Here is a 57,080-nt window from a genome sequence, read left to right on the forward strand (position 1 = left end):
GCCGGTGATCTTGCTGCTGGCCATCAAGCCCTGCGGACGCCCGCGCTCATCGATGATCAGCATGGCCAGTTCAACCTCAGCACCGGCCGGCACGCCGGTCAGTACGCCGCTGATCTCACGCTGATAAGCCGGGAGCGGGCCCAGATCTTTCGGGACGTCGGTCTCGGGTTCTGTCAATACCTGAGGCTGCACAGGTTTTGGCGGTTCACTGCTACACGCGACCAGCAAACTGGCGAGGCACAGCAAAACAAGCGTTCGTAGCGGCATAGACGGCTCCAGCGGCAAGTCAGTCGGCATAACAGATGGTGTGAAACATAGTCGGCGGACTGTATACCGTAAAGCCTATGACTTGTCTTGCCAGTGGGATGCGCTAACATGGCGCTCCCCATTTTTGTTGGCTGCCACCATGCACTGTCCCTTCTGCGGTGCCAACGACACTAAAGTCATCGACTCGCGTCTGGTTGCCGAGGGCGATCAGGTGCGTCGCCGGCGTGAATGCCTGGCCTGTGGTGAGCGCTTCACCACCTTTGAAACAGCTGAGTTGGTATTACCCCGCCTGATCAAGCAAGACGGCAGCCGTCAGCCGTTCGACGAAGAAAAGCTGCGCGCTGGCATGCAACGTGCGCTGGAAAAGCGCCCGGTCAGTGTCGAGCGTCTTGAAGCCGCGCTGGCTCACATCAAAAGCAAGCTGCGCGCTACCGGTGAGCGTGAGGTCAAATCCCTTGTTGTGGGTGAGTTGGTCATGGCTGAGCTGCAAAAGCTCGACGAAGTCGCCTATATCCGTTTCGCCTCTGTGTATCGTCGCTTCCAGGACCTCAACGAGTTCCGCGAAGAGATCGACCGCCTTGCCCGAGAGCCTTCCACCAAATGACTGTATCCACTGAGCAAGCCGTCCTGGACGGCCATTACATGGCCCGCGCTATCGAATTGGCGCGCAATGGCCTGTACACCACTCACCCTAACCCGCGTGTCGGTTGCGTGATTGTGCGCGACGGGCAGATAGTCGGTGAAGGCTGGCACGTGCGCACGGGCGAACCTCATGCCGAAGTTCACGCTTTGCGAGCAGCGGGCGCACTGGCCCGTGGTGCCACCGCTTATGTCACGCTTGAACCGTGCAGCCATCACGGTCACACACCGCCGTGTGCCGAGGGATTGATCAATGCGGGCGTGGCGCGGGTCGTTGCGGCGATGCAAGACCCCAACCCCGAAGTTGCGGGACGTGGCCTTAAACGTCTGTCAGACGCGGGTATCGACGTGCGCTGCGGCGTGCTGGAACTCGAAGCCCGTGCGTTGAATCCGGGGTTTCTCAAGCGTATGGAGCACGGCCTGCCGTTTGTACGGGTCAAGATGGCGATGAGCCTTGATGGCCGTACCGCAATGGCCAACGGTGAAAGTCAATGGATCACCGGCCCGGCTGCGCGCTCGGCAGTGCAGCGTTTGCGCGCGCAAGCCAGTGTGGTGTTAACCGGTGCAGACACCGTTTTGGCCGATGGCGCCCGACTGACCGTACGAGGCCCAGAGCTGGGCTTGAGCCCTGAATTGACCGCGCTGGCGCTCAGCCGACCGCCGTTGCGGGTGTTGATTGACGGCCGTTTGCGGGTGCCGCTGGATGCTCCGTTCTTCAAGGCCGGGCCGGCGCTGGTCGCAACCTGTGTGCCACCCGCCGAGCAGTACCGCACGGGGCCGGAATGCCTGGTGATTCACGGGGCCAACGGCCAGGTCGACCTGCGCAAATTGTTGCAAGCGCTGGCCGCCCGTGGTGTCAACGAAGTGCTGGTCGAGGCCGGTCCGCGGCTGGCGGGAGCGTTTGCCGAGCAAGGTCTGGTGGATGAATACCAGATTTTTGTCGCGGCCAAGTTCCTGGGCTCCACCGCCCGGCCGTTGCTTGAGTTGCCGCTGAACCATATGAGTGAAGCACCGATGCTTAAAATTACAGAGATGCGCGCAGTAGGCGATGACTGGCGAGTCACTGCCATACCTGTGCCATCAGCGAGCGTATAATTCTCAGCCTCCGTTTAACGCAGGCTTGGTTCTCAAGGGGAACGCCATGTTTACCGGCATCATCGAATCCATCGGCACCATCCGCGCACTGACCCCTAAAGGCGGTGATGTGCGTGTTTCTGTAGACACCGGCAAGCTCGACCTGAGCGACGTCAAACTGGGTGACAGCATCGCGATCAATGGCGTGTGCCTGACTGCTGTTGAACTGCCGGGTAACGGTTTTGCGGCGGATGTCAGTCGCGAAACGCTCGATTGCACCGCGTTCAACGACCTGAAAAGCGGCAGCCGGGTCAATCTGGAAAAAGCCCTGACCCCGACCACACGTTTGGGCGGTCATCTGGTGAGCGGCCATGTGGATGGTGTGGGCGAAGTGATCTCCCGTGAAGAGAACGCCCGCGCCATTGAATTCGTGATTCGTGCCCCGAAAGAACTGGCCAAATACATAGCCCATAAAGGCTCGATCACTGTCGACGGCACCAGCCTGACCGTGAACTCGGTCAATGGCGCCGAGTTCTCGCTGACGATCATTCCGCATACCCTGAGCGAAACCATCATGGACGACTACCGTCCGGGCCGCCGGGTGAACCTGGAAGTCGATTTGCTGGCGCGTTACCTGGAACGCCTGTTGCTGGGCGACAAAGCCGCCGAGCCGACCTCAGGTGGCATCAGCGAAAGTTTTCTGGCCGCCAACGGCTATCTCAAATCCTGATTAAGGGGGTGCCGCGTGGCGCTCAACAGCATCGAAGAACTGGTTGAAGACATCCGCCAAGGCAAGATGGTCATCCTTATGGATGACGAAGACCGTGAGAACGAAGGCGACCTGATCATGGCGGCCGAGTGCTGTCAGGCCGAGCACATCAACTTCATGGCGCGTTTTGCCCGTGGTTTGATCTGCATGCCGATGAGCCGTGAACGCTGCGAGCTGCTCAAGCTGCCGTTGATGGCCCCACGCAATGGCTCCGGTTTTGGCACTAAGTTCACGGTTTCAATCGAAGCGGCGACGGGTGTGACCACCGGCATTTCGGCGGCGGACCGTGCGCGCACCGTTCAGGCGGCAGCGGCCAAAGACGCCAAAGCTGAAGACATCGTCAGCCCTGGCCATATCTTCCCGTTGATGGCTCAAGCCGGTGGCACCCTTGCCCGGGCGGGTCACACCGAGGCCGCTTGCGACCTGGCACGCATGGCCGGTTTTGAGCCGAGCGGTGTCATCTGTGAAGTGATGAATGACGACGGCACCATGGCCCGTCGTCCAGAACTTGAGCTGTTTGCTGCCGAGCACGGCATCAAGATTGGCACCATTGCCGACCTGATCCACTACCGCATGATCCACGAACGTACCGTTCAGCGGATTGCCGAGCAGCCACTGGACAGCGAACTGGGCCAATTCAACCTGGTGACCTATCGTGATTCAGTTGAAGGCGATGTGCACATGGCACTCACCTTGGGCAAGATCAGCGCCGAAGAACCGACGTTGGTGCGTGTGCACAACATGGACCCTCTGCGTGATCTGCTGATGGTCAAGCAGCCGGGCCGCTGGAGCCTGCGCGCGGCCATGAGCGCGGTGGCAGCGGCGGGCAGCGGTGTGGTGCTGTTGCTTGGGCATCCATTGGATGGTGACGTATTGCTGGCTCATATACGTGAAACCGCAGACGCTGTGCCGGCCAAAAAGCCGACCACTTACAGCATCGTCGGGGCCGGTTCACAGATCCTGCGTGACCTGGGCGTGCGAAAAATGCGCCTGATGAGTTCACCAATGAAGTTCAATGCCATATCCGGTTTCGATCTGGAAGTTGTAGAATACGTGCCCTCCGAATAAAGACCGGTCGTGTCCAGTCCGAATTCGTGGCCCAATATCCTTAAAGAGCGCACGCAAGTGCGCTCTGGCTCTTTAATACGAGACATACCGAATGACCCTGAAGACCATCGAAGGTACCTTCATCGCCCCCAAAGGTCGCTACGCGTTAGTAGTCGGCCGCTTCAACAGCTTCGTCGTCGAAAGCCTGGTGAGTGGTGCCGTTGATGCCCTGGTTCGCCACGGTGTGAACGAAAGCGACATTACCCTCATCCGCGCTCCTGGCGCGTTTGAAATCCCGCTGGTTGCGCAAAAAGTTGCCCAGCGCAACGAATTCGCCGCCATCATCGCCTTGGGCGCTGTGATTCGTGGCGGTACTCCGCATTTCGAATACGTTGCTGGCGAGTGCACCAAGGGCTTGTCCCAAGTGTCCATGCAGTTCGGTGTACCGGTTGCCTTCGGCGTACTGACCGTTGACTCGATTGAACAAGCCATCGAGCGCTCCGGCACCAAAGCCGGCAACAAAGGCGCAGAAGCTGCCTTGTCCGCCCTTGAAATGGTTAGCCTGTTGGCACAGTTGGAGGCCAAGTGATTTCCGACGAAAGCGATCGTTTCAACCCGCGCGACCCGAAACCTGCGGACGCTGGCAAGCCTTCCAAGAGCGCCAAGCGCCGCGAAGCGCGCCAGCTCGCGACTCAAGCCCTGTACCAATGGCACATGGCTAAGCAGTCTCTGAACGAAATCGAAGCGCAATTCCGCGTCGATAACGACTTCAGTGACGTTGACGCTGCTTACTTCCGTGAAATCCTGCACGGCGTGCCTGCGCACAAAGGCGAGATTGATGCCGCTCTGGCGCCTTGCCTGGACATCACCATCGAAGAGCTCGATCCGGTCGAGTTGTCGGTGCTGCGCCTGTCCACCTGGGAGCTGATCAAGCGTGTCGACGTGCCTTACCGCGTTGTGATCAACGAAGGCATCGAGTTGGCCAAAGTGTTCGGTTCCACCGACGGCCACAAGTTTGTCAACGGTGTGCTCGACAAACTGGCGCCACGTCTGCGTGAAGCCGAAGTAAAGGCTTACAAGCGCTAAACCGCGCTGTCGGCCATGGGCGAGTTTGAGCTGATCCGCAACTTCTTCGCTGCTGCGCCCTGTGCGCAGGGCGGTGTGGGGGTTGCGCTGGGCATCGGCGACGACTGCGCCCTGCTGGATGTTCCCCAAGGGGAACACCTGGCGATTTCCACCGACACCCTGGTAGCCGGGGTGCACTTCGCAGATCCTTGCGACCCTTTCTTGCTCGGTCAGCGTTCGCTGGCAGTGGCGGCCAGCGATTTGGCGGCTATGGGCGCAACACCTCTGGCGTTTACCCTTGCCCTGACGTTACCCACGGTTCAAACCGATTGGTTGCAAGCGTTCGCCCGTGGCTTAAATGTAATGGCGCAACGCTGTGGCCTGCACCTTGTCGGCGGTGATACCACGCGCGGGCCGCTGTGCCTGACCCTGACGGTGTTTGGGCGTGTCCCCCGTGGTGATGCGCTGAAGCGTAGCGGCGCTCGCCCTGGCGATTTACTGTGTGTAGGCGGCGAATTGGGCAATGCAGCAGGCGCTTTGCCGCTGGTGCTGGGTCAGCGAGCCGCCGCACCGTTGATCAGCGAGCCGCTGCTGGCCCACTACTGGTCGCCTCAACCGCAGCTGGCACTCGGGCAGGCACTGCGTGGCAAAGCCACCTCGGCCCTGGATATTTCCGATGGCTTGCTTGCAGACTGTGGCCATATCGCGGCAGCGTCGAAGGTGGGGCTGGTGATTGAACTGGACCGTGTGCCGATCTCGCTGGCGCTGGAAGAATTTCTGGGCGACAGCGGCGCGCTGCAAGCGGCGTTGAGCGGCGGTGACGATTATGTGTTGGCCTTTACCTTACCCGCGCTAGAGCTCCCGACCTTGGTGGCTGATGGCTGGCCGATCCATGTGATTGGCCGTGTTGTTGAAGGGCAGGGCGTAACGCTGCTGGATGACGAAGGGCAGGACATCACCCCGACAACGCGTGGATATCAGCACTTCGGCGTTTGATTGGCTCCCGTAGCAGCTGCCGCAGGCTGCGTCCGATTGCGCAGCGATCGTAAAATCAGAATACTCGGTTTAATTAATAGCCCGCGCCAGCTGATTTTGCGACGGCTGCGCCGCCGGACGCAGCCTACGGCAGCTGCTACGAAATCGTGTGCAGCAAGCCATCAAACTTTTTGATATTTATCCTCCACAATTCAGCCTAAGCGCCTGTAGGAACGTCCTGTTACAATGCCGCCTCTGCGAATATCCAGTACTCAAATTGATCAGGAGCACACGGTGCCCGTCGCTTTTGTTGCCGCATGTAAACTTCCCACCCCTTTTGCCGAGTTCACCATGAATGGCTTCCTAGAGAAGGCCACAGGTCGTGAACACGTTGTGCTCAGTTTGGGCGACGTGGCAGACGGGGCGCCGGTATTGGGCCGGGTCCACTCCGAATGCCTGACCGGCGATGCTTTGTTCAGCCAGCGCTGTGACTGCGGCTCTCAGCTCGAAGCCGCGCTGCAAGCGATCGCGCGTGAAGGTCGGGGCGTGTTGCTGTATCTGCGTCAGGAAGGCCGTGGTATTGGCTTGCTGAATAAAATCCGCGCCTACGAGTTACAGGATGGAGGTGCAGACACGGTAGAGGCCAACGAGCGTCTGGGCTTCGCTGCCGATCAGCGCGACTACGCCATCTGCCTGCCGATGCTGGAACATCTGGGTGTGAAGTCGCTGCGTTTGATGACCAACAACCCGCGCAAGGTCAAAGCTTTGACCGACATGGGCATCACAGTGGCCGAGCGTGTGCCGCTGCACACGGGTCAAAACCCGCACAACAAGCTGTATCTGGCGACCAAAGCCAGCAAACTCGGGCACATGATGGGCAATCAGCATCAAAGCGAAGCCGATCCCGCGTGACCCGGGGGCAGATTCGCCGACGTTTGAGCTTCAGTTGGTGGCAGCAGCTTGTGCTTACAATGCTGCCCCTTTTGTTAGCTCACATTTTTTTTGGCGAAACGAACCCCTTGCTACCCTTTCTGAAAATGCCGCTTTTCATCGCCGGCGTTGCCTCCATGTTTGTCACGCTGCGGTTCTTCGGGCCTTACAAACACGCGTTGATCGCCCTGCAAAAATCCCTGGACACCCCGCAAGAACCTGAAGCCTGGGCGACGCTCGCCCGCGTGCGCTATCCGGCGTTGCTGGTCGCGGGCTTACCGACCTGGATGGCCACGCTGGCCGTGTTTGTCGGTCTTGAGGGCGTGCCATTGCTGTTGCTGGTGGTCTCCACGCTGCTGCTGTTTTACCTCTACCGCATACCGCGTCAGGTCGGCTGATGCGTATCTGGCTGGCGGTGTTGCTGCTGGCGCTGGGCAATCCCACCATGGCGGCTTCGCGCGTGGTGAGCCTGGCACCGTCCTTGACTGAAATGGTGGTCGAGCTGGGGGCTACTGACGTGCTGGTCGGTCGTCTGGACGCCGGTGAGTCATCACCGGCGCTGGCGGATGTGCCTTCGGTGGGTCGCTATGGTCAGTTGAACATGGAGCGTTTGCTCAGCCTGCAACCCGACCTCATACTGCTGTGGCCCGGCAGCGTAGGGGTTGCTCAGCGTGAGCAACTGCACCGGCTAAATTTGCCCACCTATGTCGCCGAACCCACTAGCCTCGATCAACTGGCGAACCAGATCGAAGCCCTGTCGCGCGTCTTGAGCCGTCCTGAACGCGGGCGAGCGTTGGCAGCACAGGTGCGCGAGCGTCTTGCTCATCTGCGAGCCGAGTACCGTCGCGACAAGCCTTTGCGGGTGTTCTATCAAGTCTGGGATCAACCGCTCTATACCGTAGGCGCAGGCCAGATTATCAGCGACGCCCTCGCGGTGTGTGGCGCAAGCAACGTCTTTGCCGACCTTAAGCTCCCGGCGCCGCAAGTCAGTATCGAATCGGTGTTGCAGCGTAACCCCGAGGTGATCATTGCTGGCAGTCAGGCGCAGCTCGATGCCTGGAAGGTCTGGCCGCAACTGGATGCGGTCAAGCATGGGCGTCTGCTTTTGTTGAAGGACAAAGGCCTTGAGCGGCCAAGCGGACAGATGATTGAAGCGACCGCCCAGCTGTGCGAACAACTTAACCCGTAGCAGTTGCCGAAGGCGACGTCCGATTGCGCAGCGATCGTAAAGCCTGAAATCTCAAACTCATTGAGACACCGCGCAATTAGGCTTTACGACGGCTACGCCGCCGGACGCCGCCTCGTTCCTCGACAGCTGCTACGGTGATGTCACAGCGTGGGGGTCCAGGTGACGGCCAATTGCACGCTGCGGCGCTCTTCGCGATAGCCGTAGTAATTGCCGTCATAGCTGTAGAGCGCTCGGGTAAAGGATTTGTCCAGCAGGTTGTCGACTTTCACCTCCAGCCGTAACTGCGGGCTGGCAATCCAGTTGCCGCGCAGTCCAAGCAATCCATAGCCGCCAATCGGCTGCTTATTGTCATCGTCGTTAAAACTGTTACTGACCGCTTGCCAGCTGGCGCCGACGCCGATGCGGTCAAACTGGCGATCCAGGTCCAGACTCAAGGTGCGCCGTGCGCGGCGGCTCAAGGTGTGACCGGTATCGCGATCCCGCGGGTCGATAATGGCCACCCCCAGACTGCTCTGCCAGCCGAACCACTCCTGATGCAGTGCACTTTCAAAACCGTTGATCCGTGCGGCTCCGATATTCTGCTGGATGAAATCGGCATCGGCCACGATCGCATCTCGGATGTCGGTGCGATAAATCGAGGCTTCAAGCCGACTGCTGTCCGTCAACTGACTGCGCCATTGCAGCTCGTAACTTTTCGAATATTCAGGTTTAAGAGCCGGATTGCCATATTGCGGATAGTACAAATCATTGAAAGTCGGCGCCCTGAACCCTTCGCTGTAAGACAGCAGCACCTCGTTGTCCACAGTGAGCGGCACACTCAGGCTCGCGCTCCAGGTGTTGTGACTGCCGAACTGCTGGTTCTGATCGTGGCGCACGCCCAGCTCGGTCGAAAAGTAATCACCATTAAAGCGATGTTGCACAAACGCCGCGTGGTTCCAGCGGCTGTCTTCATCGAAAACAGTGCTGCTGCGCACACGGTCTTCATAGCTGTCGGCACCCACAATCAGGCTGTGCTGGTCATTGAGTGACAGATTGTTTTGCCAGTTCAGCGAGTCGCGGTAGGTGTTGAAGGCGTAAACATCCGGGCTGAGCTTGTCCCGGGTTTTCTCGCGGTTTTCGCTATGACCCCATTCGACACGTGAGTTCCAGCGGTCGTTGAGTTGAGCGTCGATAAAACCGCCGACACTGCTGATATCAAAGTCGCTGTAACCCTTTTGCCCGTACATGGCGTCCAGCTCGGTTTTGCCGGTGTTTTTAAGGGCGCTGACGCCCACTTCGACGGTCTCGGTAAGGTTGTGGCTGAGATTCAAGCTCACGGATTTATTGCGATACGCGTCGTGGTCGTTATCCACCGGGTACGAGACGGTCGTGCGATTAATCCCTGCGGTGTTTTCGAGGCTGCCGCTCAGGTTATAGCGGGTTTGCCTATCGCCCCCGGAGATGCCGAGGCTGTTCAGCGTGCTGCCATAACTGCCCACGGCACTGTGCAGCCGGAGCTGAGGGGCTTGAGCTGAACCTCGACGGGTGAAAATCTGAATCACCCCGCCAATGGCATCGCTGCCATAGATCACCGAGCGCGAGCCGCGCAGGACTTCCACGCGCTCGATCTGGTCAATGTTCAGGTATTGCAGGTTGCTGTCCGCCGACGTGGCATTGGCCATGCGCTGGCCGTCCACCAGTACCAGGCTTTGCGCTGATTTGGTGCCGCGAATATAGATACCCGGCAACCCTCCGCGCCCGCCACTGCGTGCGACTTGCACACCAGGAACCCGGCTCAACAAATCGGTCAGGCTCGTGGGTTGCAGGCGGTCGATATCGTCACGGGTGAACACACTGTTGGCGCTGGTGCTGTCCGAGCGCGCTTCAACCTGTCGGTTGCCAGTGATCAGTGTTTGCGGGAGCTTGAGCGCATTTTCGCGTTCAAGGGTGTCGGCGAGCAGCGGGCTGGCGGGTATAAATCCAAGTAACAGTACGAGGCGTTTCATGGTGTCAACCTTGTAGCCGCTGCCGCAGGCTGCGAAGGGTTGCGTAGCAACCCCGTTGTTGAAGGCCCTGCGGCCTAGTCACTGAGCTGCTACAAGAGAGTTGTTACAACCCCAGCAACGACATCCGCACACGCACCGAGGCTTCAATGCCCGCAGCATCCAGCCCGCACTCCGCCAGCATCTGGCTCGGTTTGGCATGTTCGACGTACACATCCGGCAAACCCAGGTGCAGCACAGGCATCAGCACGTTTTCACGGGCCAGGAACTCACTGACAGCCGAACCCGCGCCGCCCATGATGGCGTTTTCTTCAAGGGTTACCAGCAGCTCGTGGCTGTCGGCCATTTCGCGAACCAGTGCTTCGTCCATCGGTTTGACGAAGCGCATGTCGACCACGGTCGCGTCGATTTTTTCCGCCACTTGCAGGGCTTCAGCCAGCTGCACGCCGAATACCAGCAGCGCCACCTTGTTGCCCTGGCGACGAATGACACCTTTACCGATTTCCAGCGGCTCAAGTGTCTTCTCGATGGGGGCATTCGGGCCGGTGCCACGCGGGTAGCGAACAGCCGCAGGGCCGTTGTACAGATGCCCGGTGGTGAGCATTTTGCGCAATTCGTTTTCGTCGCTTGGGGTCATGATGACCATGCCCGGAATGCAGCGCAGGTAGGAGAGGTCGAAGCTGCCTGCGTGGGTCGGGCCATCTTCACCGACCAGACCGGCACGGTCGATGGCAAACAGGACGTCCAGGTTCTGCACGGCAACGTCATGCACCAACTGGTCATAGCCGCGCTGCAGGAAGGTCGAGTAAATCGCAACAACCGGCTTGACGCCTTCGCAGGCCATGCCGGCCGCTAAGGTGACCGCATGCTGCTCGGCAATCGCCACGTCGAAATAACGCAGCGGGAAGCGCTCGCTAAAAGCGATCAGGTCCGAACCTTCTTTCATCGCCGGGGTAATGCCGACAAGACGCGGGTCCGCCGCTGCCATGTCACACAACCACTCACCGAATACCGCCGAGTACTTGGGCCCGCTTGCCACGGTGGGCGCCGCTTTAGGCGCGTCCAGAGGTTCAAGCTTGGTGATGGCGTGATAACCGATCGGGTCCGCTTCGGCCGGGGCGAAGCCTTTGCCCTTTTTGGTCACGATATGCAGAAACTGTGGACCTTTAAGGTCGCGCATGTTGCGCAGCGTCGCGATCAGGGTCGGCAGGTCGTGGCCATCGATAGGGCCGATGTAGTTCCAGCCCAATTCTTCGAAGAGCGTACCAGGGACGAGCATGCCTTTGGCGTACTCTTCGGTACGGCGGGCAATCTCCCAGGCGCCCGGCAGGCGTGACAGCACTTTTTTGCTGCCTTCACGCATGCTGGCGTAGGTGCGGCTCGACAGAATCTTGGCCAGGTAATTAGACAAGCCACCGACATTGCGCGAGATCGACATGTCGTTGTCGTTGAGAATCACCAGCATGTTGGCATCGACTTCGGGCGCATGGTTCAACGCTTCAAACGCCATGCCCGCCGTCAGCGCGCCGTCACCAATCACAGCAATCGCTTTACGCTCGCTGTTTTGCAGGCGGGCGGCAATGGCCATGCCCAGCGCTGCGCTGATAGAGGTGCTGGAGTGGCCAACGCCAAAGGTGTCGTACTCACTTTCAGTACGGCGCGGGAAGGCGGCAATGCCGTCCTTCTGACGCAGACTGTGCATCAGCTCGCGGCGACCGGTGAGGATTTTGTGCGGATACGCCTGATGGCCCACATCCCACACCAGCCGGTCATCCGGGGTGTCGAACACATAGTGCAGGGCAATCGTCAGTTCAATAACGCCCAAGCCGGCACCAAAATGCCCGCCCGTCTGACCGACGGTATAGAGCAGTTCCAGGCGCAGCTCGTCGGCCAGCGTTTCCAGCTCGGCTTCGGCCAGTCGGCGCAGGCCCACAGGCGTGCCCGCCCGGTCGAGCAGAGGAGTGGTTGGGCGCGTGCGGGGAATCTCTTGAAACGTCGTTGGCATCAGGCGAATCGTTATAGATATAAAAGAGGCCGCAGTTTACCTCATGGAACGTAACCTGCCCACGCAGTCTGGCATTCGTTAGTCAGACATTGGCAGTAGAAGCTGTCTGAAATAACTGGGTTTTACGACCTGTTAGTGACGGCGATCCACGATATAGCGGGCCAGTGCGCGTAATGGGTCTGCAGCTGTGTCAAAAGTTTGCAACGCGTTCAGGGCTTGATCGCGTAACTCCAAGGCATAGTCTTTTGCACCCTCCAGCCCCATCAGCGCGGGGTAGGTGGGCTTGTCTCGGGCAATATCAGCACCTTGGCGTTTGCCCAGCGTCGCGGTATCGCTTTCAACGTCGAGAATGTCGTCCTGCACCTGGAACGCCAGACCAATCGCCCGTGCATAGAGGTTGAGCGCAACCAGGTCGGCAGCCGTAGAGCGACCACTGGCCAGAGCGCCCAGTTGCACGCTGGCTTCGATCAGGGCGCCGGTTTTGTGGCGGTGCATGAACTCAAGTGCTGTGCGGTCGAGCTTGATGCCGACCGACCCCAGATCAATCGCCTGACCGCCCACCATGCCTGCCGGACCTGCGGCCAACGCCAACGCCGAGACCATCTGCAAGCGGGTTTCGGCGTCCAGCCTGTTGAGTTGCGGGTCGAGGAGGGTGCTGAACGCCAAACTTTGCAGACCGTCACCCGCGAGGATCGCGCAGGCTTCGTCAAAGGCTTTATGGGTGGTCGGTTGACCACGGCGTAAATCGTCATCGTCCATGGCCGGCAAATCGTCATGCACCAGCGAATAGGCGTGGATGAGCTCTACCGCACAGGCCGCGCCGTTTGCGTGTTCGGGGGCAACACCCAGCGCCTCGCAGGCGGCATAGGCCAACAGCGGCCTCACCCGTTTGCCGCCATTCATCACGCTATAGCGCATGGCCTCGTACAGCCTTGCCAGCTCAGGTGCCGGGGCGACAAACAGGTGCTCAAGCGCGGCATTGACACGTGCCTGGCTGCTGGTCTGGTAAGCATCAATCATTCGGGCTGTTCCGCATCAAAGGGCTCTTGCGCCAGCTCACCATCACGCTCCAGCAGGATCTGCACTTTCTGTTCGGCTTGAGCCAGTGCGCCTTGGCAATCTCGCGTCAGGCGGATGCCTTGTTCGAAGGCGGTCAGGGAGTCTTCCAGGGACAATTCGCCGTTTTCCAGACGCTCAACCAGCGTTTGCAGGTCGGCCAGCGATTGTTCGAAGTCAAGGGGCGTTTTTTTGCGGGCCATAGCGGCGGTCTCGGTAGGCTTTTTAACCGGCCGACACTAGCAGACACCGGGGTTTGGGGCAAATCGGAAGGCTGCTCATGAAGCCTTGGCGTGGGATGACTCTCTTTGAGTCCAGCCTTTTATCACTTGGTTTTGCAGGCCATGTATCGCCATTAAAAAAACCCGTCTGTTTTCTCCTTGAAACTTGTAGGAAAAAAGTCGCGATTGTGTGCGATTACCCCTAAAAACACGGGGTTTTGCGGTTTTTTTGTGTTCGCGGAAGATTCTTTGGGAATTGCAGAAAATTCCGACATTTTTCTTTTGAACGATCGCCTAAGGTCTCGCCACTTGAATGGAATCGGTCGAGCGCAGTGAACAATCCCTTTAGCCTTTGCATGGTTTTCGAAATGCGCCCAAGTATGGGGCGCGTGACGCGATGACTTACTCCAGCAAGCTGTTTGCTCGCCACATCGACTTGGCTAAAACGCCCGTGTTCAAAGATAACTTCGCGGGCAACGACGTGCGTTATTCGAATGAGTTCGAAGCGTTGGAGCGTGAGTTGGGCAAGTCGCAATCCATGCATGAACACAACCAGGTCGACTGGTTTGTCGTGATGGAACAGAGCGAGGCCTTGTTGCGTGACCATTCCAAAGACTTGCGTGCCGGCGTCTGGCTGACCTGGGCGTTGTATCAGCGAGAATCGTATCAAGGGTTACTGGCCGGGCTGGGCCTGCTGCATTACTTGTGCAAACACCATTGGCCACACATACACCCTTTGAAGGTGCGCACCCGTGGCGCGACCATCAGCTGGTTGGCGGCTCGCCTGGATCTGGTGCTCAACGAAAGCATCCCGATCAAAGAACAATTGCCGCTTTTCAAGCACATGGTTGAGCTGCTGTTGGAGCTGGAGAGCATGTTGGCTCAGCACATGGGCGATGACGTGCCCTTGCTGTTGCCGATTTGCCGACGCTTGGGCCGCATGGTTCAGCGCGCAGCAGAAAGCCTGCCCGAGTCAGGCTCAATTGCGGCGGCGGTGGCGCAGGTCAAGCACGTTGCCACGCAGTTGCTGGAACCCACTGCCCCCCTCCAAAACGAAAAAGACGCGCACAAAGCGTTGCGTGGTTTGCAGGACGTTGCCCGGCCACTGTGTGTGTGGTGGCTAAAACAGCAGGCCAGCGATGCGCGCGCGTTGCGCCTGAATCGAACCCTGACCTGGCTGGCCATCGACGTCACCCCGGAGCGCAATCTGGAGCACATCACTCAATTGCGCGGACTGCCGTTAGACAAGCTCAAAAGTTACAGGGATCGCATTGCTCAGGGGCAGTTTGCCGATGTGTTGGTCGATCTTGAGACCAGCCTCACCAAGTCACCGTTTTGGCTCGACGGTCAGCGCATGGTCTGGGAGTGCCTCGACGCGTTGAAAGCCGATGGCGCAATGCGTGAGGTCGAGCACCATTTGGCCCTGTTGCTCCAGCGCCTGCCGGGGCTTGTCGAGCTGCGTTTCAACGACGGCGCGCCGTTTGCCGACCCGCAGACCCGCAGCTGGATTGCGGCTCAGGTGATGCCCCATCTTCAGGCTCCGAGCGAGTCAGTGGCGATGGCCGCGGTGGCCCAAATGCCGGCCTGGGAGATCGCGCTTGAAGAAGCGATGGCGGCCTTTCGCGACAGTGGTTTTAAACCCGCCGTGCAATTGCTCAAGCGGGCCCAGACCGGTGTCCAGGGCGAGAGAGTGCGTTTCTTTTGGCAAATGACGCTCGCCCGCCTGTGCTTTCAGGCCAAGAAATACGAACTGGCCAAGACCCAACTCGAAATGCTCGACCAGCAACTCCATCGCAACGGGCTACAGGCATGGGAGCCCGATCTGGTTCTTGAGGTTTTGCGTCTTCTACATCGCTGCTGCGAGCTCCTGCCGCAGAACCACGAAGTGCGAGAACGCAAGGATGAGATGTATCGCAGGTTGTGCCACCTCGATCTGGAAGTGGTACTCGAATAGGCCTCAGGGCCGCCCACACGCAAGGAAAAAACGTCATGGCCAAAGAAAGCTCGGTAGCCCCCAAGGAACGTATCAACATTACGTTCAAACCCGCGACCGGAGGGGCTCAGGAAGAAATCGAACTGCCGCTCAAACTGCTGGTGGTTGGCGACTATATCCATCGTTTTGATGATCGAAAGCTTGAAGACCGCAAGCCTATTTCCATCGACAAAATGACCTTTGACGAGGTGCTTTCCAAGCAAGGGTTGGAGTTAAGCATGAGCGTGCCCAATCGCCTTCAGGACGAGGGCGATGCGGATGAACTGGCGATCGCGCTGAGTATCCGGGCCATGAAGGACTTCACCCCGGCCAGCCTGGTGAATCAAGTTCCGGAGCTTAAAAAGCTGATGGAGCTGCGTGACGCACTGGTGGCCCTGAAAGGCCCTCTGGGTAATGCGCCGAGCTTTCGCAGGGCCATTGAAGGCGTACTGGCCAATGATGAATCCCGCGCTCGGGTACTGAGCGAACTCGACTTGGTCGTCACTCCGGCCTCTGACGTTTGAGCCCTCTATCCGCAAAGGAAGTCACTTTATGAGCACCCGCGCCACCCAACAAACTGACCATCAAAATGCGTCGCACAGCGTCCTTGACGACATCATCGCGCAAACCCGACTCACTCCCGAAGACGATGCCTATGACATTGCCAAGCGCGGCGTGGCTGCGTTTATCGAGGAGTTGCTTAAGCCACATAACAAGCACGAGCCAGTCAAGAAGGCCATGGTTGATCGCATGATCGCCGAGATCGATGCAAAGCTAAGCCTGCAGATGGACGAAATTCTCCACCACCCGGCTTTCCAGTCGCTGGAATCGGCCTGGCGTGGGTTGCAGTTGTTGGTCGATCGCACCAACTTCCGTGAAAACATCAAGATTGAAATTCTCAACGTCTCCAAAGAAGACCTGCTGGACGATTTCGAAGACTCCCCCGAAGTCATGCAGTCCGGCCTCTACAAACATATTTATACCGCCGAATATGGCCAGTTCGGTGGCGAGCCGGTGGGCGCGATCATCGCCAACTACTACATGACCCCTAGCTCGCCCGACGTGAAGCTGATGCAGTACGTGTCCAGCGTCGCGTGCATGTCGCATGCGCCGTTCATTGCCGCTGCCGGGCCGAAATTTTTCGGCATTGAAAGCTTCACCGGCATGCCCAACCTCAAAGACCTGAAAGACCATTTCGCCGGGCCGCATTTTGCCAAATGGCAGAGCTTTCGTGAGTCCGAAGATGCTCGCTACATGGCCCTGACGGTTCCGCGCTTTCTATTGCGCAACCCTTACGACCCGGAAGAAAACCCGGTCAAAACCTTCGTCTACAAAGAAACCGTTGCAAACAGCCATGAGCATTACCTGTGGGGCAACACCGCGTACACCTTCGCATCCCGGTTGACCGACAGTTTCGCCAAATTCCGCTGGTGCCCGAACATCATCGGCCCGCAAAGCGGAGGGGCAGTTGAAGACCTGCCGTTGCACCACTTTGAAAGCATGGGCGAAATCGAAACCAAGATACCCACCGAAGTGCTGGTGTCCGACCGCCGTGAATACGAGCTGGCCGAGGAAGGGTTTATTTCCCTGACCATGCGTAAAGGCAGTGACAACGCTGCGTTCTTCTCAGCCAGTTCGGTGCAGAAACCCAAGAACTTCGGCATCAGTGCAGAAGGCAAAGAAGCCGAGTTGAACTACAAGCTCGGCACTCAACTGCCTTACATGATGATCATCAACCGTCTGGCGCATTACTTGAAAGTCTTGCAGCGCGAGCAGTTGGGTTCGTGGAAAGAGCGTTCCGATCTTGAACTGGAACTGAACAAATGGATCCGTCAGTACGTCGCCGACCAAGAGAACCCGGGCGCTGAAGTGCGTGGCCGCCGTCCGTTGCGTGCCGCTCAGATCACCGTCAGCGACGTAGAAGGCGAACCTGGCTGGTACCGCGTGAGCCTCAACGTGCGCCCCCATTTCAAGTACATGGGCGCTGACTTCACCTTGTCGCTGGTTGGCAAGCTGGACAAAGAGTAAGGGGAGCCGCTCATGACTGGATACGGCAGCCTTTTCGAACGCCTGGGCGACGACGCGCACACCCGCAGCACCCTGCGTCGTGAAGACAGCGTCCTGGCGTCCGTGGCTGCCCATCTGGCCAAGATGCTCAGCACCCGGGCGGGCAGCGTGCAAACGCTGCCCGACTACGGCTTGCCCGATCTTAACGACATGCGCCTGAGCCTGCATGACTCGCTGGCTCAGGCGCGTGAGGCCATCGAGTCATTCATCGCACGCTACGAGCCGCGCCTCAGTCAGGTACAGGTCAAGCCTCTGGCTAAAGGCGACAGCGAGCTCAAGCTGTCCTTCAGCATTGAAGGGTGGCTGCAAGTCGAAGGCTTCAAGCGCCATGTCGGGTTCACGGCAGAGCTCAATGGCAGTGGCAAGGTCACGGTCACGTGAAGCGTTGTGAGGGTTTTTCAATGTCTGTAGCCGCCGACTATTAACAGGTAACGCCGTGTCCTTTAACCATTACTACCAAAGCGAACTGACAGCACTGCGTCAACTGGGGAGTCTTTTCGCCGAGCGCAGCCCGGCGCTGGCGCCTTTTTTGGGGCAGGCGGGTCGCGACCCGGATGTCGAGCGGCTGCTGGAAGGTTTTGCGTTTTTGACCGGCCGTCTACGTCAAAAGCTGGATGACGAGTTGCCTGAGCTGAGCCATTCGCTGATGCAGTTGTTATGGCCCAACTACATGCGCCCGCTGCCGGCATTCAGCATGTTGCAATTTCAACCGCTCAAACGCCCCGGTCCCGCCTTGCGCGTCGAGCGCGAATCTCGGGTAGAGAGCAAACCCGTCGAGGGGGTGAACTGTCAATTCAGAACCTGTTACCCGACCGAAGTACTGCCTTTGCAACTGGTTGAACTCAAACACTCCGTCAAAGGTGAAGGCTCGATGTTGAGCCTGCGTCTGGACATGACCTGTGACGGTCATCTGGGCGAACTGAAGCTGAGCCGCCTGCGCCTGCATCTGGCTGGCGAGCGCTACATCAGTCAAATGCTCTACCTCGGATTATTACGCCATCTGCACGACATTGTGCTGGTGCCCCTGGATGCCCACGGGAAAGGCTTGACTGACGCGGACAACGCCCCGCTGACCTTCACGCTTGGCCCTGAACGTGTTCAGCCGGTGGGGTTTGCCGAAGAAGAAGCGCTGATCCCTTACCCCATGAACACCTTTCGCGGTTACCGCTATTTGCAGGAGTACTTTGCCTTTCAGGACAAGTTTCTGTTTGTCGACGTGAACGGGCTGGATCGGCTCGCGACTTTGTCTGAAGACGACCTGCAAAAGGTGCGCGGGCTGGAGCTGCGTTTCGATATTCGCAAAAGCAGCACCCAACGCCTGCAACCCACCCTGGAAAACGTAAAGCTGTACTGCACGCCCATCGTCAACCTGTTCACCCACGATGCGATGCCGACCCGTCTGGATGGCAAACAGGACGAATACCTGCTGATGCCTTCACGGTTAGCACTGGAGCATTGCGGTGTGTTCTCGGTCGACAAGGTGACCGGCTGGAAAGTCGCTGGCAGTGGTTTGCAGGACTATGTGCCGTTCGAGTCCTTTGAACACGACCCTAGTTTCGACGTTCGCAAAAAGCAGGCCCATTACAGCGTGCGCCAACGCACGGCGCTGCTGCATGAGGGGCTTGATACCTACCTGAGCTTTGGCGCACGCCAGCCTGAAGAAAGCGAAACCCTTTCGATAGAGCTGACCTGCACCAACCAGAACCTGCCCAGAAACTTGAAGGCGGGCGAAATCTGCCTGACCGGCCCGGGTACGCCCGAATACCTGGAGTTCAGCAATATCACAGCGGTCACGTCCAGCTATGCGCCGCCGCTCACCCGTGACTTCCTCTGGAAGCTGATCAGCAACATGTCACTCAATTACTTGTCGTTGGCCAACGTAGAGGCCTTGAAGGTGATTCTCGAAACCTACGACTTACCGCGTTACTACGACGAACACGCTGAACGAGTCAGTAAACGACTGCTCGGCGGCCTCCAATCGATTCGTCACGAACACGTTGACCGGCTGCACCGCGGCTTACCGCTGCGAGGTTTGCGTACCGAACTGACCATCGACCCGCAAGGCTACATCGGTGAAGGCGACCTGTTTGTTTTTGCATCGGTGCTTAACGAGTTTTTTGCGCTCTACGCCAGCCTCAATTCGTATCACGAACTGCGGGTCAAGAGCACCCAGGGAGAAACGTACCAATGGACACCCCGCATGGGTCTACAGCCCCTGCTTTAAGCGGGCTGGCCCAGAGCATACGCGAGTACTCGCTGTTTCAATCGGTGCTGCTGGTGATTGACCGGCTGCGCAATGGCGACCCCGATATCTCTGAAGACGAGCTCTACGAGCGCGTGGAATTTACCGCAAACCCAAGCCTGGGTTTTGCCGGCAGCGACGTTGACCGTGTCGAGTTTTTTACCGAGCGCGGGCAAACCCGTGCGCGACTGCGCTTTAACGTGATGGGCCTGGTGGGTGCGGGCTCGCCCTTGCCCGTGTTCTATTGCGAGCAGGCGCTGGGTGACAGCGATGACGACAATCCCACGCGCGTGTTTATGGATCTGTTCAACCATCGATTACAGCGGCTCATGCTGCCGATATGGCGCAAATACCGCTACCGCGCCCGCTTTCAAAAAGGCGCCACGGATCCCTTTTCCAGTCAGCTGTTTGCCCTCATTGGCCTGGGTGGCGAGACCATCCGCGATGCCAAGGAACTGAACTGGCGGCGCTTGCTGCCTTATCTGGGTTTGCTGAGTTTGCGTGCGCATTCCGCAGCCCTGATCGAATCGGTGCTGCGCTACTACTTCAAACACGCCGAGTTGACCATCGAGCAATGCATCGAACGGCGCGTCGACATTCTGCACGAGCAGCGCAACCGCTTGGGCATGGCCAATCACCAGTTCAGCGAGAGCCTGGTGTTGGGTGAGCGGGTACGCGATTGCAGTGGCAAGTTCCGCATTCATATCCGCCAACTGTCGTGGGAACGCTTTCACGAATTGCTGCCGATTGGCACGGGCTATCAGCCGCTGTGCGCGCTGGTGCGGTTCACCCTGCGTGATCCGCTGGATTACGACATACGGCTGGTCCTGCGACACGAAGAAATTCGCGAATTGCGCATTGCCGAAGTCAACCCCTGCCGCCTTGGCTGGACCAGTTGGTTGGGCCGTGAGCAGGCCGACGGCGTCGTCACCCTTGGCAGCAAAATTCATTAAGGAACAATGGCCATGATCAATGTAGACCTACAACAACTGATACAGGCACTGGACGCACCAACCCGGCGCGACCTGGAAGGCTGTGCCGAGCGTTGTGTTGCCCGGGGTGCCAATAAAATTCTGGTGGAAGACCTGCTGCTGGCGTTGCTCGAACGCCCACAAGGGCTACTGGCGAGGGCATTACTGGATGCCGATATGGATGCCGGTCAGTTGAGCGCAGCGTTGCAGTCCGACGCCGAGAGCAACCCGTCACGCAACCCGGTATTCGCCCCGGAGTTGGTGCAGTGGTTACAGGACGCGCTGCTGGTTGCCAGCCTTGAGCTGGGCCAAAGTCAGGTGGATCAGGCCGCACTGATTTTGGCCTTGTTACGCAACCCGATGCGTTATGCAGGCAGCCGCTATCAAGTGCTGCTGGCGAAGCTGGATATCGAGCGATTGAAAGGCTTCGCGCTGTCACAGCAAGACACGCCTGCTAACGGCAAGCCGGCAGCTGCGGGTGAATCATTGCTCGCTCGTTTTACCCACAACCTCACCGAACAGGCCCGGGCAGGTCAGCTTGACCCGGTGCTGTGCCGTGACGAAGCGATTCGACAGATGATCGACATTCTGGCCCGTCGGCGTAAAAACAATCCGATTGTGGTGGGTGAGGCGGGCGTGGGGAAAACGGCGATTGTCGAAGGCCTGGCTGCTCGTATTGCCGCGGGCGAAGTGCCTGCCGTGCTGCAAGGCGTTGAATTGCTCTCGCTGGACATGGGCTTGCTGCAAGCCGGGGCCAGCGTCAAAGGCGAGTTCGAACGTCGCCTCAAAGGCGTGATTGACGAGGTTAAGGCTTCGCCCACACCCATCATTCTGTTTATCGACGAAGCCCACACCCTGATCGGTGCCGGGGGCAACGTGGGCGGCTCGGATGCCGCCAATCTGCTCAAACCGGCGCTGGCGCGCGGCGAGTTGCGCACGATCGCGGCCACGACGTGGGGCGAGTACAAAAAATACTTCGAAAAAGACCCGGCACTGGCGCGGCGTTTCCAGCCCGTGCAACTGCATGAGCCGACCGTCAGTGAGGCCGTCACCATCCTGCGCGGTCTGGCGCAAGTTTATGAAAAGAGCCACGGCATCTATCTGCGTGATGACGCCGTGGTAGCGGCTGCCGAGTTGTCTGCGCGCTATCTGGCAGGTCGTCAACTGCCCGACAAAGCGGTGGACGTGCTCGACACCGCCTGCGCCCGAGTGCGAATCAGCTTGGCAGCCGCGCCGGAACGTCTGGAGCGCTTGCGCGGCGAACTGGCCGAGGGCGGTCGGCAGCAACAGGCCATGCAACGTGATGCCGACGCGGGGTTGCTTATCGACCAGACCGTATTGGCGGCGTTGGTCGAGCGGCTGGACGAGGCGGAAAGCGAGCGTGCGGCGCTAGAGGTGCGTTGGGACGAACAGCGCACGCTGGCGCAAAGGCTTCTGAACTTGCGTCAGCAAGTGGCCGAGGCCCGAGACACGGCGCAAACCGAGGCTTGCGAAAGCCTTGCAGGCCTCGAAACCGAGCTTAACGAAACCCACCGTGCGCTGAGCGACGCCCACGGTATCGAGCGGCTGGTGAGTTTCGAAGTGTGCCCGCGTTTGGTCGCGGAGGTCATCAGTGCCTGGACGGGCGTTCCGGTCACGCAACTGGCCCGCGAGCACAGTGCCAAGGTCGCCAGTTTTGGTGGCGATCTGCGCAACCGTATCCGCGGGCAGGAACAGGCGATTCATGCGCTGGATCGTTCAATGCGCGCCACGGCCGCGGGCCTCAATAAACCGGATGCGCCAGTCGGAGTCTTCCTGCTGGTCGGCCCCAGCGGGGTCGGCAAGACCGAAACCGCACTGGCGTTGGCCGACCTGCTGTACGGCGGCGAGCGGTTTATCACGACTATCAACATGTCTGAGTTTCAGGAAAAACACACCGTGTCGCGGCTGATCGGCGCGCCTCCGGGGTACGTGGGTTATGGCGAGGGCGGCATGCTCACCGAGGCCGTGCGCCAGAAGCCTTACTCCGTGGTGCTGCTCGATGAGGTCGAAAAAGCCGATCCCGATGTGCTCAACCTGTTCTATCAAATCTTCGACAAAGGCGTGGCCAATGATGGCGAGGGCCGTGAAATTGATTTTCGCAACACGCTGATCCTGATGACCTCCAATCTGGCCAGTGAACGCATCAACACCCTGTGTGAAAACGGCGCCCGGCCGAGCGCCGAAACCCTGGAGCAGAGCATCCGCCCTGTGCTCAGCAACCATTTCAAACCGGCGTTGCTGGCCCGAATGCGCGTGGTGCCTTACTACCCGGTCAGTGGGCCGGTATTGCGTGAGCTGGTTGAAATCAAACTTCAGCGCCTTGGCGAGCGCTTACAGCGGCGTCACTTGCAGTTCAGTCATTGCCAGGGGCTGGTCGACCATCTGGCCGAACGTTGCACGCAAAGTGACAGCGGTGCGCGCCTTATCGATTACCTGCTCGACTCGCATGTCCTGCCGTTGATTGCTGATCGCTTGCTGGACGCAATGGCCAACGCTCAAACCTTGACCCGCGTGCACGCCACGCTGGACACCAACGCCGCTGTGCTGTGTGAGTTTGCATAAGGTGGCGCAGATGTTCGCGCACGTCGCGCAGCCGCTGGCTTATGCCGAGTTGCTGTTGCAACAGTTTGCCTGTGTGGCCAGGGCCGGTGACGCTGCGACAGCGGCCTCGGAGTGCGTTCGCGCAATTGCGCCCCTGACGGGGTGTGAGCTGGGCCAACTGTATCTGCTCGATGCCTCTCACAAGCGTCTGGAGCGTCTGGCCGAGTGCTGTCAGGGTCAAGGCTGCGCACAACCGCCGCATGGCACCGGTGTACCGGCTGATTACACCGGGGAGCAACTGCTGCAATTTGCCCTGTGTCAAAACAGGGTGGTGTGCATCAGCGATCTGAATGCGGGCGTTTACGACCTTGGCTTTTTGCCCTCACACAGCCAGCCCTGGCGCTCCTTGCTGTGTGTACCCCTGGTGAACGCGCACCACGCGGTTGAAGGCCTGTTGTTGGCGGCCAGCCACGAAGCGATCGAACTTCAGGGTTATGCGCCATCGTTAAGCGCGCTGGGGGCGTTTGCCGTGATGCAGCATCGCGTGCTGCAACAGGGGGTAAAGGTCCTCTTGCCGCCTGAACGGGGCATCAAGGCAACCGGGCTGGTGGGCAAAAGTGCAGTGATGCGCCACACCTATGGCCTGATCAACAAGGTGATCCATAGCCCTTACACCGTGTTGCTATTGGGCGAAACCGGTACCGGCAAAGAAGTGATTGCGCGCACCATTCACGACAGCAGCGCCCGTCGCAGCCAGCCCTTTGTTGTGCAGAACTGCGCAGCGTTCCCTGAAAATCTGCTCGAAAGCGAGTTGTTTGGTTACCGCAAAGGCGCATTTACGGGTGCCGACCGTGACCGTGTCGGGCTGTTTGACGCGGCCAGCGGCGGCACCTTGCTGCTGGACGAAATTGGTGACATGCCGTTGTCGCTGCAAGCCAAGTTGCTGCGCGTATTGCAAGAGGGTGAAATCAGGCCCTTGGGTTCCAACGATACCCACAAAATCGATGTGCGCATCATCGCGGCGACCCACCGCAACCTGACAGAGCTGGTCAGCCAGGGCCGCTTTCGCGAAGACCTCTACTACCGTCTGGCGCAGTTCCCTATCGAGCTGCCCGCCTTGCGCGAGCGCGAAGGCGACCTGCTTGAACTGGCCCGGCACTTCGCAGACAAGGCGTGTCAATTTCTGCAACGCAAGCCCGTGCGCTGGAGTGACGCGGCGCTGGCCCTGCTGGTGGGGTACGCCTTTCCTGGCAACGTTCGCGAGCTAAAAGGGCTGGTTGAACGGGCCGTTCTGCTGTGTGACGGCAGCGAATTACAGCCCCAGCATTTCTCATTGCGCACAGACGTCAGCCCTGTCCCCCTCCACTTGAGCCTGCGGGCACGCATGGAGCACGTGGAGCGCGGACTGTTACTCGACTGTTTGCGCAAGCACGCCGGCAACCAGACCCGCGCCGCTCACGAGCTGGGCTTGGCGCGACGCACGCTGCTGTATCGACTGGAGCGCCTGAACATCGTGGCGGATGACATCAAGGCCATGGCCTCGTGATGCCCTCTGACTGCTTTATGCCTTTGCCCGCAAGGTCCTCGACGGGTCAAGCCGCGGACCTGATCACCCCCTGTAGACTCTCCCTATGACTGCTCGTCACTGGTACGCCGTCCTGCTGACCCTCGCCGTGCTGTGTGGTGCGAGCGGCTGTAGCGGCAATTACAAATTCAACGACAACAGCTATCGCCCATTGGGTGATCCGCAGGCGGTCAATCGCGGCAAATGACCGCAAGGAGTCTGAACATGGAATTGATTTTTGAGTTGCTGAGCCACCCGTCACTCACCGCCACGCAGCTAATGCACAAACGCTTTGACGAGAAGGGCGGGGTGATAGGCCGCAATGTCGACTGCACGTGGCAGGTGGTCGATCGCGAGAAAAAAGTGTCCAAATATCACGTCACCATCAGCTATTTCGACGGTGCGTTCTATATCACCGACACCAGTACCAACGGTGTCGAGGTCAATGGTACGGGCACCTACTTGGTCCGTGACAAGCCTGAGCGAATTGGGCACGGCACCCGCTACTCTCTGGACCGGTTCGAGATCCGTGCTGGTCTGCCCCACGAGTTGCAACGTGCATTACAGCTCGCCAAACAGCCTCAACCCATAAGCATCCCGGACGATGCCTTTATGGGCCGCGATTCGCTTGATCCGCTCGAGCCTGAGGAACCGAATTACTCAGTGTTCGATATCACGCAGAGCGAAAACGCGTCGGTGTCGATGGACCTTCAGCTCACTGATCGCGTGCCTCTGGATTATGAAAATCTCAGCGTGCCGCAACTGGTTGAAGCGGCGCCAGCACCCGCCCCTGCGCCTCAACGCGAACCCCATGTGCCCGACATGGATGGCTTCTGGGCCGATTTCGGGGCCGCACTGGGTGTTGATGTTTTGGCCCTGGACCAAGCCGGGCGTGAGGCGCTGGCTATCAAGGCTGCCAGTCTGCTTAAACAAACGTTGGCGGGTGTGCAGCAAAGTCTTTGGACCCGCAGCGAGCTGAAAAACCAGCTTCGGTTGGCCCGTACGGTTATTCCCGGCACCCGGCACAACCCGCTCACGTCGACCCATGACGCTGGCGAAGCCTTGAGCCAGTTGCTGGCGCCCCACAAGGCTCATCAACTCACCGCTGAACAAGCGGTCTGGCGCGCCTTTCGTGATTTGCAGGCGCATCAGGTCGCGCTGCTCAGTGCCAGCCGCGCCGCGGTGCGCGCCAGCCTTGAACATTTCTCGCCGCAACAACTGACCTTGCGTCAGGAGCGCGACGGCCATCAGCACTGGTTCGCCACATCGGGCAGCCGCTGGCGCGCGTTCAGTCGTTACCACCAAGCCCTGCAACAAGACGATGACTGGTGTGAACGCATGTTGGCGCGTGATTTTGCGCAAGCCTACGAAGAGCAAGTGCGGCTTATTTCGACCCTTAACACCGACACTCAAGGATGATGCGCATGCCATGCCCACCTCTTTATCTCAAGGCCATGCTGGCTTTTGCCGTACTGCTGCTCACTGGCTGCACGACGCTGTCGCCGTATTCCAGTGTGACCAAGCTCAACCTCGACTTAAGCGCGAGTGATCAGGTCAACCCTGACCTGCATGGGCGCCCGTCACCGGTTGTGGTTCGGTTGTTCGAACTCAAACACCCGGTTGCCTTCGAAAATGCTGACTTCTTCAGCCTCTATGAGCGCGCTAAAGAGTCACTGGCTCCTGACCTGGTGACCAGTGAAGAGCTGGAGCTACGCCCGGGGCAAACAGTGCAACTCAAACTCAGTGTTGAGCCCGGCAGTCGCTATGTCGGCGTGCTGGCGGCTTACCGTGACCTGCCTCAAAGCCAATGGCGCTACGTCGTACCTCTTACGGCAATGGCCTTGACTGAATCGAATCTGGTGCTCGATCAGACCGGCATACGCAGTGCCGACACAGCCTCTGAACAGGGAGGTCACTGAGCATGACCACACACAAAGTCTTGTGGCTGGAAGGCATGTTGTTGCGCCCGCAGCACTTTCAGCACAACGATCGTTATTACGATCAACAAATGAAAACCCGCACCCGATTATTAGGGCGTTACACCTGGGGGTTCTTGAGCCTGGAGGTCGACGAGCAGTTTCTCAGCATGGGTAAGCTGGTCGTTAGCCAGGCGTCAGGCGTGCTGCCCGATGGCAGCTTGTTCGACCTGGGTGGCAGCAGCGAACTTCTGGCTCTGGATGTGCCGCCTAATACGGGCAAAACGGCCGTTTATCTGGCACTGCCGCTGGTCACCGGCAATCACATCGAGGCGCGCCGCAAGGATCAGGTGGACGTACTGGCGCGTTATGTCGCTTATGAAACCGAAGTCAGTGACTCCAACGCTGGCGAAAACGCCAACAGTCAGGTCAGTTGCGCCCGTCCCGACTTTCGCTTGCTGCTGGGTGAGCAGCAAAGCGATCAGGCCTGCGTCAAATTGCAACTGTGCCGAATTTTAGGCACCAACAGCGACGGCGCTATCAGCCTTGACGCGCAATTCGTACCGACTTTTATCCACAGCCATGCGTCGAGTTACGTACTGTCTTGTTTGAAAGAAGTCATCGGCATGCTGAGCCTGCGGGGTGACACGCTGGCAGCGCGTATTCGCTCGAATGGCAAGGTCGGCGGGGCTGAAGTCGGTGACTTCATGATGCTGCAACTGATCAACCGCACGGAGTTGGTGCTGCAGCATTATCTGGCTCTGGAGCAACTGCACCCCGAAGAGTTGTATTGCGCACTGCTGGCGATGCTGGGTGAGTTGGCCACCTTTGCCAGTGACAGCAAGCGACCGCAACTCGACACTCACTACCAGCACAGCAATCAGGGCGAAAGCTTTCGCGAGTTGATGGAAGCCATTCGCCTAGTGCTGTCGATGGTACTGGAGCAGCATGCCAACGAGCTGAAACTGGAAGCACGTCAATACGGCATTCTCGTCTCGCAGATGAGCGATCACAACGCCCTCGCGCTCACCACCTACGTGCTGGTGGCAAAAGCCAATTGCGACAGCGAAGAACTGCGCCACCGCTTGCCGGCGCACCTCAAAGTGGGGCCGGTCGAAGGCATCCGTCAGTTGGTCAACCTGCACCTGCCAGGCTTCAAGATAAAACCCTTGGCGGTGGCTCCCCGGCAAATCCCGTTTAACGCCGCCAAAACTTACTTCAGCCTCGACCTCAGCCCCGATGACGTGACGCAGATGGAGCGCTCCGGTGGTTTTGCGTTCCATGTGTCGGGCGAGTTTTCAGAACTTGAACTGCAATTCTGGTCCATCAGGAATTAATCGCCATGAGCCAAGACACTCCCATGGAAGATGACAAAACCACGCTTGCGACCAAACAACAGCCCGGCGCGGGCACGCGGGCCACGCAGCCGGTAGTGATCAAGGGGCCAGTGCTGACGGATCAATCGCCACCACCGTCCATTGAAAAGCTCGAAGACCGAATGATTTTTTCTGCCCGATTGCAGGCTGCGGGCAACTTCAATGTAAGCCTCAATCCGCTGGTGGCCGCGGCCAGTGGCCTGTTGTCTTGCGTGGTCGGCCTTAAGCACAGCGAAGTGGCCCCCGGCATCCCGGAGCTGCGTGAACAGCTTATTAATGACCTCAACGCCTTTGTACAAGAGGCCCTCTACAACGGTGTTGACTACGACCTGGCCATGAAAGCCAGGTACGTGATGAGCACGGTGCTCGATGAAACAGTCGTTACCACCCCGTGGGGTTATGAAAGCGAATGGTCGCAGCACACCCTGCTCAGCAGCCTGCACAACGAAACCTTTGGCGGTGAAAAGGTCTTCCACGTACTCGAGCAACTGTGCCGTAACCCTGTCGCCAACCTCTCGCTGCTGGAGCTGATCTACCTGTGCCTGTCCCTGGGATTTCAGGGCAAATACCGGGTGGTCAATCGAGGCACCGCCGAGCTCGACTCCATTCGCGATGCCCTGTACCGACAAATCCGTCACTTGCGCGGCGATGTGCCCCGCGAGCTCTCGCCCCATTGGCAAGGCCTCACCGACCAACGTCACCGGTTTATCCGCAGTGTGCCGGGCTGGGTGCTGGGCACTCTCACGGCGGGATGCCTGGTGGTGATGTTCTCAGGCTTTGCCTGGGTGCTGGGTGAGCAACGCGAAGCGGTGTTGCGACCGTATCAGCAGCTCGACTCTTCGGTTGTTCAGCCGCAGTCGTAAAAGGGATATGTGATGAAAAACAGTTTGAAAAAAGTAGCTGCCTTTGTGCGTCAAACCTGGGTCTGGACGCTGGCGCTGCTGCTGACTCTTGCGCTGCTGGTGTGGTGGGTCGGCCCGCTCCTGGCGGTCAACGACTATAAATTCTGGGCCGATGCCAGTGCCCGGTTACTGAGCATCAGTGCGCTGTGTCTGCTATGGGGCCTGATGATGGTCTTTGTCAGCTGGCGCGCGGGGATCCGCAAAAAAGAGCGTGAAGACAGTGAAGTGGGTAAAGCCCGTGAGCTTAAAGACGCGCAGCTGGAGACCTCGCAGAAAGTACTGCGGCAACGTTTCAAAGAGGCCCTGCGCACGCTCACGACCTCCAGCGTGTACCGCGGGCGCAGTGAGCGCTGGCGCGATGAGCTGCCCTGGTACTTGGTGATCGGTCCGACGGGCAGCGGTAAAACCAGCTTGCTGGACTTCTCGGGCCTGGAGTTTCCGCTGAACAAGATTGACCGCCAAATCACTCGCAACATGAACGGCACCACGCATTGTGACTGGTACTTTGGCGAGCATGGCGTGCTGATAGACACTGCCGGGCGCTATCTGGAGCACGGCGACCCTGACATTGACGCCAGCAACTGGCGCACCTTGCTGGAGTTGTTGCGTAGCCGCCGACGCGCGCGGCCGTTGAATGGTGTGTTGGTCACTGTGCCGGTCGAGTACTTGTTTGCGGTCAATGAAACGACCATGTCAGGGCTGGGCGATGTGGTGCGCAACCGCCTCCAGGAGATTCATCAAATCCTGCATATTGATGTGCCGGTGTATCTGGTACTGAGCAAGGCCGACAGCTTGATCGGCTTCAGCGAGTTTTTTGATCAGATGACCCGCGAAGAAAGTGATCAGGTCTTCGGTGCCAGTTTTGGCAAAGACCAGAGCGGCTCCGATGTCTCACTGTTGCGCACCGAGTTTGACGCGCTGTTGGGGCGCCTGACGGGTCAGGTCATCTCGCGTATGCATCAGGAGCGCGACACCCAGCGTCGAGCGCGCATTCTCGATTTCCCTCATCAGCTGGGGGCCATTGGCGAGCGCCTGTGTGTGTTTGTCGACACTGCTTTTACCGGTAATCGTTATCAACGCGCCAGCCCGTTGCGTGGCTTCTACCTCACCAGCGCCCCCCATGTAAAACGAGAGGCGCAACCTGAAACCACGAAGCTGGGCGAGTCTTTAGAGATGAAGGCACACGCCTTGCCGGTGCTGCACAGCGGTCGTTCGCACTTTATCCACCACCTGCTGAGCCGAGTGATTTTTCCGGAAGCCCAATTGGCCAGTCTGGACAAGCGTGAGCGCCGACGTATTCATTGGAAGCAGCGCGCACTGTACGCAGGTGCCTTGTCCGTGCTCGGGGTGATGGGACTGGTGTGGGCGCAGAGCTTTGCGGCCAACCATGAACGTCTGGATAAACTGCGCGAGCTGGCTGAGCAACTGAACAAACAACGTTCGTTGCTGAGCCCGCGTGATGACAGTGCCGCGGTGCTGAGCACGCTCGACACCCAATTCGCGGCCTCGCAGGTATTCCCCTCAACACGGGATGTGGGCGTGTTTGAACGCACCGGCTTGTACCAGGGCGGCGCCAGCAACCCTTTGCTTGAACAGGCCTATCAACAGCAACTGCAAGCCCAGTTATTGCCGCGGATCGCTCAACAGCTGGAAAGCCAGATCCGCGCTAATTTAGGAGATCGAACACGGTTGCTGAACAGCCTGCGCGCCTACTTGATGTTGGGTGAGTCTGACCGTCGCGACAACGCCTGGCTCAAGACCTGGGTGGCCACTGACTGGTCCGCCCGCTACCCCGGCAACACGTCTGTGCAAAACGGTTTAAGTCAGCACTTCGATCGCCTGCTTGCGCTGCCATTCAACTACCCGCTCAATCAGCCACTGATTGCCAAGGCCCGTCAGGTGCTGCGCAGCGAATCACTGGCCTCGGTCGTTTACCGCATGCTGCGCGAGCAGGCACACGGGCTGGCGCCCTACCGTTTCGATCAGCACCTTGGCCCGCAAAGCCAGGTGTTCAGTGGCGCCGACTACGTGATTCCGGGGTTTTACACTCAGCAAGGCTATCAACAGTATTTCTCGGTTCAGGGGGCCACCCTTGTCAGCGACATCCTGCGTGACAACTGGGTGCTGGGCGAGGGCAATACCCTCAGCCCCATGGACATGCGCAAGCTGATGGTCGAGCTGGAGCAATTGTACTTCCGCGACTACGCCACCCAGTGGGGCGAAGCCATCGGGCAACTGACCTTGCAGCCGTTCACGGCGGCGAGTGAAGGCGCCGATCAGCTAGCTGCGCTGACCTCCGCCAATTCGGCCATCGTGCAATTACTGATCGAAGTGCGTGAAAACACCCGCTTCCCAAGCTTTATTGATGAGCTACCGGTACCCGCCAAGGGCGACGAAAAGGGCGCTGCTAAAAAACTCGGCGCACTGGCTGGCGCCGCAACCGCGACTGTGGGCAAAGCGGCAGATGCCTTGGCGGTCAAGCTGCCGGATAACGCCAAGCAAGCCCTGCAACGACGCTTCGAACCGCTGCACCGTTTGCTCGACGACAACAATGCACCGACTGCCACCCTCACGGCAGCCCTGCAAGGGCTCAACGACGTGCAGCAACAACTGGCCAGTCTGGCCCGCGCGAGCGCACCCGACCAGGCGGCCTTTGACATGGCCAAATTACGCATGGGCGGTCAACGCGACGCCCTCAGTCATTTGCGTCAGGCCGCGCAGCAACTGCCGCGTCCGCTCAGCGGCTGGTTCGAGGGTGTCGCTGAAGACACCTGGAGCCTGGAACTGGACAACGCCTACCACTTCATCAACCAGCGCTATCAGCGTGAGCTGTACAGTTTTTACGACCGTGCAATCAAACAGCGCTATCCCTTCAGCGCCCACAGCAGCAGCGATGTGGCCCTGAATGACTTTCGCGAGTTCTTTCGTGCCCAAGGGCTTAGCGAGCGCTTTTTTGACAGCTACATGCGCCCGTTCGTCAGCGGTGAGGCGGGTAACTACCGGCTGCGCAGCATTGATGGGCGGAGTTTGCCTGTGTCCAAGGCTTACTTTGATCAAATGTCCGCAGCGCAAGTCATACGTCAGGGCTTCTTCGCCCAGAATCCGGCAGAACCCCTCGTTCAATTCACCCTTGAGCCTTACAGCCTTGACCCCGGCGTCAGCCGCGCGGAGCTGCGTTTTGGCAACCAGTCGCTGGACTACCGCCATGGGCCGATAGTCCCCGTCACCTTGCAATGGCCCACTGAGGCTGAGAACGGGCGCACCAGCCTGGTTCTGGAAAAAATGTCCGGCCGCCCGGTCGGCATCGAAAAAAGCACCGGGCCGTGGTCGTTGTTTCGCTTGCTGGACCTGATGAGCGTTGAGTACCTCAGCGGTCGCGATGTGATGGTGCTCAAAGCGGACGTGGGCGGTATGCGGGCCAACTATCTGTTAATGAGTCAACGCACGCCTAACCCGTTTGACCTGAACGTGTTGCGCAGTTTTCGCCTGCCCGAGCAACTGTAATGGGCGAAAACGCGCAATGGCGCAGCGCGGCAGGTACGGACCCTGGCAAGGTGCGTACCCGTAATGAAGATGCCACCCTCGATTGCCCGCACCTTGGGTTATGGGCGGTGGCGGATGGCATGGGCGGTCATCGGGCGGGCGACATTGCCAGCCAGATGATCGTCAACAGCCTGTCCGAACTGAACCAGCCGCAGACCTTTGATCAACGGCTACTGGCCGTGCGCAAATGCCTGCACTGGCTTAACCGCCGTTTTAGTCAGGAACTGACCGTCAGCGATCAGCACACCGACAACATCATGGGCAGCACCGTGGTTGCCTTGTTGCTCGAAGGCAACCGCGCCGCCTGTGTCTGGGCGGGTGACAGCCGCTGTTACCTATGGCGTCGCCAACAGCTGTACACCTTGTCGCGCGACCATTCATTGCAGCAGCAATTGATGGACGAACAGCACATGACCCAGGAACAAGCGCTGGCCCAGCCGGGTTCCCGGGCTTTGACCCGGGCAATTGGTGCGTGCGAGCCACTGCGCTTGGGCGTGCTGGAACTGGAAGTGCAGCCCAACGATGTGTTTTTGCTGTGCAGCGATGGTCTCTATCAAGAGTTGAGTCATCGCGAAATGGGCAACGCACTCAGCCTCATTTCACCCCGTGCGGCGTTGGCGCGATTGTTCGACAGCGCATTGAGTGGTGCGGCGCGTGACAACGTGAGTGCCGTGGTGATTCGTCAATGACAGCGCCATTGCCCGAGGTATTGAGCGGGCGCTATCGGATTGAACGGTTATTGGGCGCAGGCGGCATGAGCACGGTCTACCGTGCCCGGGACCTGCTGCATGAACAGTTCGCGGATCCACAGCCCTGCGTGGCCTTGAAAATCCTCAGTGACGACCTCAGCCAATCCCCCGACGCCAGTGCTGTGCTGTTCAACGAATACGCGCTGATCCGCCACTTGCGTCACCCCAATATCCTGCGCATGTACAGCTTCAATGTAGACACCGCACACCAGCGGGTCTTCATCGTCATGGAGCTGTTACACGGCTCTACACTGGACCGTTTGCTCTGTGAGCGGCCTCTGGGGTTGCCTTGGCAGGAGCTGCGCGAAATCGCCTTGCCACTGCTTGAAGCACTGGCTCATAGCCACGCGTTGGGCATCCTTCATGGCGACATAAAACCCAGCAACATTCTGCTCAGCGAAGAGGGCGTGCGCCTGTTTGATTTCGGCCTTGGGCAGGCTGAAGCGGGGCGACTGGACGGCTTGGCGGCGATCAGTCGCCAGCGCATGAATGCCTGGACACCCGGCTACGCCGCGCCGGAAATCCTCGAAGGCGCCGCGCTGACCCGCACAGCAGACGTGTACGCAATGGGTTGCGTCATCTACGAACTGGCGAGTGGCAAACACCCGTTTAACCGCCTGCTATCGACCCAAGCCCGCGACCATCGGCCAGCGCTGCCCCTCAAAAAACCCAAATGCCTGCCAGCCCACGTGTGGCGTGCGGTGCGTAAAGCCCTACGCTTTGAGCCGGCTAAACGCACCGTCAGTGTTGCCCAATTGCGCGATGCCGTGGCTGCCCGCCGCACCCTCTGGCCGTGGCCCGGATAAAGCAAACGAATCTGACCAAGTCTGGCAATCATGTAGCCTTAGGGCTTCATTAAGAGCAGATTTAAGACTGATTGATGCTTGAGGGCTACAAATGAGCACCTTGTTTGATGTAGCTGAAAGGTTGAAAGAGGCTCGTGTCGAGTCACGCTTGCTGGCGCCACCGAAACGCTGAACAGATGCTGCGATAGAGAACAATAACGCGCCTGCTTGCACTCAGGCGCGTGCTGCTTAGTGCGTCGCCAAACCGTCCAGCGACTTGTCGACATACGCCTTGGCCAGCTCCACCAAGTGCACAACCGACAACACCAGATCGCGCGGCAACCCGCTCAAACCATTCCCCGCCTCACACGCAGAAGCACCCGCGCAGCGCAACAAGTCTGACGCTTGGGCCAAAGCCGCTTCTAAATTGACACTGTCCGGGATGGCATACCTAACCGTGCTTACCGGTCGTGGAGGTCTGTGGTCGAGCAAGTAATAATCGAGCGCGCGATCGGCGGCAGCGCGGTCCAGCGACTGTGCATCGCACTGAGCAGCATCGTGCAGGGTGAAGGAGGGTGGATCAGGGGTGATTCTTTTCATGGCAACTCCTGGCTTCAAAATAAGGAGCTGGCACCTGTCGCGACTAAACGAAGGGTGGCAGCCGTACGCAGGTTAGTCGACCGGAGAAACCAGGAACCCGGCGCGCCCGAAGGCGCCCTACGCACGGCCACCATAACGCGGGGCCGAAAAAAAGCGCCTCACTTAAGGTGGCGCCTTGCGCCTAGTTTAACATCGGGCGACTAAACCCGATCGCTGATTGAGCAGCGATGGGCCGAGACTATGCCCCGAAATGAGTGAGCGCAAGCGAGCGGGATTTTCTCGGATGTTTCACGTGATTGAAAGGGAAACGTCGTACGAAATGGCTGAATTTAAAGGCGTGAAACACACCCCTCCGTAGCAGCGGACGAGTCACACGAGGCCGCGTCTGGCCGCGCAGCGGCCGCAAAACCTTCCAACGCGGAAGTTGAGTCGACTATATAAATTGTCGACCCAACGTGGCACGTACACTGCGGGCAACTGCCGGCTCAACCTTGTCATTGTCGAGAATAAAACTGCATCGACCCACAATCGAAAACTCACGGATCATATTGATTTCAAACCCGCAAAAGTTGAAGTTTAAAACCACGCACGACACCTCATCGGTTAAATGAGGCTTGAGCAACGTCATCTTGTCTTCAATCGTCTCGGCGATATCCGCCTCTATTCGCGCATAGAGATTTTTCACGACCTCATCTTCATCGGGAGGCGGCTTGCGATACGGCGGCACCCTGGTCTGATCGTGAATATAGGCCGTATGCTTAACGTCCAGTATTTCAGTGACATCGATATACACCACCCCATTGGCGGCTTCACCGGCTTCATGTTTTTGTAACTGTTCGATGGCCTTTTTCAAACGCCGGACCAGTAACTCAGGCGACTGAATGCGCTTGCATTCAATGGCCAGCGCCAAGTCGTTGACAATGATATCGGTGCGCTTCGACACGTCGATACGATGGGCCTGCGCGGCATAGCTGGAAGCAATACCCAGCTCGAACATATAGTTGCGATCCTGATCCTTGCTCGGCGTGTCATTTTCATGGCTGAAGTTAATGCCATACATGGCAGACGTTAGCGTGTTCTTGAATTGAGACGAGGCTTGCTGTTCTTTAAGTTGCTCACTGCACTTCACCACGTGATGCATTTCAGACACCGCGTGCAAAAACTCAAACATCTTCGGCCCGTACGAACCACGGACAGCGTCATAGTTTTTGATGACTTGCCGATAGTACGGAATACGCCCTTTGACCTTCAGCCCACGGCATTCCAGCCACTCACAACTCTCTTGCGCCCGCGCCAAAAAAAGCGGAAGGCACTCGGGACTGCTGTAAGGCGCTACGTTAACGAAGAAGGTTTCAATAAACATCTTATCCATGAGCGTTCAGATCTCTTGTCGCGGATAGTTTTATGACAGGCATTAAAAAGCCGGCTTGTGGCCGGCTTCTCGGGGGTGGGTCTGGTTTATTTTTGGTAAACCGTACTCACCTTCAAACTGGGAGTGGGGCGGGGCAACCTTGCGTTGCCGACCCTGCATGCGGGCTCGCGGTGAGCGAGGGGGATGCGTAAGTGCGGCAATCATACTGAGGTTGAAACGCTTTTCCCAGAAAAAAGCCCAGCCGTTGTTATTCACTCAGTGTGCAAGGCACTGCCGGGCGCCGGGTGTTTAAGGTCGACCACCAAAATACCCAGCCCAGAATGCGTATGTGTTGTTGCTCTATTTGTAACTCACTGAAGACTTCGTCCGGGTATTCGCCCGGGTTGTGGCTGCGCAGGCGCAGGCCGCTGTTGGGCAGCCGGTAGGCGTATTTGATGCGCAACATGCCGTCCTGTTCGAGGGCGTAGATTTCGCCGTCGACGATGTGGGTCAGGCTGCGGTCAATGGCGACCGTGGAGCCGTCTTGTATCAGGCAGGCCATGCTGTTGCCGATCATGGGCGCGCAGATGGCCTGTTCCGGGTTGACGTCCATGGCGTGCAGACAGGCCAGGCTCAATCGCACGTGATGATCGGGTATTTCAACCACGCGGGTTTTGCCCGAGACGTTGGGGCTAAGGACTTCGTTGTAGAAAGGGACGGCGATGTCGCTGGCCGTAAAGTCGGCAGCGTGGGTGCCAGCTATGGCCGTTTTGGGGACGTTAGGGGTCAAACCAGGGATTGAGGGGTGTTTGACGCCTTCCCCCGTACGTAACCAGCGGCTGTTGACGCACAGCAGTTCGGCAATTTCGTCCAGACGGGCCATAGGTATACCGCGTTTGAACCAGTTGTTGACGTGCTGCGGCGTAACGCGGCGGTTGGCGGCGAAGTCCGAAGCGGATAAATGGCACTCCCGCAGGAGTGTCTTGAGGCGATCACCGGATGTATTCATGAATAGGGAGTTTACGGGCAACCCCTGGCTGTTTAAATAAACCAAGCGTTCAATAAAACAGGATTTTAATCGGAAAATTCTCAGTGTTTTGAGGCTGATTCCGTGATGTTTTAAGCAACGTCCTACTTTCCCAGTGGTGGAACGTTAAACTCCATGAACAGAGCGTTTGGTGGCGATCCTTCAGGCATAAAAAAACCTCGGCGAGCCGAGGTTTTTTTTAGATGAGAGAGGCACGCTGACAGCGCGTCCCGCCCGTCATTTAGCCTTTGTAGGCTGCAACCGATTTGGTGATCTCGGCGCGGGCAGCTTCTGCGTCGCCCCACCCTTCGATTTTCACCCATTTGCCTTTTTCGAGATCTTTGTAGTTCTCGAAGAAGTGCTGGATTTGTTGAATCAGCAGCGGTGGCAAGTCGGTGTACTCTTTCACGTCCACGTACAGCTGGGACAGCTTGTCGTGAGGCACTGCAACGACTTTGGCATCGCCACCGCCGTCGTCGGTCATGTGCAGAATGCCAACCGGGCGTGCACGGATAACCGAACCTGGAGCTACCGGGTAAGGGGTCACAACCAGCACGTCGAGGGGGTCACCGTCGTCAGCCAGGGTGTTAGGGATAAAGCCGTAGTTGGCCGGGTAGAACATTGGGGTCGCCATGAAGCGGTCAACGAACAGGCAATCGCTGTCTTTGTCGATTTCATATTTGATCGGCGCGTGGTTGGCCGGAATCTCGATGGCGACGTAGATGTCATTCGGCAGGTCTTTGCCAGCCGGAATCTTGCTGTAGCTCATTGGGCGGTGCCCCCGTGTATAGGCGAATTTACTTGGCCAATTTGACCAAAAAGTGGCGGCGATTATAGGCGTATTCGTATAACGCCGTCACGTGTGGCCGTGTACGGGCTGCGCACGGTATTCGGGGTGTTCGCTTTGCAGCGTAAGCAGGCGAGCCAGCGGGTCCTGGCGATAAAACAGGCCGAGCTGTTGATAGACCTGCGGGTAGGCGCTTTGCAGCAGGTCGGGCGCGCTGAAGAAGTATTCGCTGATAACGGCAAAGAACTCAGCGGGGTTTTCAGCCGCATAGGGGTCTATGGGCGCGTGATCCGGGTGATGATCGAGGGTGTGATTGAGGTGGTCGTAGGCTTGTTGCATGGCGTGCGTCCAGTCGCTGACGACCATGTGGCTGTGCAGGGGTGGCATGCCGTTCGCCGCACCGTTCAGCATGTCGAGCTTGTGCGCCAGTTCGTGAATCACCAAGTTGTAACCTTCCCATCCACCGCTGGCGAGTACGCCGGGCCACGCCAGTACGACGGGGCCGTGTTGCCAGGCTTCGCCGCTGTGATGGCCTTCCCATTCGTGTTCCACGCCACTTGAATCGCGATGGCGTTGGGGGCTGATGAAGTCATCGGGGTACAAGACGATTTCGTGAAATCCCTGATACCAGTCCAGATCGCCGAGGTTCAGCAGCGGCAGTTGTGCCTGCGCGGCCAGCAACAGCCGGCCTTCTTTGGTGAGGTCTACACCCGGCATGGGTGTCAGGGCTTTTTCTTGCAGGAACAACACGCTGCGCTCGCGCAGCCATTGGTCCTGCTCGTCATTCAGGCCGTCGAGAATGCTCAGGTGCTGGCGAACGTTGTGCCACACATCCGGCGCTACCGGGTGTTGCGCCAGAATTCGCTGGCGCCGCCATTCGTGCAAAGACCACATCAGGGGCGCCTCGATCAGGCTTTGGCTTTAACAGGCGTACGACCCATGCGGCTGCGCACGACACCAATAATCATCGGCACCAGCGACAGCAGGATGATGCCGACCACCAGCAAGGACAGGTTGGTCTTGATGAACGGTACGTTGCCGAAGAAGTAACCCAGCGTGACCAGACCGCCCACCCACAGAATGGTGCCGATGACGCTGAACATCAGGAAGCGCGGATAGAACATGTGCGCGACGCCAGCAACGAAAGGCGCGAAGGTGCGGAAGATCGGCAGGAAGCGCGCCATGGTCACGGTTTTGCCACCATGCCGTTCGTAGAAGTCGTGGGTTTTTTCCAGGTAGTCGCGGCGGAAAATTTTCGAGTTGGGATTGCTGAACAAGCGTTCGCCTGCCGTTCGTCCGATGACGTAATTGGTGCTGTCGCCCAATATCGCCGCCACCATCAACAAGCCCCCCAGCAATACTGGGTCCATGCCACCGCCAGCCGCGACCGCGCCAGCAATAAAGAGCAGCGAATCACCCGGCAAAAACGGCATGACCACCAAACCGGTTTCGCAAAAGATCACCAGAAACAGGATGGCGTAGATCCACGGCCCGTAATTGTTTACCAGCAAATCGAGGTACACATCGAGGTGCAAGATAATGTCGAGCGGGTTGAAATCCATGTGAAGCACCTGTGTTGATGACCCGACTCAGCAGGCCTGTGCGGGGGGAGAGGGTATTTAACTACAAGCCAAGTAGTAATTTCGTACAATTTTGACGAGTTGGATTATACGGGCTGATGCGAATTCTGCTGATCGAGTTTGTAGCGAAGCGTGTATTTGGCATGAAAGTCTCGTAGATATTTTGTTGCAGGTTGAACGGGGAGCGCAAAGCCCCGTAGCAGCTGACGAGTAGTGCGAGGCTGCGTTCGACGATGCAATCGTCGCAAGTTATTTGAGCGCGATGTATCTGATATCACCCGGCTGAATGATTTACGACGGCTTCGCCGTCGGACGTAGCCTCGCACTACTCGTCAACTGCTACAGAGCGTTAGCTCGCTTTGTAGTCTGCGCCCTTTAGCAAAAAGTTTTCGCGAGGGGCTTCGGTTTCGAGGGTGTTCAGTTGCGCTTCATCTTTCAAGTTAACCCCCGACAGTTGCCGACGGCAGGCTTCATTCATCAAGTACGCCAACCGATGAGCGGCCATGCTGTAGCTCAACCCTTCAAGCCGGACGTTGGAGATGCAGTTACGGTAGGCATCGGTCAGTCCGACCTTGGGCGCGTAGGTGAAATACAGCCCCAGGCTGTCCGGTGAGCTCAGACCGGGACGCTCGCCAATCAACATCACCACCATACGGGCGCCCAACAGCTCGCCAATCTCATCCCCCACCGCCACTCGGCCCTGTTGCACCAGAATCACCGGCGACTGGCGCCATGCCGCTTGGGCGATATGTGCTTGCATGCGGTTCAAAAAAGGCAGGGTGTGGCGATGAACAGCCAGCGCCGACAAACCATCTGCCACCACGATGGCCAGGTCGATGCCACCGGGATTGGCTTGTGCGTAATCTCGTAGTTGTTGCGCCGAGCCATCATCGAGCTTGCGCCCCAGGTCGGGACGTTGCAGGTAGCTGTTACGGTCCGGGGCGGCACTGTGAAGCAGCAGTGTATTTTGCCCGCGCTCGGCCAGTTGTTCGCTGAGGCCTGCATGATCAAAGGGTAGATGCACGGCGTCCCGCGCTTGCGCATGGGCGTATTGAAAATCCAGCTGGGCATGGGTGGGCAAGCTGGTGCCCGTGCGGCCCAGCGCAATCCTGGCTGGGGTCAAGCGACGCAGTTCAAGCCACGGGTTAAGAGGTTGAGTCATGCTTGTCGCCCTCCCAAATGAGCCAGCGCCTGACGAAATGCAGGCGGCAGCTGATGACCAAACTCAATCCGGCCATCGGTCTGGGTAAATATTCCGACCTTGCTCAGCCATTGCTCGAACTCAGGGGCAGGCTTCAGTCCCAAGGTTTTACGCGCATAAAGGGCGTCATGGAACGAGGTGGTCTGATAGTTGAGCATGATGTCGTCTGACCCCGGAATGCCCATGATGAAGTTGATCCCGGCCACACCCAACAGCGTGAGCAGGGTGTCCATGTCGTCCTGATCGGCTTCGGCGTGGTTGGTGTAACAGATGTCGCAGCCCATCGGTACGCCCAGCAACTTGCCGCAGAAGTGATCCTCAAGCCCGGCGCGGATGATTTGCTTACCGTTGTACAAATACTCGGGGCCGATAAACCCCACCACGGTGTTGACCAAAAACGGCTTGAAGTGCCGCGCGACGGCGTAAGCGCGGGTTTCGCAGGTCTGTTGGTCAACGCCAAAATGCGCGTTGGCCGACAATGCGCTGCCTTGGCCCGTTTCGAAATACATCAGGTTGTTGCCCACTGTGCCGCGATTGAGGCTCAATCCGGCTTCGTAGCCTTCCTGCAATACATTCAGATTGATGCCGAAACTGGCATTCGCAGCTTCGGTGCCAGCAATCGACTGAAAGACCAAATCCAGTGGTACGCCTCGGTTGATCGCTTCAATTGAAGTGGTGACATGGGTCAATACACACGATTGGGTGGGAATCTCGTAACGCTGAATGATGGCGTCGAGCATGTTCAGCAAGTCGCAGATGGAGGCGATGCTATCAGTGGCCGGGTTGATGCCGATCATGGCGTCGCCGTTGCCGTACAACAGGCCATCGAGGATGCTGGCCGCGATACCGGCCGGGTCGTCGGTCGGATGATTGGGTTGCAGGCGCGTCGAAAGCCGCCCGCGCTGGCCCATAGTGCCGCGAAACCGGGTGATGACGCGGATCTTCTGTGCCACCAGCACCAAGTCCTGCACGCGCATGATCTTCGAGACGGCGGCGGCCATTTCCGGGGTCAGGCCGGGCGCCAATGCCCGCAGGCTGTGTTCATCGGCGGCGTCGCTGAGCAGCCAGTCGCGAAAACCTCCGACAGTCAGATGGCTCACCGGTGCAAAGGCGAGCCGGTCATGGCTGTCGAGAATGAGTCGGGTGACTTCGTCGGTTTCGTAGGGGATCAGTGCTTCTTGCAGGAAATAGGCGAGGGGAGTGTCAGCCAGTGCCATTTGTGCAGCGACGCGTTCACCGTCGTTCTGCGCGGCCACGCCGGCGAGAAAGTCCCCTGAACGGGCCGGACTGGCTTTGGCCATCAGGTCTTTGAGGCTATCAAAACGGTAAGTCTGAGTGCCGACCGCGTGAGAAAAAGTTGCCATTCAAGTGCTCCTTAACGTCAGGCGCTATGCGCCTGACGTGACGCTCAGCGGTTAGTGCAGGGCTTTTTCGGCCTGTTGAATGGCCGCGAATTCCTCTTCCGGCGTACCGGCCACCAAGTGATGTCGACTGTAGAACGCGAAGTACGCAATTAATACGCCATAGATCACCGCCGCGCCAATCACCACACGCGGGTCCACCAGAAAACCGGCGACAACCGCGACGCAGGCCAGCACCAAAGCGGTGCCTGAAGTGAAGATACCGCCCGGCGTACGGTACGGGCGCTCCATTTTGGGGCGACGAATACGCAGGGTGATGTGCGCAGCCATCATCAGCACGTAGGAAATCGTTGCGCCAAACACGGCCACCAGAATCAGCAAATCACCCTGACCGGTCAATGACAGGCCAAAACCGATAATGCCGGGAATGATCAAGGCCAGCACGGGTGCTTTGCTTTTGTTGGTTTGCGACAGTTTGCGCGGCAAATAGCCTGCGCGCGATAAGGCGAAGATCTGACGTGAGTAGGCGTAAATGATCGAGAAGAAGCTGGCGATCAAGCCTGCCAGGCCCACCAGATTCACAAAGCCGCCCATCCAGGTCGAGCCGCCATAGGCCTTGCTCAGGGCTTCAACCAACGGGTTGCCGGAGGCCATCAAGTGATGGGCGCCTGCACCGCCGGGCCCAATGATCAGGATCAGCAGGGCGAAGGTCACGAGCACCAGCATGGCGCCGATCAAGCCGCGGGGCAGGTCGCGCTTGGGGTTTTTAGTTTCTTCGGCGGCCAAGGGCACGCCTTCGACCGCGAGGAAAAACCAGATGGCATAGGGGATGGCGGCCCATACGCCGACATAACCGAAGGGCAGGAAGGCGCTGGCGCCCTGGGCTTCTGTCACTGGAATGTCGAGCAGGTTGGCGACGCTGAAGTGCGGCACCATCGACACCAGAAATACACCCAGAGCAATGGCGGCGACGGCGGTGATGATAAACATCAATTTGAGCGCTTCACCGACCCCGAAGATGTGGATGCCGATAAAGATGATGTAGAAGGCCAGGTAAATCATCCAGCCGCCAATGCCGAACAGCGATTCGCAATAAGCACCGATAAATACCGCGATGGCGGCGGGCGCAATGGCGTATTCAATCAGGATGGCGGTGCCGGTGAGGAAGCCGCCCCACGGCCCGAATGCACTGCGGGCAAAGCCATAGCCACCGCCCGCAGTCGGGATCATGGAGGACAGTTCGGCCAGCGAAAAGCACATGCACAGGTACATGGTGGCCATCAGCAGTGTGGCGATAAACATGCCGCCCCAGCCACCTTGGGCCAGGCCGAAGTTCCAGCCGGCGTAGTCGCCGGAGATGACATAGGCGACGCCAAGTCCCACCAGCAGGACCCAGCCGGCGGCGCCTTTTTTCAGTTCGCGTTGTTGGAAGTAGTCGGAGCCGACCTTTTCAAAGTCGACGGAAGTCGGGGCCGCTGCTGCGGCAATCGGTTCGCTAGGCATGTGCAGTCACCTGTGCTTTATCGTTTGAAAAATTTGACAGGGTGTAAAGCAAAAGATGAGCCAGAAGGCTCTGTAGCCGCTGTTTTCGGCAGCGGCTACGGGGCGATGGGTTAGAAGAAACCCAGCGGATTGATGTCGTAGCTCACCAGCAGGTTTTTGGTCTGCTGGTAGTGGTCGAGCATCATTTTGTGGGTTTCACGGCCGACACCGGATTTTTTATAACCGCCGAACGCGGCGTGGGCCGGGTAGAGGTGGTAGCAGTTGGTCCAGACACGACCCGCTTTGATGGCACGGCCCATGCGGTAGGCGCGGTTGATGTCGCGCGTCCACAGGCCTGCACCCAGACCGAACTCGGTGTCGTTGGCAATGGCCAGCGCTTCGGCTTCGTCCTTGAAAGTGGTGATGCTGACCACCGGGCCAAAGATTTCTTCCTGGAAGACCCGCATTTTATTGGTGCCTTTGAGCAGCGTCGGCTGGATGTAGTAGCCGGTGGCCAGGTCGCCTTCAAGCTTGGCTACAGCGCCGCCGGTCAGCAGTTCAGCCCCTTCGTTTTTGGCAATTTCCAGGTAGGACAGGATTTTGTCGAACTGTTGCTCGGACGCTTGAGCGCCGACCATGGTGTCAGTATCCAGCGGGTCGCCGCGCTTGATGGCTTCGACTTTGCGCATGACCACTTTCATGAAGTCGTCGTAAATGGATTCCTGAACCAGTGCCCGCGATGGGCAGGTACACACTTCGCCCTGGTTGAAGAACGCCAGCACCAGGCCCTCGGCCGCTTTTTCAATAAAGGCCGGTTCGGCTTGCATGATGTCTTCGAAGAAGATATTGGGCGACTTGCCGCCCAGTTCCACGGTCGATGGAATGATGTTTTCCGCGGCACATTTCATGATGTGCGAGCCCACCGGGGTGGAGCCGGTGAAGGCGATTTTGGCAATGCGTTTGCTAGTGGCCAACGCTTCGCCGGCTTCTTTACCGAAACCTTGTACGACGTTGAGCACGCCCGGCGGTAACAGATCGCCGATCAGTTCCATGAACACGGTGATGCTCAGCGGCGTTTGTTCGGCCGGTTTAAGCACGATGCAGTTACCGGCCGCCAGCGCCGGGGCGAGTTTCCAGGCGGCCATCAGCAGCGGGAAGTTCCACGGAATGATCTGCCCGACCACGCCCAGCGGTTCGTGGATGTGGTAAGCAACGGTGTTGCCGTCAATTTCGGCAGCACTGCCTTCTTGAGCGCGGATGCAGCCCGCGTAATAACGGAAGTGATCAGCCGCCAGCGGGACGTCGGCATTCAGGGTTTCACGCACCGCTTTGCCGTTGTCCCATGTTTCGGTGATGGCCAGCAGTTCGAGATTTTGTTCGATGCGGTCAGCAATTTTCAGCAAGACCAGAGAGCGGGCCTGCACCGAGGTCGCGCCCCAGGCATCTGCCGCTGCGTGGGCAGCATCGAGGGCTTTGTCGATGTCTTCTGCCGTGGAGCGCGGGAATTCGGCGATGGCTTTGCCGTTAACCGGCGAGGTGTTGGTGAAGTACTGGCCTTTGACCGGTGCCACGAATTCGCCGCCGATGTAGTTACCGTAATGGCTCTTGAACGAGACGATCGAGCCTTCAGTACCGGGTTGTGCGTAACGCATGGTGAGTGTCTCCTGGCTTTATTGTGCTTATGGGAGGGTGCGCAGTGGCGCTGGTCTATCCAGCAGCAAAGGCTGGGCCATAGTGCTGAGACTCAGGCGGGCCGGGGTTTGTCTGGCTTTGGGCAAGGTGATAGTTGGGGGGATTGTGCCAACGGTGACACGCTCGTTGTGACAGGGTGTGCCATAGGTGACACAGTCGACGACCGGTCAGTCAGTTCGTGATTGCAATGGTCGGGTGCCAAGAGGATGCTGGGGATTCGGTTTGGAGTGGATCTTTGCTGCCGTGGAGGAAGGTTGCCTCTGACGAGCGCGAGACCGCCGAGACAGCACGGAGAACAATAACAATGCACAGCAGCGATCTCAGCCGCCACGCGCGGCAAGTCTTTGATGTCACCCAAGGTCGCCCGTTGGGCTGTGACCCTTCTATTATTCGTTCCTGGCAACGCTGCCTGGACGACTACCACCTTGATCCTGCTCAGACCATCGCCCCGACCGTGCTTGAGCACGGCAAGATTCTGGAGGGGCGCGAGCGTTTGCAGCAGGTGCTGCAATTTGCCGGGCATGAAATGAACAGCCTGCACCAGCAACTGTCGGGGGCCGGGCATGCGGTGTTGCTGACGGATGCTCACGGGGTGATTCTGAACTGCGTCACGGCGTCGACTGAGCGCAAGGTCTTTGAGCGGGCAGGTCTGTGGCTGGGCGCTGACTGGAGTGAGGCGCGCGAGGGAACCAACGGAATCGGCACCTGCCTGATCGAGCGCCAGGCGTTGACGATTCATCAGGACGAACACTTTCGCGGGCGTCATACCGGGTTGACCTGTTCAGCGAGCCCGGTCTTCGATCCCCATGGTGAATTACTGGCAGTGCTGGATGTGTCTTCGGCCCGTCATGAGGTTTCACGCCAGAGTCAGTTCCATACCATGGCGCTGATCAATCTCTCGGCCAAGCTCATCGAAAACAGCTACTTCCAGCGCCACTACGAGCATCAGTGGCTGCTGCGTTTCAATGTCCAAGCGCAGGCGGTAGGGCTGTTCAGTGAAGGGATGTTGGCGTTCGATGGCGACGGCGTGATTGTGGCCATTAATCAAAGTGCTTTGAATTTGCTGGGCAACGGCCGCGCAGGCTTGCTCGGGCAAGACGTTGAAAGCGTATTCGACTGCCCGCGTGACGAACTGTTCTCTCGGGCCAGCGCACAGGCCAGTCAGTGCTGGCCGTTACGAACCCGCGACGGCCGCAGTCTGTTTGCCGTCGTGCGAGGACAACCGCGCAGTGTGCCGACGCCGGTCAAGGGTCATCAGTTGCCTGAAGTCGCCCCGCGCCTGAACGCTATCTGCTTGGGGGACGAGGGTCTGCAACTGCATTTTCGACGGGCGTTGCGGGTGTTCGAACGTGATGTGCCGTTGTTGGTCAATGGCGAAACGGGCTCGGGCAAAGAGGTGTTTGCCAAGGCCGTGCATCAGGCCAGTGTGCGCAGCAGCCAACCTTTTATAGCGCTCAATTGCGCGTCGATTCCCGAAAACCTGATCGAAAGTGAGCTGTTCGGTTATCGCGGCGGCAGCTTTACCGGCGCACGCAAAGAGGGGATGCCGGGCAAGCTGCAACAAGCCGATGGTGGCACGCTGTTTCTGGATGAAATTGGTGATATGCCGCTGACGCTGCAAACCCGGCTATTAAGAGTGTTGGAAGACCGCCTGGTGGTGCCTATTGGGGGGGAGCCGCTGGCGGTCAATGTGCGCATCATCAGTGCCACCCACCGCAACTTGCAGGAACATGTGGCGGCGGGCACTTTTCGTGAAGATTTGTATTACCGGTTGAATGGACTGGAAATCGGCTTGCCGGCCCTGCGGGATCGCACGGATAAAGCGCAGTTGCTGGACTTTTTGTTGGCCCGGGAAGCGGGTGAGCAGCGGATCACCCTCAGCCCTTGCGCGCGTGCTGCGTTGCTGGGCTTTGAGTGGCCGGGCAACGTGCGGCAAATGCGCACTGTGCTGCGCGCGATGGCCGCGTTGTGTGACAGCGGGGTGATTGAAGTGGATGATTTGCCGGCAGCCATTCGTCAGGTTAGGGCCGTACCTGTCCGGTTATCTGAACATCCGCTTGAAGACGCAGAAAAGGTGGCCTTGCTGGTGGCGCTGGAACAGCACCGCTGGCACATGACACAGACAGCGGAGCAGTTGGGGGTCAGTCGCAACACGCTTTACCGGAAACTGCGCAGGCATGGGATCGCGCGTTGAACCCTTGAAGCACCCTCACCCCAACCCTCTCCCAGAGGGAGAGGGGGCAGATGTGTGTGATTATGAAAATGCATGCGGTCAGTTCCCTCTCCTTTTGGGAGAGTGGGGCAGAATGGCGCTGATTATGAAGATGCATTCAGTCAGTTCCTTCTCCCTTTGGGAGAGAGGGGCCGATTGGCGCTGATTATGAAGATGCATGCGGTCAGTTCCCTCTCCCTTTGGGAGAGGGCTAGGGTGAGGGCTGCAGCATTCAACAACAATCATCAGGTGCGAAAAGAAACCTCCTACGCTACCCTTCGCCGATGTTTACGAGGTCGACTATGCACATTCATATTCTTGGTATTTGCGGCACTTTCATGGGGTCTCTGGCGGTGTTGGCCAAAGAACTGGGCCATCACGTTACCGGTTCCGACGCTAACGTCTATCCGCCAATGAGCACCCAACTGCAAGCTCAAGGCATTGAATTGACGCAGGGCTACGACCCGGCCCAGCTGGATCCCGCGCCCGATGTTGTAGTGATTGGCAATGCCCTGTCACGCGGCAATCCGGCCGTGGAGTATGTCCTGAATAAAGGCCTGCCCTACGTTTCAGGCCCGCAATGGCTGGCCGATCACGTGTTGCAAGGTCGCTGGGTGCTGGCCGTAGCGGGCACCCACGGCAAAACCACCACCAGCAGCATGCTGGCCTGGGTGCTGGAGCACGCGGGCATGGCGCCGGGCTTCTTGATTGGCGGTGTGCCGCAGAATTTTGCCGTGTCGGCCCGCTTGGGTGATACGCCGTTCTTTGTGGTGGAAGCCGACGAATACGACAGCGCCTTTTTCGACAAGCGTTCAAAGTTTGTTCACTACCGTCCACGCACTGCGATCCTGAACAATCTTGAGTTCGATCACGCCGACATCTTCCCCGATCTTCCGGCCATTGAGCGCCAATTCCATCACTTGGTGCGCACCATCCCGAGTGAAGGTCTGGTCATTCACCCGACCACCGAGCCTGCCTTGCAGCGCGTGGTTGAAATGGGTTGCTGGACGCCGGTACAAACCACAGGCGAAGGCGGCCAATGGCAAGCCCGCTTGCTCAGCGACGACGGCTCGCGGTTTGACGTGCTGTTTGAAGGCGACGTTCAAGGCACGGTTGAATGGGACATGACGGGGCAGCACAACGTGGCCAATGCTCTGGCCACGCTGGCTGCCGCCCGTCACGTAGGCGTGGTGCCGAGCCTGGCGATAGCCGGCCTTAATGCGTTCAAAAGCGTAAAACGGCGCATGGAGAAAGTCGCTGAGGTGCATGGCATTACCATTTATGACGACTTTGCCCATCACCCGACCGCTATTGCCACCACGCTGGATGGCCTGCGCAAGCATATCGGCGATGCCCCGCTGATTGCGGTGATTGAGCCACGTTCCAACTCCATGAAGCTGGGCGCGCACCGCGAGGGGTTGCCGCAAAGTGTCGTGCAAGCCGACCACGTGGTCTGGTACGCACCGGCCAACCTGGGCTGGGACCTTGCGGGCACTGTGGCTTCCAGCCCTGTGCCGACACGGGTCTGCGATTCGCTGGAGGCCATCATTGCCGAGGTCAAGGCGAAGGTCACGCCCGGTACGCATGTGGTGATCATGAGCAACGGCGGCTTTGGCGGCCTGCACGGTAAATTGGCGGACGCTCTGCGATGAGCGGGCCAGAACGTATTACGCTGGCCGTCACTGGCGCCTCGGGCATGCCGTACGCCTTGCGCCTGCTCGATTGTCTGGTGCGTGAAGACCGTGAAGTGCACTTCCTGATCTCCAAGGCCGCGCAATTGGTGATGGCCACGGAAACCGATGTGCTGTTGCCACCCAAGCCTCAGGCCATGCAAACCTTTCTGACCGAGTACACCGGCGCGGCTGCCGGGCAGATTCGGGTATACGGCAAAGAAGACTGGATGTCGCCAGTGGCCTCCGGCTCAGGCGCGCCTGCGGCGATGGTGGTCGTGCCGTGTTCAACGGGCACCTTGTCGGGGATTGCCACTGGCGCTTGCAACAACCTGATTGAACGAGCGGCCGATGTCACCCTTAAAGAGCGACGTCAGTTGATTCTGGTGCCGCGTGAGGCGCCGTATTCCAGTATCCACCTGGAAAACATGCTCAAGCTGTCAAACATGGGCGTGGTGATAATGCCTGCATCACCGGGCTTTTATCATCAGCCGCAGACCATCGATGATCTGGTGGATTTTGTTGTGGCGCGGATTCTCAATCTGCTGAACATCCCGCAAGACATGCTCCCGCGTTGGGGCGAGCACCATGTCGGCGGCGATGAATAAGGCGCTGCTGGCGCTGGCGCTGTTGATGACCTTGCATGTCGGTGGTTGCGCCAGTGTTCGTACGCTGGACGCTGCCAAACCGGGCGCCCCGGTCGTCTACTCAGGGACTCGGCTGGACCTGTATGCGTTGCAAGGTGGGTGTTGCGCACACGAGCGCTTTGGCGCTGAGGCGCCGCGTTATCCGGGTGCCGACCTGCCCGCCAGCGCGTTGCTCGACACGCTGCTGTTGCCCTTGTCAGTGCTGACGGTGCTGGGTGTCGGCGTTCAGGCATCCGGCGGGTTGTAAGCGGTGCATCTTTTGTAGTCGCTGACGAGGCATGAGCCTGCGATTGGCAGCGACTACGCGAAGTGAGGCGAAATTATTTGCCCAAGCGCCTCAATTCATCGGACTCAATAACCCGCGTACCGTCTTGTTCCTCCAGTGCCAGGCGCCACAGTGCTCGGGCGAGGTGGGAGGCCTCGATACCTTGGTACTTGCCCGGAATCAGCTTGGACAACGGTCCGGCAATTTGCTCGGCCAGTCGCGGTTCAAGGCGATCACCAATCAGTATTGAGGGGCGGGCAATGGTCAGTTGTGGCCAGCCCTGAGCACGCAGCGACTGCTCCATCTCGCCTTTGACCCGGTTATAAAACACCGACGACTCCGGGTCGGCGCCAATGGCGCTGATCACCACCAGATGCCGTGCGCCCATTTCCAGAGCGCGCTTGGCAAATGCCACCACCATGTCATGGTCAACCGCCCGGAAGGCTGCTTCAGAACCCGCTATTTTGATCGTGGTACCCAGGCAGCAAAACGCCACATCGACTTTGCCGCTCAGTTGGGGCAGGAACACGGCGGGTTCGCCGACAGGGTTTTCGAGGTGCGGATGGGGAGCCAACGGTTTGCGCGACGGGGCCAACACACGGTTGATGGTGGGCTCGTTAAGCAAACGGTCAAGCAAGTGTTCGCCGGTGAGGCCGGACGCTCCCGCCAGCAGAATGTTGGAAGGTGTCAAATGCATGGTGTATCTCCCTTGTTACATTCAGCTTAGTCAGCTCAGGGTGCTTTGCTTACTGCAACGCCTGTTTTGCTTGTTGCTGACGTAAGCGTTGCCAGTGGGTCAGAACGCCTTTTGGCGCCCATATTTGGGGCTCGGAAGCTTCGTAACCTTCAGCCTGTTCACGTTCTGCGATGCTTTGAGTGGCCAGCTTGAAGGCTTTTTGCAGGTCGTCGGTCTGGTTAAGCGCCTGAGCGAATAGCGCATTGCCGAAATAGGTGAAGTCGGCTTCTTCCGAACAACCAAATGAAACATTGTCGGCACTGGAGGCGGTCATGATCAGGGTCTTTTCATCTTTGAGGGCCGGAATGAATCCGCCTGAATAGCAGGACGAAATGACGATGATCTTGTCGCGGTTCTTTAAGGGTGCCAGTGCCGCTGCAAGTTCGTCAGCAGCCAGGTCTGCAAGTTCCATGCGTGGCTGTTCCAGCACCAATTGATGTTCGGCGGTGCCGTGGCTGGTGAGGTAGATGAACACCAAATCTTCGGGGCCTGTGCGCTCGGCCAAGGTTTTAGCCGCCCGGTGGAGATTTTCTCGGGTAGCCATTGGCCGGTCCATGAGGTGATCGCGATGGTTGATCAGGCTGATCTGGCCTCGGCTGCCAAAGCGGCTGGCGAGCATATCGTTGACGTATTCGGCTTCGCGCTTGAACACGCTTTGCTTGCCATCGCCGGCCAACACCAGGCTGTACAACTCGACGGCCGGGGTCGAGGGGGCAACGGCGTCCAGCGCTTCTTTAAGCAAGGTGCCTTGATTGAGCAGCCCCAACTCCAGCGGGTCGGGCAGTACGGTGCCTTTGGCATCGCGTACCCGCTGGCCGTTCCTCCACTCGCCGCTCAGTACGGTGCCATCACTCAAGGTCAGCGTGCCGTGGCCATGATAAGTGTCGGCGGCAAACTCACCGACATAGCTGCTGCCATCGGGCATGCTCAGGTGGCCAGGGCCGTTAAAACGCCATTCATTGAACTGGCCGCGATAATGGGAACCGTCGATTCCGATCAGTTCGCCCTGACCGGTCAGGGCGCCCTCCTTGAACTCACCGATCCAGACATCGCCGTCGGCATTTTCATAGCGACCTTTGCCATTCAACTGATTGTTTTTGAAGGCACCTTCGTACTGGTCGCCCTCTGCGCTGTTAAAAATGCCGTTGCCTTCAAGATCGCCATTCACGAACTGACCACTGAACTCATTGCCACTGGCATCGCTGCGCTTACCTTCGCCGTGGGGTTTGCCGTGGGCGAACTGGCCTTGGTATTGGCTACCGTCTTCGAGCTCAAGGTGGCCGATGCCTGAGAATTGATCGTCCTTGAATTCACCGCGATAGGTCATTTCACCCTGTTTCAGGGTGCCTTCCCCTTCGCGTCGGCCTTGCTTGAAGCCGCCGACATAGGTGCTGTCGTGGGTGGTCAGGCTGCCTTGGCCGCTATAGAGACCTTGCTCAAAACCGCCGCGATAGACGTCGCCGTTGCTGGCGTGCCATTCACCCTGGCCATGCCACAAGCCCTTATTGAATTCGCCGGCGTACCAACTGCCATTCGGGTAATCGATGCGGCCCTGGCCTTGTAGCAGCCCATTGACCACTTCGCCGCGATAACGCCCGCCATCTGGCAGGCGGGCATCGGGTGGCAACAGCGATTCTCCCTCACCGCAGGCAGTCAGCAGCAATATCAAAGCGAGGGGTGCAAGTGAGCGCATGGCAGGATCCGCAAAGTTAGGCCTGCGAGTATGCCGCAGCAACCCAAGCGGCTCTATAGGTGCGCATGAAACATGCACACTTATTAGGGGAGCCGCCGATGCCGGGTGGAGAAGGGACGTGCTTATAATGCCGGGACCAAAAATAATAATCGCTGGAGAGGTGAAATGTTGTTACGGGGTTTGACTTGGCTGGTGCTGTTTCAATTGGTTGGCACGGCCCTCAATCACTTGTTCGTCCCGATATTGCCGGGGCCGATCATCGGTCTGTTGCTGCTGTTGGTGTTCTTGATGGTGCGTGGCCAAGTGAGCGAGCCTTTAAGCCAGGCCGCCAGTGGTTTGTTACGCTATCTGCCTTTGCTGTTGGTGCCGCCCGCTGTTGGGGTCATGGTCTATGCCGCTGACATCGCGGCCGATTTTTGGGCGATTGCCGGAGCGTTGGTGCTGTCTCTACTCGTCTCAATGGCGTTTGTCGGCGTGCTGATGCAGCGCTTGCTTAAAAGGCACATTCATCCTGAGGAGCGGCCATGAACCTGCAATGGCATGACGCCTGGCAGTCGGTGATTCATCACCCCTTGTTTGGCATCGGTATTACCTTGGGTGCCTATCAATTAGTGCTGGCGACCTATGAAAAGACCCGCTGGATTTTCCTGCAACCGGTGTTGGCGTCAATGCTGTTGGTCATTGGTGTGTTGCTCAGTTGCGGTTTGAGTTATGTGGAGTACCGTAAAAGCACCGAAATTCTCAGCATTCTGTTAGGCCCGGCGACTGTGGCGCTGGCAGTGCCGCTTTATTTGAACTTGCGGCGGATTCATCAGCTGTTCTGGCCCATTTTTACTACGCTGGTAATTGGAGGCGTGGTGGCGACAGCCTCAGTGGTGCTGTTGGGGAAGTGGTTCGGAGCCGAGCACATGATGTTGATGACATTGGCACCCAAGTCGGTCACCTCTCCGATTGCCATGCTGGTTGCCGAGCAAATCGGCGGCGTTGCTGCGCTGGCTGCGGTGTTTGTGCTCATTACCGGCGTGATCGGAGCCATCTTTGGCCCCGGTCTGTTACGGCTTTTGCGGGTTCACAGCCCGGAAGCGCGCGGCATGGCGCTGGGTATGACCGCGCATGCAGTGGGCACTTCGGTGGCCTTGCAGGAAGGCGAAGAGTGCGGCGCGTTTGCGGCGCTGGCGATGAGTTTGATGGGCGTGGCAACGGCTGTGTTTTTGCCGTTGGCCGTTTCCCTTATAGCGTAGGAACGAAATTATGACGTTGCCGTTGTTTCCTTTGAATACGGTGTTGTTTCCGGGCTGCGTACTGGACTTGCAGATCTTCGAGGCGCGCTATCTGGACATGATTGCTCGCTGCATGAAGCAGGGTACGGGCTTTGGTGTGGTGTGCATTCTGGAGGGGGAAGAGGTCGGTGATGCGCCGCAAGGTATTGCTCGTGTGGGCTGTGAGGCGTTAGTCCGTGACTTTCAGCGTCAGGACAACGGCCTGCTGGGTATTCGGGTTGAAGGCGGGCGTCGTTTTGAGGTGCTGGACACCGAGCTTCAGCGCGACCAGTTGAGGGTGGCGAAGGTTGAATGGCTGGACGAGATCCCCGAACAGCCCTTGGCTGAAGAAGACCAGGACCTGCTGGCATTGCTCAAGGCGCTGGCCGAGCATCCGATGGTTGCAGCCTTGAACATGAGCACCGAGGTGGCGGGGCAGCAGTCGCTGGCCAATCAGTTGGCGTATCTCTTGCCCTTTGCCGAAGAGGACAAGTTGCAGCTGCTGCTGGTCAACGACCCGCAGCAGCGTCTGGACGGCATCCAGGTCCTGCTCGATGAAATGCAGGGCGAGATGCTCAATGGATGAGCGGCGTGCCGAGCGCTAATAGGCGTAACGCAGCAGCTCTTTGGACAGGTGACCGAGCATAAAAAAGCCGTACAGGGCGGTCACTGAAGGCAAGATCAGCCACCAGATTTTTTGCGGGACGGGCTCAAGCGGCATGAACCGCTGGCTCAGGGCCAGTGCGAAGGCGTTGACGGTAATGGCGAGCAGCGCACCTGCGGTGATGTCGGTTGGCCAGTGAGCACCCAGGTATACCCGCGACATCGCCACGGTGATCGCCATCAAGCACCCCAGCAACACCCACGTGACCCGCATGCGTTGCGGTTGATTGCGGCCTGCCAGAATGGCCAGCGCGACAAAAAAAGCAAAGGCTCCGGAGCTGTGGCCGCTGGGCATGCTGTAGCTGGTCAGTGGGTCAACCAGCACTTCAGGGCGAACCCGCGCAAAGAAGTGCTTGGTTCCGGTGTTGGCCAGCGCGGTCACCAGTGTCACCCCACCAAAAAACCACATGGCTCGCCATTGGCGCGTGAACAGCAAAATCACGCAGATCAGTGCGGCGGCCAAAAACTGCGTGCGGAAGTTGCCAATTTGCGTCACCAGCACGGCGGCGGTGTCCATGGCGCTGCTGCGATGCTCTTGCACCAGGGCGTTGATGCCCTGATCGAACGCCGTCATGTACGGGTAACCCATGAATATACCCAGGAGCAAGGCCAGGCTTAACGCGCCAATCAGCAGTGTGGCTTTGGGTTGGCGACGAATACTGGCATTAATGCTCAGCCCTAGCAGTGCGCACAGGCCTACCGCGACGATGGCGGCTTGTGGCCAGAAGCCTTCGGGCAGTGGCAGGCGAATGGCCGCGCCCGTGGCCCAGCCCGGTAGCAGATAAGCCACCGACCAACCCGCGCCTGCCAGCAGACTGACGCCGATAAAGCGTGGGATTGGCATGTCACACATGCCGGCGACCATGGGCAGCATGGGTCGCAGTGGGCCGATAAAACGGCCCACCAACAGGCTGACAATGCCGTATTTGTGGAAGTAGCTTTCAGCGCCGTTCATCCACTCAGGGTGCGTGCGCAGGAGTGGTAAGCGTCGGATGTTCTGGTGGAAGCGTCTGCCTAGAAAGTAAGACACCGCATCGCCGAGTAAACCGCCGAGGAAGCCCAGTAGCAGGGTTTCGCCTAAAGACAGCGCACCGCTGCCGGCCAAGACGGCAATGGCGAATAGCAGAACCGTGCCAGGAACAATGATCCCGGCAATCGCCAGGCACTCCACACACGCCACAATAAATACCGCAAGGCCCAACCATTGTGGATTTGCAGTGAGCCAGCCGGTGATGCTGTCGAGCCATGGGCCCATGTTTCACGTCCTTATTTTGTGTTGGATCAAAAGCCCCTCACCCTAGCCCTCTCCCAGAGGGAGAGGGGACTAAAAGCAAAAGCAGATAGGTGTTACGCCCCCGATCAGCGCCCTTTCCCAGGAGGAGAGGGACTAAAGGCGAAAGCAAATGTGTACTGCGCCCCCGATCAGCCCCCTCTCCCTCCGGGAGAGGGTTGGGGTGAGGGCAGCGGTTCAACCACCAAATAATCGCGCCCATCAACTTGCCCGCGGCGCAACGGATTACGCGTGCAGTACGCTGCGTAGTCAGCGTCAACAAAGCGGTACATCAGGTGTTCGTCGCGCCCGTGGGGGATGCCCAGACGTGTGGTCTGTAGGATGCGCGTCGGTTTTGCTCCGACGTCATCGACCCTTAAACGTTCGGGGTCGAAACATTTTGCATCCCATTCGCGGACTTTTAGCCCCAGTGCCTTGCACAAGAGTGTTTGACCCGCACACAGCTTTTGCGCGGGGCGCGGGTTGCCTTGGGCGTCTGGATTGTTCAGTTGCATCCGGGCCAGGCTGGCCGGGCCTGACAGTTCATCCAGCCAGGGATGAGCCGATTTGATCAGCACGGCATTACCAGGCCCATGAGCGCTAAAATTCAGCGAGTCACCACCGCGCGCGTAATACATATAGATATGCCCGCCATCCATAAACAGCGCTTTACGCTTTTCGGTGTAACCCAGCGAGGCGTGGCTGCCTTTTTCTGCGCAGTAATACGCTTCGGTTTCAATGATGCGGGCGCTGAGCCACAGGCCGTCGACCCGATGGCGGATCACTTTGCCCAGCAGTTCGCGCGCCAATAACTGGGCATCTCGGTCGAAAAATGAGTCCGGCAACACAATAGGCATGTTCAGGGCGGTCAGTGAATGGCTGAAAAAGCGCAGAGCATAGCAACTCATGCTTAATCCTTGCTGAACACGCTGTATTCGCAGTCCATTTCGACCATCCGCCAGCCACTGCTGTGATTGAGGCTACGCGACAGCTATAATCGGCCGCTTTCCTCCCTGCCAAGACCCTTGAGACCATGACTGAGTCCGTTCTTGACTACATGACCCGCTTGGGTCGCGCTGCTCGTGAAGCTTCCCGGGTGATTGGCCGTGCCAGTACCGGGCAAAAAAACCGTGCCCTGCTGGCGGCGGCTGCCGCACTGGATGCCGCGCGACCCGAACTGACGGCTGCCAATGAGCTGGACTTGGCCGCTGGCCGGGCCAATGGTCTTGAACCCGCCATGCTGGAACGTCTGGCGCTGACCCCGGCGCGCATCGACGGCATGATCGTCGGTTTGCGCCAGGTGGCCAGTTTGCCGGACCCGGTCGGTGCCATCCGCGACATGAGCTACCGCCCTTCGGGGATTCAGGTCGGCAAAATGCGCGTGCCGCTGGGGGTCGTCGGCATCATCTATGAATCGCGTCCAAACGTGACCATTGATGCCGCCAGTCTGTGCCTTAAATCAGGCAACGCGACCATCCTGCGTGGCGGCTCTGAGGCTATTCACTCCAACCGGGCGATTGCCACCTGTATCCAGCGAGGTCTGGCCGAGGCCGGGCTGCCGCCGGCGGTGGTGCAAGTGGTTGAAGTCACCGACCGCGCCGCTGTTGGCGCGTTGATCACGATGCCCGAATACGTGGACGTGATCGTGCCTCGTGGCGGTAAAGGCTTGATCGAGCGCGTCAGCCGTGACGCCAAGGTGCCGGTCATCAAGCATCT

The 57,080-nt window shown here is 58.7% G+C and carries 54 protein-coding genes and 1 pseudogene (2 of these 55 running past the window's edge); 35 read left to right on the plus strand and 20 right to left on the minus strand.

Annotated features, from left to right (window positions below):
* Positions 1-267, minus strand: partial view of a hypothetical protein gene (locus ACI7MX_RS15225; RefSeq protein WP_405589869.1) — the 5' portion only. It extends 183 nt beyond the left edge of the window; the window shows 267 of its 450 coding nt (coding positions 1-267); its start codon is at positions 265-267; its stop codon lies beyond the left edge, outside the window.
* A gap of 139 nt (positions 268-406) precedes the next feature.
* On the opposite strand from ACI7MX_RS15225, the gene nrdR reads away from it, so the two are divergent.
* From nrdR to ACI7MX_RS15275, 10 genes are all read left to right on the plus strand, one after another.
* Positions 407-871: a transcriptional regulator NrdR gene (gene nrdR / locus ACI7MX_RS15230; protein WP_167654236.1), complete on the plus strand. Its 465-nt coding sequence runs from the start codon at positions 407-409 to the stop codon at positions 869-871.
* Positions 868-2,001 (plus strand): bifunctional diaminohydroxyphosphoribosylaminopyrimidine deaminase/5-amino-6-(5-phosphoribosylamino)uracil reductase RibD, encoded by a 1,134-nt coding sequence (gene ribD, locus ACI7MX_RS15235; RefSeq protein ID WP_405589873.1) that lies wholly within the window; start codon positions 868-870, stop codon positions 1,999-2,001. Before nrdR ends, ribD begins: the two co-directional genes overlap by 4 nt.
* Positions 2,002-2,047: 46 nt before the next feature.
* Complete coding sequence (locus tag ACI7MX_RS15240; protein ID WP_153386801.1) at positions 2,048-2,710, plus strand: riboflavin synthase; 663 nt, start codon at positions 2,048-2,050, stop codon at positions 2,708-2,710.
* Positions 2,711-2,725: 15 nt separating this feature from the next.
* On the plus strand, positions 2,726-3,817 hold the full coding sequence (gene ribBA, locus ACI7MX_RS15245) for a bifunctional 3,4-dihydroxy-2-butanone-4-phosphate synthase/GTP cyclohydrolase II (RefSeq protein ID WP_405589877.1): 1,092 nt from the start codon (positions 2,726-2,728) through the stop codon (positions 3,815-3,817).
* Positions 3,818-3,908: 91 nt separating this feature from the next.
* Positions 3,909-4,385: a 6,7-dimethyl-8-ribityllumazine synthase gene (gene ribE / locus ACI7MX_RS15250; protein ID WP_405589880.1), complete on the plus strand. Its 477-nt coding sequence runs from the start codon at positions 3,909-3,911 to the stop codon at positions 4,383-4,385.
* Positions 4,382-4,882, plus strand: coding sequence for a transcription antitermination factor NusB (gene nusB / locus ACI7MX_RS15255; RefSeq protein ID WP_405589883.1), 501 nt, complete (start codon positions 4,382-4,384; stop codon positions 4,880-4,882). The genes ribE and nusB overlap by 4 nt, the downstream gene beginning before the upstream one ends.
* Before the next feature lie 15 nt (positions 4,883-4,897).
* Positions 4,898-5,857 (plus strand): thiamine-phosphate kinase, encoded by a 960-nt coding sequence (thiL, locus tag ACI7MX_RS15260; protein ID WP_405589886.1) that lies wholly within the window; start codon positions 4,898-4,900, stop codon positions 5,855-5,857.
* A gap of 273 nt (positions 5,858-6,130) precedes the next feature.
* Positions 6,131-6,748, plus strand: a complete 618-nt coding sequence (gene ribA, locus ACI7MX_RS15265; RefSeq protein WP_314484927.1) for a GTP cyclohydrolase II — start codon at positions 6,131-6,133, stop codon at positions 6,746-6,748.
* Entirely contained in the window at positions 6,745-7,164 is a 420-nt protein-coding gene (locus tag ACI7MX_RS15270) for an MFS transporter (protein ID WP_405589889.1), read from the plus strand. The genes ribA and ACI7MX_RS15270 overlap by 4 nt, the downstream gene beginning before the upstream one ends.
* Positions 7,164-7,955: a cobalamin-binding protein gene (locus ACI7MX_RS15275; RefSeq protein WP_405589892.1), complete on the plus strand. Its 792-nt coding sequence runs from the start codon at positions 7,164-7,166 to the stop codon at positions 7,953-7,955. Before ACI7MX_RS15270 ends, ACI7MX_RS15275 begins: the two co-directional genes overlap by 1 nt.
* 140 nt (positions 7,956-8,095) lie before the next feature.
* On the opposite strand, the gene ACI7MX_RS15280 is transcribed toward ACI7MX_RS15275, so the two are convergent.
* On the minus strand, positions 8,096-9,412 hold the full coding sequence (locus tag ACI7MX_RS15280) for a TonB-dependent receptor domain-containing protein (protein ID WP_405590045.1): 1,317 nt from the start codon (positions 9,410-9,412) through the stop codon (positions 8,096-8,098).
* On the opposite strand from ACI7MX_RS15280, the gene ACI7MX_RS15285 reads away from it, so the two are divergent.
* Complete coding sequence (locus ACI7MX_RS15285) at positions 9,377-9,469, plus strand: hypothetical protein (protein ID WP_405590048.1); 93 nt, start codon at positions 9,377-9,379, stop codon at positions 9,467-9,469. The two genes, ACI7MX_RS15280 and ACI7MX_RS15285, sit on opposite strands and share 36 nt — an antisense overlap.
* Before the next feature lie 36 nt (positions 9,470-9,505).
* Here ACI7MX_RS15285 and ACI7MX_RS15290 read toward each other — a convergent pair.
* From ACI7MX_RS15290 to ACI7MX_RS15305, 4 genes and pseudogenes are all read right to left on the minus strand, one after another.
* Positions 9,506-9,940: pseudogene (locus tag ACI7MX_RS15290) on the minus strand (TonB-dependent receptor); the annotation flags it as partial.
* 103 nt (positions 9,941-10,043) lie between these two features.
* Entirely contained in the window at positions 10,044-11,942 is a 1,899-nt protein-coding gene (dxs, locus tag ACI7MX_RS15295; RefSeq protein ID WP_405589895.1) for a 1-deoxy-D-xylulose-5-phosphate synthase, read from the minus strand.
* A gap of 132 nt (positions 11,943-12,074) precedes the next feature.
* A complete protein-coding gene (gene ispA / locus ACI7MX_RS15300) occupies positions 12,075-12,962 on the minus strand; it encodes a (2E,6E)-farnesyl diphosphate synthase (RefSeq protein WP_405589898.1) in 888 nt (295 codons plus the stop codon).
* Positions 12,959-13,201, minus strand: coding sequence for an exodeoxyribonuclease VII small subunit (locus ACI7MX_RS15305; RefSeq protein ID WP_122782043.1), 243 nt, complete (start codon positions 13,199-13,201; stop codon positions 12,959-12,961). The genes ispA and ACI7MX_RS15305 overlap by 4 nt, the downstream gene beginning before the upstream one ends.
* Before the next feature lie 415 nt (positions 13,202-13,616).
* Between ACI7MX_RS15305 and tssA the strand changes: the two genes are divergently transcribed.
* From tssA to ACI7MX_RS15385, 16 genes are all read left to right on the plus strand, one after another.
* On the plus strand, positions 13,617-15,173 hold the full coding sequence (gene tssA, locus ACI7MX_RS15310; protein WP_314484939.1) for a type VI secretion system protein TssA: 1,557 nt from the start codon (positions 13,617-13,619) through the stop codon (positions 15,171-15,173).
* A gap of 35 nt (positions 15,174-15,208) precedes the next feature.
* Complete coding sequence (gene tssB, locus ACI7MX_RS15315; RefSeq protein WP_405589903.1) at positions 15,209-15,715, plus strand: type VI secretion system contractile sheath small subunit; 507 nt, start codon at positions 15,209-15,211, stop codon at positions 15,713-15,715.
* Between the two features lie 28 nt (positions 15,716-15,743).
* The gene (gene tssC / locus ACI7MX_RS15320) at positions 15,744-17,219 is read left to right on the plus strand and encodes a type VI secretion system contractile sheath large subunit (RefSeq protein ID WP_314484943.1); all 1,476 of its coding nucleotides are present in this window, start codon (positions 15,744-15,746) and stop codon (positions 17,217-17,219) included.
* 12 nt (positions 17,220-17,231) lie between these two features.
* Positions 17,232-17,639 carry a type VI secretion system baseplate subunit TssE gene (gene tssE, locus ACI7MX_RS15325; protein WP_405589908.1) on the plus strand — a complete coding sequence of 136 codons (408 nt, stop codon included), beginning with the start codon at positions 17,232-17,234 and terminating at the stop codon, positions 17,637-17,639.
* Positions 17,640-17,694: 55 nt separating this feature from the next.
* On the plus strand, positions 17,695-19,482 hold the full coding sequence (tssF, locus tag ACI7MX_RS15330; RefSeq protein ID WP_405589911.1) for a type VI secretion system baseplate subunit TssF: 1,788 nt from the start codon (positions 17,695-17,697) through the stop codon (positions 19,480-19,482).
* On the plus strand, positions 19,446-20,453 hold the full coding sequence (tssG, locus tag ACI7MX_RS15335) for a type VI secretion system baseplate subunit TssG (RefSeq protein ID WP_405589914.1): 1,008 nt from the start codon (positions 19,446-19,448) through the stop codon (positions 20,451-20,453). Before tssF ends, tssG begins: the two co-directional genes overlap by 37 nt.
* Before the next feature lie 6 nt (positions 20,454-20,459).
* Positions 20,460-23,054: a type VI secretion system ATPase TssH gene (gene tssH, locus ACI7MX_RS15340; RefSeq protein WP_405589917.1), complete on the plus strand. Its 2,595-nt coding sequence runs from the start codon at positions 20,460-20,462 to the stop codon at positions 23,052-23,054.
* Between the two features lie 10 nt (positions 23,055-23,064).
* Entirely contained in the window at positions 23,065-24,579 is a 1,515-nt protein-coding gene (locus tag ACI7MX_RS15345) for a sigma-54 interaction domain-containing protein (RefSeq protein ID WP_405589920.1), read from the plus strand.
* Between the two features lie 85 nt (positions 24,580-24,664).
* Complete coding sequence (locus tag ACI7MX_RS15350; protein ID WP_314484960.1) at positions 24,665-24,805, plus strand: type VI secretion protein; 141 nt, start codon at positions 24,665-24,667, stop codon at positions 24,803-24,805.
* Positions 24,806-24,822: 17 nt separating this feature from the next.
* Positions 24,823-26,016 (plus strand): type VI secretion system-associated FHA domain protein TagH, encoded by a 1,194-nt coding sequence (tagH, locus tag ACI7MX_RS15355; RefSeq protein WP_405589923.1) that lies wholly within the window; start codon positions 24,823-24,825, stop codon positions 26,014-26,016.
* Complete coding sequence (gene tssJ / locus ACI7MX_RS15360; protein ID WP_405589926.1) at positions 26,013-26,516, plus strand: type VI secretion system lipoprotein TssJ; 504 nt, start codon at positions 26,013-26,015, stop codon at positions 26,514-26,516. The genes tagH and tssJ overlap by 4 nt, the downstream gene beginning before the upstream one ends.
* A gap of 2 nt (positions 26,517-26,518) precedes the next feature.
* Positions 26,519-27,850 (plus strand): type VI secretion system baseplate subunit TssK, encoded by a 1,332-nt coding sequence (gene tssK / locus ACI7MX_RS15365; protein ID WP_405589929.1) that lies wholly within the window; start codon positions 26,519-26,521, stop codon positions 27,848-27,850.
* Positions 27,851-27,855: 5 nt separating this feature from the next.
* A complete protein-coding gene (icmH, locus tag ACI7MX_RS15370) occupies positions 27,856-28,752 on the plus strand; it encodes a type IVB secretion system protein IcmH/DotU (protein ID WP_314484974.1) in 897 nt (298 codons plus the stop codon).
* Between the two features lie 12 nt (positions 28,753-28,764).
* Complete coding sequence (gene tssM, locus ACI7MX_RS15375) at positions 28,765-32,295, plus strand: type VI secretion system membrane subunit TssM (RefSeq protein WP_405589933.1); 3,531 nt, start codon at positions 28,765-28,767, stop codon at positions 32,293-32,295.
* Positions 32,295-33,023, plus strand: coding sequence for a PP2C family serine/threonine-protein phosphatase (locus tag ACI7MX_RS15380; RefSeq protein ID WP_314484980.1), 729 nt, complete (start codon positions 32,295-32,297; stop codon positions 33,021-33,023). Before tssM ends, ACI7MX_RS15380 begins: the two co-directional genes overlap by 1 nt.
* Complete coding sequence (locus ACI7MX_RS15385) at positions 33,020-33,889, plus strand: serine/threonine-protein kinase (RefSeq protein ID WP_405589936.1); 870 nt, start codon at positions 33,020-33,022, stop codon at positions 33,887-33,889. The genes ACI7MX_RS15380 and ACI7MX_RS15385 overlap by 4 nt, the downstream gene beginning before the upstream one ends.
* Before the next feature lie 228 nt (positions 33,890-34,117).
* On the opposite strand, the gene ACI7MX_RS15390 is transcribed toward ACI7MX_RS15385, so the two are convergent.
* The 10 genes from ACI7MX_RS15390 to ACI7MX_RS15435 form a co-directional block, all read right to left on the minus strand.
* The gene (locus ACI7MX_RS15390; protein ID WP_405589939.1) at positions 34,118-34,468 is read right to left on the minus strand and encodes a DUF6124 family protein; all 351 of its coding nucleotides are present in this window, start codon (positions 34,466-34,468) and stop codon (positions 34,118-34,120) included.
* A gap of 433 nt (positions 34,469-34,901) precedes the next feature.
* Positions 34,902-35,840 carry a hypothetical protein gene (locus ACI7MX_RS15395; protein ID WP_405589942.1) on the minus strand — a complete coding sequence of 313 codons (939 nt, stop codon included), beginning with the start codon at positions 35,838-35,840 and terminating at the stop codon, positions 34,902-34,904.
* A gap of 247 nt (positions 35,841-36,087) precedes the next feature.
* Positions 36,088-36,828, minus strand: coding sequence for a helix-turn-helix transcriptional regulator (locus ACI7MX_RS15400; RefSeq protein ID WP_405589945.1), 741 nt, complete (start codon positions 36,826-36,828; stop codon positions 36,088-36,090).
* Between the two features lie 259 nt (positions 36,829-37,087).
* Entirely contained in the window at positions 37,088-37,615 is a 528-nt protein-coding gene (ppa, locus tag ACI7MX_RS15405; protein ID WP_016779241.1) for an inorganic diphosphatase, read from the minus strand.
* A gap of 87 nt (positions 37,616-37,702) precedes the next feature.
* On the minus strand, positions 37,703-38,527 hold the full coding sequence (locus ACI7MX_RS15410; protein WP_405589948.1) for a zinc-dependent peptidase: 825 nt from the start codon (positions 38,525-38,527) through the stop codon (positions 37,703-37,705).
* 14 nt (positions 38,528-38,541) lie between these two features.
* Positions 38,542-39,195: a DedA family protein gene (locus ACI7MX_RS15415; protein WP_314485015.1), complete on the minus strand. Its 654-nt coding sequence runs from the start codon at positions 39,193-39,195 to the stop codon at positions 38,542-38,544.
* 367 nt (positions 39,196-39,562) lie between these two features.
* A complete protein-coding gene (gene eutC, locus ACI7MX_RS15420) occupies positions 39,563-40,375 on the minus strand; it encodes an ethanolamine ammonia-lyase subunit EutC (RefSeq protein ID WP_405589951.1) in 813 nt (270 codons plus the stop codon).
* Positions 40,372-41,778 (minus strand): ethanolamine ammonia-lyase subunit EutB, encoded by a 1,407-nt coding sequence (locus ACI7MX_RS15425; RefSeq protein WP_314485020.1) that lies wholly within the window; start codon positions 41,776-41,778, stop codon positions 40,372-40,374. Before ACI7MX_RS15425 ends, eutC begins: the two co-directional genes overlap by 4 nt.
* A 51-nt stretch (positions 41,779-41,829) precedes the next feature.
* Entirely contained in the window at positions 41,830-43,278 is a 1,449-nt protein-coding gene (gene eat, locus ACI7MX_RS15430) for an ethanolamine permease (protein WP_405589954.1), read from the minus strand.
* A gap of 110 nt (positions 43,279-43,388) precedes the next feature.
* On the minus strand, positions 43,389-44,909 hold the full coding sequence (locus tag ACI7MX_RS15435; protein WP_405589957.1) for an aldehyde dehydrogenase family protein: 1,521 nt from the start codon (positions 44,907-44,909) through the stop codon (positions 43,389-43,391).
* 344 nt (positions 44,910-45,253) lie between these two features.
* Between ACI7MX_RS15435 and ACI7MX_RS15440 the strand changes: the two genes are divergently transcribed.
* The 4 genes from ACI7MX_RS15440 to ACI7MX_RS15455 all read left to right on the plus strand — a co-directional run bounded on the left by ACI7MX_RS15440 (position 45,254) and on the right by ACI7MX_RS15455 (position 49,725).
* A complete protein-coding gene (locus ACI7MX_RS15440) occupies positions 45,254-47,143 on the plus strand; it encodes a sigma-54-dependent Fis family transcriptional regulator (protein WP_405589959.1) in 1,890 nt (629 codons plus the stop codon).
* 320 nt (positions 47,144-47,463) lie between these two features.
* Positions 47,464-48,813 (plus strand): UDP-N-acetylmuramate:L-alanyl-gamma-D-glutamyl-meso-diaminopimelate ligase, encoded by a 1,350-nt coding sequence (gene mpl, locus ACI7MX_RS15445; RefSeq protein WP_314485032.1) that lies wholly within the window; start codon positions 47,464-47,466, stop codon positions 48,811-48,813.
* Positions 48,810-49,439: a flavin prenyltransferase UbiX gene (gene ubiX / locus ACI7MX_RS15450; protein WP_314485034.1), complete on the plus strand. Its 630-nt coding sequence runs from the start codon at positions 48,810-48,812 to the stop codon at positions 49,437-49,439. Before mpl ends, ubiX begins: the two co-directional genes overlap by 4 nt.
* Positions 49,432-49,725 (plus strand): YceK/YidQ family lipoprotein, encoded by a 294-nt coding sequence (locus ACI7MX_RS15455; RefSeq protein WP_405589963.1) that lies wholly within the window; start codon positions 49,432-49,434, stop codon positions 49,723-49,725. The genes ubiX and ACI7MX_RS15455 overlap by 8 nt, the downstream gene beginning before the upstream one ends.
* A gap of 73 nt (positions 49,726-49,798) precedes the next feature.
* Here ACI7MX_RS15455 and ACI7MX_RS15460 read toward each other — a convergent pair whose 3' ends face one another.
* Entirely contained in the window at positions 49,799-50,440 is a 642-nt protein-coding gene (locus tag ACI7MX_RS15460; RefSeq protein ID WP_314485039.1) for an oxidoreductase, read from the minus strand.
* A gap of 49 nt (positions 50,441-50,489) precedes the next feature.
* A complete protein-coding gene (locus tag ACI7MX_RS15465) occupies positions 50,490-52,172 on the minus strand; it encodes a C13 family peptidase (RefSeq protein ID WP_405589966.1) in 1,683 nt (560 codons plus the stop codon).
* Between the two features lie 165 nt (positions 52,173-52,337).
* Between ACI7MX_RS15465 and ACI7MX_RS15470 the strand changes: the two genes are divergently transcribed.
* The 3 genes from ACI7MX_RS15470 to ACI7MX_RS15480 are packed head-to-tail and all read left to right on the plus strand — an operon-like array spanning position 52,338 to position 54,017.
* Entirely contained in the window at positions 52,338-52,700 is a 363-nt protein-coding gene (locus ACI7MX_RS15470) for a CidA/LrgA family protein (protein WP_314485045.1), read from the plus strand.
* The gene (locus ACI7MX_RS15475; RefSeq protein ID WP_314485048.1) at positions 52,697-53,413 is read left to right on the plus strand and encodes an LrgB family protein; all 717 of its coding nucleotides are present in this window, start codon (positions 52,697-52,699) and stop codon (positions 53,411-53,413) included. The genes ACI7MX_RS15470 and ACI7MX_RS15475 overlap by 4 nt, the downstream gene beginning before the upstream one ends.
* A 10-nt stretch (positions 53,414-53,423) precedes the next feature.
* On the plus strand, positions 53,424-54,017 hold the full coding sequence (locus tag ACI7MX_RS15480; protein WP_314485051.1) for an LON peptidase substrate-binding domain-containing protein: 594 nt from the start codon (positions 53,424-53,426) through the stop codon (positions 54,015-54,017).
* A 15-nt stretch (positions 54,018-54,032) separates the two neighbouring features.
* Here ACI7MX_RS15480 and ACI7MX_RS15485 read toward each other — a convergent pair whose 3' ends face one another.
* Positions 54,033-55,349: a bifunctional DedA family/phosphatase PAP2 family protein gene (locus tag ACI7MX_RS15485; protein ID WP_314485053.1), complete on the minus strand. Its 1,317-nt coding sequence runs from the start codon at positions 55,347-55,349 to the stop codon at positions 54,033-54,035.
* 167 nt (positions 55,350-55,516) lie between these two features.
* Positions 55,517-56,221 carry a DNA-3-methyladenine glycosylase gene (locus ACI7MX_RS15490; RefSeq protein ID WP_314485070.1) on the minus strand — a complete coding sequence of 235 codons (705 nt, stop codon included), beginning with the start codon at positions 56,219-56,221 and terminating at the stop codon, positions 55,517-55,519.
* Positions 56,222-56,397: 176 nt separating this feature from the next.
* Here ACI7MX_RS15490 and ACI7MX_RS15495 point away from each other — a divergent pair, with 176 nt between their 5' ends.
* Positions 56,398-57,080: the 5' portion of a glutamate-5-semialdehyde dehydrogenase gene (locus tag ACI7MX_RS15495; RefSeq protein WP_405589971.1), read on the plus strand. It continues 589 nt past the right edge of the window; only the first 683 of its 1,272 coding nucleotides appear in the window; its start codon is at positions 56,398-56,400; its stop codon lies beyond the right edge, outside the window.

This window comes from Pseudomonas sp. 2024-210, assembly GCF_045062345.1.
Lineage (GTDB): Bacteria > Pseudomonadota > Gammaproteobacteria > Pseudomonadales > Pseudomonadaceae > Aquipseudomonas.

Excerpts from the sequence above, each read along its gene's own strand:
- tssA (WP_314484939.1), top strand. The coding sequence starts at position 13,617 with ATGACTTACTCCAGCAAGCTGTTTGCTCGCCACATCGACTTGGCTAAA.
- ribD (WP_405589873.1), top strand. The coding sequence starts at position 868 with ATGACTGTATCCACTGAGCAAGCCGTCCTGGACGGCCATTACATGGCC.
- ACI7MX_RS15400 (WP_405589945.1), bottom strand. The coding sequence starts at position 36,828 with ATGAATACATCCGGTGATCGCCTCAAGACACTCCTGCGGGAGTGCCAT.
- tssC (WP_314484943.1), top strand. The coding sequence starts at position 15,744 with ATGAGCACCCGCGCCACCCAACAAACTGACCATCAAAATGCGTCGCAC.
- ACI7MX_RS15305 (WP_122782043.1), bottom strand. The coding sequence starts at position 13,201 with ATGGCCCGCAAAAAAACGCCCCTTGACTTCGAACAATCGCTGGCCGAC.
- ubiX (WP_314485034.1), top strand. The coding sequence starts at position 48,810 with ATGAGCGGGCCAGAACGTATTACGCTGGCCGTCACTGGCGCCTCGGGC.
- tssM (WP_405589933.1), top strand. The coding sequence starts at position 28,765 with ATGAAAAACAGTTTGAAAAAAGTAGCTGCCTTTGTGCGTCAAACCTGG.
- ACI7MX_RS15390 (WP_405589939.1), bottom strand. The coding sequence starts at position 34,468 with ATGAAAAGAATCACCCCTGATCCACCCTCCTTCACCCTGCACGATGCT.
- thiL (WP_405589886.1), top strand. The coding sequence starts at position 4,898 with ATGGGCGAGTTTGAGCTGATCCGCAACTTCTTCGCTGCTGCGCCCTGT.
- ACI7MX_RS15480 (WP_314485051.1), top strand. The coding sequence starts at position 53,424 with ATGACGTTGCCGTTGTTTCCTTTGAATACGGTGTTGTTTCCGGGCTGC.
- ACI7MX_RS15410 (WP_405589948.1), bottom strand. The coding sequence starts at position 38,527 with ATGTGGTCTTTGCACGAATGGCGGCGCCAGCGAATTCTGGCGCAACAC.
- ACI7MX_RS15485 (WP_314485053.1), bottom strand. The coding sequence starts at position 55,349 with ATGGGCCCATGGCTCGACAGCATCACCGGCTGGCTCACTGCAAATCCA.
- mpl (WP_314485032.1), top strand. The coding sequence starts at position 47,464 with ATGCACATTCATATTCTTGGTATTTGCGGCACTTTCATGGGGTCTCTG.
- nrdR (WP_167654236.1), top strand. The coding sequence starts at position 407 with ATGCACTGTCCCTTCTGCGGTGCCAACGACACTAAAGTCATCGACTCG.
- ACI7MX_RS15475 (WP_314485048.1), top strand. The coding sequence starts at position 52,697 with ATGAACCTGCAATGGCATGACGCCTGGCAGTCGGTGATTCATCACCCC.
- ACI7MX_RS15415 (WP_314485015.1), bottom strand. The coding sequence starts at position 39,195 with ATGGATTTCAACCCGCTCGACATTATCTTGCACCTCGATGTGTACCTC.
- tssK (WP_405589929.1), top strand. The coding sequence starts at position 26,519 with ATGACCACACACAAAGTCTTGTGGCTGGAAGGCATGTTGTTGCGCCCG.
- ACI7MX_RS15455 (WP_405589963.1), top strand. The coding sequence starts at position 49,432 with ATGAATAAGGCGCTGCTGGCGCTGGCGCTGTTGATGACCTTGCATGTC.
- tssE (WP_405589908.1), top strand. The coding sequence starts at position 17,232 with ATGACTGGATACGGCAGCCTTTTCGAACGCCTGGGCGACGACGCGCAC.
- ACI7MX_RS15435 (WP_405589957.1), bottom strand. The coding sequence starts at position 44,909 with ATGCGTTACGCACAACCCGGTACTGAAGGCTCGATCGTCTCGTTCAAG.
- ACI7MX_RS15350 (WP_314484960.1), top strand. The coding sequence starts at position 24,665 with ATGACTGCTCGTCACTGGTACGCCGTCCTGCTGACCCTCGCCGTGCTG.
- ACI7MX_RS15385 (WP_405589936.1), top strand. The coding sequence starts at position 33,020 with ATGACAGCGCCATTGCCCGAGGTATTGAGCGGGCGCTATCGGATTGAA.
- eutC (WP_405589951.1), bottom strand. The coding sequence starts at position 40,375 with ATGACTCAACCTCTTAACCCGTGGCTTGAACTGCGTCGCTTGACCCCA.
- tssJ (WP_405589926.1), top strand. The coding sequence starts at position 26,013 with ATGATGCGCATGCCATGCCCACCTCTTTATCTCAAGGCCATGCTGGCT.
- ACI7MX_RS15440 (WP_405589959.1), top strand. The coding sequence starts at position 45,254 with ATGCACAGCAGCGATCTCAGCCGCCACGCGCGGCAAGTCTTTGATGTC.
- ACI7MX_RS15465 (WP_405589966.1), bottom strand. The coding sequence starts at position 52,172 with ATGCGCTCACTTGCACCCCTCGCTTTGATATTGCTGCTGACTGCCTGC.
- ACI7MX_RS15240 (WP_153386801.1), top strand. The coding sequence starts at position 2,048 with ATGTTTACCGGCATCATCGAATCCATCGGCACCATCCGCGCACTGACC.
- ACI7MX_RS15460 (WP_314485039.1), bottom strand. The coding sequence starts at position 50,440 with ATGCATTTGACACCTTCCAACATTCTGCTGGCGGGAGCGTCCGGCCTC.
- ppa (WP_016779241.1), bottom strand. The coding sequence starts at position 37,615 with ATGAGCTACAGCAAGATTCCGGCTGGCAAAGACCTGCCGAATGACATC.
- ACI7MX_RS15275 (WP_405589892.1), top strand. The coding sequence starts at position 7,164 with ATGCGTATCTGGCTGGCGGTGTTGCTGCTGGCGCTGGGCAATCCCACC.
- icmH (WP_314484974.1), top strand. The coding sequence starts at position 27,856 with ATGAGCCAAGACACTCCCATGGAAGATGACAAAACCACGCTTGCGACC.
- tagH (WP_405589923.1), top strand. The coding sequence starts at position 24,823 with ATGGAATTGATTTTTGAGTTGCTGAGCCACCCGTCACTCACCGCCACG.
- tssB (WP_405589903.1), top strand. The coding sequence starts at position 15,209 with ATGGCCAAAGAAAGCTCGGTAGCCCCCAAGGAACGTATCAACATTACG.
- ispA (WP_405589898.1), bottom strand. The coding sequence starts at position 12,962 with ATGATTGATGCTTACCAGACCAGCAGCCAGGCACGTGTCAATGCCGCG.
- ribE (WP_405589880.1), top strand. The coding sequence starts at position 3,909 with ATGACCCTGAAGACCATCGAAGGTACCTTCATCGCCCCCAAAGGTCGC.
- ACI7MX_RS15490 (WP_314485070.1), bottom strand. The coding sequence starts at position 56,221 with ATGCCTATTGTGTTGCCGGACTCATTTTTCGACCGAGATGCCCAGTTA.
- eat (WP_405589954.1), bottom strand. The coding sequence starts at position 43,278 with ATGCCTAGCGAACCGATTGCCGCAGCAGCGGCCCCGACTTCCGTCGAC.
- ACI7MX_RS15470 (WP_314485045.1), top strand. The coding sequence starts at position 52,338 with ATGTTGTTACGGGGTTTGACTTGGCTGGTGCTGTTTCAATTGGTTGGC.
- tssH (WP_405589917.1), top strand. The coding sequence starts at position 20,460 with ATGGCCATGATCAATGTAGACCTACAACAACTGATACAGGCACTGGAC.
- ACI7MX_RS15380 (WP_314484980.1), top strand. The coding sequence starts at position 32,295 with ATGGGCGAAAACGCGCAATGGCGCAGCGCGGCAGGTACGGACCCTGGC.
- ACI7MX_RS15425 (WP_314485020.1), bottom strand. The coding sequence starts at position 41,778 with ATGGCAACTTTTTCTCACGCGGTCGGCACTCAGACTTACCGTTTTGAT.
- tssG (WP_405589914.1), top strand. The coding sequence starts at position 19,446 with ATGGACACCCCGCATGGGTCTACAGCCCCTGCTTTAAGCGGGCTGGCC.
- ACI7MX_RS15395 (WP_405589942.1), bottom strand. The coding sequence starts at position 35,840 with ATGGATAAGATGTTTATTGAAACCTTCTTCGTTAACGTAGCGCCTTAC.
- ACI7MX_RS15345 (WP_405589920.1), top strand. The coding sequence starts at position 23,065 with ATGTTCGCGCACGTCGCGCAGCCGCTGGCTTATGCCGAGTTGCTGTTG.
- dxs (WP_405589895.1), bottom strand. The coding sequence starts at position 11,942 with ATGCCAACGACGTTTCAAGAGATTCCCCGCACGCGCCCAACCACTCCT.